58 protein-coding genes, 4 tRNA genes and 1 pseudogene (1 of these 63 running past the window's edge) are annotated in these 55,562 nt (G+C 67.8%); 31 read left to right on the forward strand and 32 right to left on the reverse strand.

Translation table 11 applies throughout. From position 1 onward, the window contains the following. Positions 1-139 precede the first annotated feature (139 nt). The 7 genes from A9X04_RS10865 to A9X04_RS10895 form a co-directional block, all read right to left on the reverse strand. Entirely contained in the window at positions 140-1,105 is a 966-nt protein-coding gene (locus A9X04_RS10865; RefSeq protein WP_067920164.1) for an LLM class flavin-dependent oxidoreductase, read from the reverse strand. Position 1,106: 1 nt separating this feature from the next. Beyond that, positions 1,107-1,595, reverse strand: coding sequence for a VOC family protein (locus A9X04_RS10870; protein ID WP_067920166.1), 489 nt, complete (start codon positions 1,593-1,595; stop codon positions 1,107-1,109). A gap of 14 nt (positions 1,596-1,609) precedes the next feature. Further along, positions 1,610-2,359, reverse strand: a complete 750-nt coding sequence (locus tag A9X04_RS10875) for an SDR family NAD(P)-dependent oxidoreductase (protein ID WP_067920168.1) — start codon at positions 2,357-2,359, stop codon at positions 1,610-1,612. Beyond that, positions 2,356-3,597, reverse strand: a complete 1,242-nt coding sequence (locus A9X04_RS10880; RefSeq protein ID WP_067920170.1) for an MBL fold metallo-hydrolase — start codon at positions 3,595-3,597, stop codon at positions 2,356-2,358. The genes A9X04_RS10875 and A9X04_RS10880 overlap by 4 nt, the downstream gene beginning before the upstream one ends. 19 nt (positions 3,598-3,616) lie before the next feature. Then, complete coding sequence (locus A9X04_RS10885) at positions 3,617-4,879, reverse strand: sulfotransferase (protein WP_067920172.1); 1,263 nt, start codon at positions 4,877-4,879, stop codon at positions 3,617-3,619. Positions 4,880-4,951: 72 nt separating this feature from the next. After that, positions 4,952-5,338, reverse strand: coding sequence for a DUF2237 family protein (locus tag A9X04_RS10890; RefSeq protein WP_067920174.1), 387 nt, complete (start codon positions 5,336-5,338; stop codon positions 4,952-4,954). Positions 5,339-5,424: 86 nt separating this feature from the next. Further along, the gene (locus A9X04_RS10895; protein ID WP_067920176.1) at positions 5,425-5,757 is read right to left on the reverse strand and encodes a PE domain-containing protein; all 333 of its coding nucleotides are present in this window, start codon (positions 5,755-5,757) and stop codon (positions 5,425-5,427) included. A gap of 194 nt (positions 5,758-5,951) precedes the next feature. Between A9X04_RS10895 and A9X04_RS10900 the strand changes: the two genes are divergently transcribed. After that, complete coding sequence (locus A9X04_RS10900) at positions 5,952-7,085, forward strand: 1,4-beta-xylanase (protein ID WP_067920178.1); 1,134 nt, start codon at positions 5,952-5,954, stop codon at positions 7,083-7,085. Positions 7,086-7,209: 124 nt separating this feature from the next. Continuing rightward, entirely contained in the window at positions 7,210-8,847 is a 1,638-nt protein-coding gene (locus tag A9X04_RS10905; RefSeq protein ID WP_067920180.1) for a DUF4185 domain-containing protein, read from the forward strand. 586 nt (positions 8,848-9,433) lie between these two features. Here A9X04_RS10905 and A9X04_RS31415 read toward each other — a convergent pair. Further along, the gene (locus A9X04_RS31415) at positions 9,434-10,828 is read right to left on the reverse strand and encodes a hypothetical protein (RefSeq protein ID WP_231985703.1); all 1,395 of its coding nucleotides are present in this window, start codon (positions 10,826-10,828) and stop codon (positions 9,434-9,436) included. A 57-nt stretch (positions 10,829-10,885) separates the two neighbouring features. Next, positions 10,886-11,365, reverse strand: a complete 480-nt coding sequence (locus A9X04_RS10915) for a CAP domain-containing protein (protein WP_197509126.1) — start codon at positions 11,363-11,365, stop codon at positions 10,886-10,888. Between the two features lie 192 nt (positions 11,366-11,557). Here A9X04_RS10915 and mtf2 point away from each other — a divergent pair, with 192 nt between their 5' ends. Beyond that, positions 11,558-12,400: a fatty-acid O-methyltransferase Mtf2 gene (gene mtf2 / locus A9X04_RS10920; protein WP_082974930.1), complete on the forward strand. Its 843-nt coding sequence runs from the start codon at positions 11,558-11,560 to the stop codon at positions 12,398-12,400. Positions 12,401-12,482: 82 nt separating this feature from the next. Here mtf2 and A9X04_RS10925 read toward each other — a convergent pair. The 3 genes from A9X04_RS10925 to A9X04_RS10935 form a co-directional block, all read right to left on the reverse strand. Continuing rightward, positions 12,483-12,572, reverse strand: a tRNA-Ser gene (locus A9X04_RS10925). Positions 12,573-12,601: 29 nt separating this feature from the next. Beyond that, the gene (locus A9X04_RS10930; RefSeq protein ID WP_067920184.1) at positions 12,602-13,060 is read right to left on the reverse strand and encodes a nucleoside deaminase; all 459 of its coding nucleotides are present in this window, start codon (positions 13,058-13,060) and stop codon (positions 12,602-12,604) included. A 78-nt stretch (positions 13,061-13,138) separates the two neighbouring features. Next, positions 13,139-13,660: a tRNA adenosine deaminase-associated protein gene (locus A9X04_RS10935; RefSeq protein WP_067920185.1), complete on the reverse strand. Its 522-nt coding sequence runs from the start codon at positions 13,658-13,660 to the stop codon at positions 13,139-13,141. 128 nt (positions 13,661-13,788) lie between these two features. Here A9X04_RS10935 and A9X04_RS10940 point away from each other — a divergent pair, with 128 nt between their 5' ends. Then, positions 13,789-14,733 (forward strand): prephenate dehydrogenase, encoded by a 945-nt coding sequence (locus tag A9X04_RS10940; protein WP_082974931.1) that lies wholly within the window; start codon positions 13,789-13,791, stop codon positions 14,731-14,733. Here A9X04_RS10940 and A9X04_RS10945 read toward each other — a convergent pair. Genes A9X04_RS10945 through A9X04_RS10965 form a run of 5 tightly spaced genes read right to left on the reverse strand, consistent with a single transcriptional unit; the run spans position 14,696 to position 18,739 of the window. Continuing rightward, positions 14,696-15,295, reverse strand: coding sequence for a putative glycolipid-binding domain-containing protein (locus tag A9X04_RS10945; protein ID WP_067920187.1), 600 nt, complete (start codon positions 15,293-15,295; stop codon positions 14,696-14,698). The two genes, A9X04_RS10940 and A9X04_RS10945, sit on opposite strands and share 38 nt — an antisense overlap. Continuing rightward, positions 15,292-16,023 carry an ABC transporter permease gene (locus A9X04_RS10950; protein ID WP_067920189.1) on the reverse strand — a complete coding sequence of 244 codons (732 nt, stop codon included), beginning with the start codon at positions 16,021-16,023 and terminating at the stop codon, positions 15,292-15,294. Before A9X04_RS10950 ends, A9X04_RS10945 begins: the two co-directional genes overlap by 4 nt. Beyond that, the gene (locus tag A9X04_RS10955) at positions 16,020-16,706 is read right to left on the reverse strand and encodes an ABC transporter permease (protein WP_067920190.1); all 687 of its coding nucleotides are present in this window, start codon (positions 16,704-16,706) and stop codon (positions 16,020-16,022) included. Before A9X04_RS10955 ends, A9X04_RS10950 begins: the two co-directional genes overlap by 4 nt. Positions 16,707-16,709: 3 nt before the next feature. Continuing rightward, the gene (locus A9X04_RS10960) at positions 16,710-17,801 is read right to left on the reverse strand and encodes an ABC transporter ATP-binding protein (protein ID WP_067920192.1); all 1,092 of its coding nucleotides are present in this window, start codon (positions 17,799-17,801) and stop codon (positions 16,710-16,712) included. After that, positions 17,798-18,739: an ABC transporter substrate-binding protein gene (locus A9X04_RS10965; protein ID WP_231985704.1), complete on the reverse strand. Its 942-nt coding sequence runs from the start codon at positions 18,737-18,739 to the stop codon at positions 17,798-17,800. The genes A9X04_RS10960 and A9X04_RS10965 overlap by 4 nt, the downstream gene beginning before the upstream one ends. Positions 18,740-18,845: 106 nt before the next feature. Here A9X04_RS10965 and A9X04_RS10970 point away from each other — a divergent pair, with 106 nt between their 5' ends. Further along, positions 18,846-19,199, forward strand: a complete 354-nt coding sequence (locus tag A9X04_RS10970) for a lipopolysaccharide assembly LapA domain-containing protein (RefSeq protein WP_067920270.1) — start codon at positions 18,846-18,848, stop codon at positions 19,197-19,199. 17 nt (positions 19,200-19,216) lie between these two features. Here A9X04_RS10970 and A9X04_RS10975 read toward each other — a convergent pair whose 3' ends face one another. Further along, positions 19,217-20,263 carry a phosphotransferase family protein gene (locus tag A9X04_RS10975; RefSeq protein WP_067920196.1) on the reverse strand — a complete coding sequence of 349 codons (1,047 nt, stop codon included), beginning with the start codon at positions 20,261-20,263 and terminating at the stop codon, positions 19,217-19,219. A 35-nt stretch (positions 20,264-20,298) separates the two neighbouring features. After that, positions 20,299-20,907 carry a histidine phosphatase family protein gene (locus tag A9X04_RS10980; RefSeq protein ID WP_067920198.1) on the reverse strand — a complete coding sequence of 203 codons (609 nt, stop codon included), beginning with the start codon at positions 20,905-20,907 and terminating at the stop codon, positions 20,299-20,301. 196 nt (positions 20,908-21,103) lie between these two features. Here A9X04_RS10980 and A9X04_RS10985 point away from each other — a divergent pair, with 196 nt between their 5' ends. The 5 genes from A9X04_RS10985 to A9X04_RS11005 are packed head-to-tail and all read left to right on the forward strand — an operon-like array spanning position 21,104 to position 25,863. Next, on the forward strand, positions 21,104-22,150 hold the full coding sequence (locus tag A9X04_RS10985; RefSeq protein ID WP_067920200.1) for a phosphotransferase family protein: 1,047 nt from the start codon (positions 21,104-21,106) through the stop codon (positions 22,148-22,150). A gap of 1 nt (position 22,151) precedes the next feature. Then, positions 22,152-22,916, forward strand: coding sequence for an SDR family NAD(P)-dependent oxidoreductase (locus A9X04_RS10990; RefSeq protein ID WP_067920202.1), 765 nt, complete (start codon positions 22,152-22,154; stop codon positions 22,914-22,916). 54 nt (positions 22,917-22,970) lie between these two features. Continuing rightward, positions 22,971-24,290, forward strand: coding sequence for an acyl-CoA dehydrogenase family protein (locus A9X04_RS10995; RefSeq protein ID WP_067920204.1), 1,320 nt, complete (start codon positions 22,971-22,973; stop codon positions 24,288-24,290). Beyond that, complete coding sequence (locus A9X04_RS11000; protein WP_067920206.1) at positions 24,287-24,898, forward strand: TetR/AcrR family transcriptional regulator; 612 nt, start codon at positions 24,287-24,289, stop codon at positions 24,896-24,898. The genes A9X04_RS10995 and A9X04_RS11000 overlap by 4 nt, the downstream gene beginning before the upstream one ends. Further along, complete coding sequence (locus A9X04_RS11005; protein ID WP_067920208.1) at positions 24,898-25,863, forward strand: NADPH:quinone oxidoreductase family protein; 966 nt, start codon at positions 24,898-24,900, stop codon at positions 25,861-25,863. The genes A9X04_RS11000 and A9X04_RS11005 overlap by 1 nt, the downstream gene beginning before the upstream one ends. Before the next feature lie 74 nt (positions 25,864-25,937). Here the strand turns inward: A9X04_RS11005 and A9X04_RS11010 are convergent, their stop codons facing one another. Beyond that, a complete protein-coding gene (locus A9X04_RS11010) occupies positions 25,938-27,818 on the reverse strand; it encodes an alkyl/aryl-sulfatase (protein WP_197509128.1) in 1,881 nt (626 codons plus the stop codon). A gap of 172 nt (positions 27,819-27,990) precedes the next feature. Between A9X04_RS11010 and A9X04_RS11015 the strand changes: the two genes are divergently transcribed. After that, a complete protein-coding gene (locus A9X04_RS11015; RefSeq protein ID WP_067920212.1) occupies positions 27,991-28,467 on the forward strand; it encodes a lipoprotein LpqH in 477 nt (158 codons plus the stop codon). Here A9X04_RS11015 and A9X04_RS11020 read toward each other — a convergent pair. From A9X04_RS11020 to A9X04_RS11030, 5 genes are all read right to left on the reverse strand, one after another. Further along, positions 28,460-29,977, reverse strand: a complete 1,518-nt coding sequence (locus tag A9X04_RS11020; RefSeq protein ID WP_067920272.1) for a cell wall metabolism sensor histidine kinase WalK — start codon at positions 29,975-29,977, stop codon at positions 28,460-28,462. The two genes, A9X04_RS11015 and A9X04_RS11020, sit on opposite strands and share 8 nt — an antisense overlap. Next, on the reverse strand, positions 29,955-30,659 hold the full coding sequence (locus A9X04_RS11025) for a response regulator transcription factor (protein WP_067920214.1): 705 nt from the start codon (positions 30,657-30,659) through the stop codon (positions 29,955-29,957). Before A9X04_RS11025 ends, A9X04_RS11020 begins: the two co-directional genes overlap by 23 nt. Before the next feature lie 151 nt (positions 30,660-30,810). Further along, positions 30,811-30,966 (reverse strand): DUF6131 family protein, encoded by a 156-nt coding sequence (locus A9X04_RS30895; protein WP_090419013.1) that lies wholly within the window; start codon positions 30,964-30,966, stop codon positions 30,811-30,813. Positions 30,967-30,977: 11 nt separating this feature from the next. Beyond that, a complete protein-coding gene (locus A9X04_RS29630) occupies positions 30,978-31,226 on the reverse strand; it encodes a hypothetical protein (protein ID WP_082972912.1) in 249 nt (82 codons plus the stop codon). 129 nt (positions 31,227-31,355) lie between these two features. Further along, positions 31,356-32,294, reverse strand: a complete 939-nt coding sequence (locus A9X04_RS11030) for a class I SAM-dependent methyltransferase (protein ID WP_067920216.1) — start codon at positions 32,292-32,294, stop codon at positions 31,356-31,358. A 199-nt stretch (positions 32,295-32,493) separates the two neighbouring features. On the opposite strand from A9X04_RS11030, the gene A9X04_RS11035 reads away from it, so the two are divergent. Next, positions 32,494-33,492, forward strand: coding sequence for a phosphotransferase family protein (locus A9X04_RS11035; RefSeq protein ID WP_231985705.1), 999 nt, complete (start codon positions 32,494-32,496; stop codon positions 33,490-33,492). 280 nt (positions 33,493-33,772) lie between these two features. Then, positions 33,773-33,985, forward strand: a complete 213-nt coding sequence (locus A9X04_RS11040; RefSeq protein ID WP_067920220.1) for a hypothetical protein — start codon at positions 33,773-33,775, stop codon at positions 33,983-33,985. 145 nt (positions 33,986-34,130) lie between these two features. Here A9X04_RS11040 and A9X04_RS11045 read toward each other — a convergent pair. Together A9X04_RS11045 and A9X04_RS11050 are read right to left on the reverse strand one after the other, a co-directional pair. Beyond that, positions 34,131-34,203, reverse strand: a tRNA-Arg gene (locus A9X04_RS11045). A 32-nt stretch (positions 34,204-34,235) separates the two neighbouring features. Continuing rightward, positions 34,236-34,327: transfer RNA gene (locus A9X04_RS11050), tRNA-Ser, on the reverse strand. Positions 34,328-34,411: 84 nt separating this feature from the next. Between A9X04_RS11050 and hisC the strand changes: the two genes are divergently transcribed. Continuing rightward, the gene (hisC, locus tag A9X04_RS11055; protein ID WP_067920222.1) at positions 34,412-35,479 is read left to right on the forward strand and encodes a histidinol-phosphate transaminase; all 1,068 of its coding nucleotides are present in this window, start codon (positions 34,412-34,414) and stop codon (positions 35,477-35,479) included. Positions 35,480-35,490: 11 nt separating this feature from the next. Then, positions 35,491-35,952 (forward strand): DUF4334 domain-containing protein, encoded by a 462-nt coding sequence (locus tag A9X04_RS11060; RefSeq protein ID WP_067920224.1) that lies wholly within the window; start codon positions 35,491-35,493, stop codon positions 35,950-35,952. 214 nt (positions 35,953-36,166) lie between these two features. Here the strand turns inward: A9X04_RS11060 and A9X04_RS11065 are convergent, their stop codons facing one another. Then, positions 36,167-37,753: a hypothetical protein gene (locus A9X04_RS11065; RefSeq protein ID WP_156764312.1), complete on the reverse strand. Its 1,587-nt coding sequence runs from the start codon at positions 37,751-37,753 to the stop codon at positions 36,167-36,169. 99 nt (positions 37,754-37,852) lie between these two features. Between A9X04_RS11065 and A9X04_RS11070 the strand changes: the two genes are divergently transcribed. Beyond that, entirely contained in the window at positions 37,853-38,770 is a 918-nt protein-coding gene (locus A9X04_RS11070) for a LysR family transcriptional regulator (protein ID WP_067920228.1), read from the forward strand. Here the strand turns inward: A9X04_RS11070 and A9X04_RS11075 are convergent. Further along, on the reverse strand, positions 38,767-39,351 hold the full coding sequence (locus tag A9X04_RS11075; protein ID WP_197509127.1) for a TIGR03086 family metal-binding protein: 585 nt from the start codon (positions 39,349-39,351) through the stop codon (positions 38,767-38,769). The genes A9X04_RS11070 and A9X04_RS11075 overlap by 4 nt on opposite strands. A gap of 23 nt (positions 39,352-39,374) precedes the next feature. Between A9X04_RS11075 and A9X04_RS11080 the strand changes: the two genes are divergently transcribed. Genes A9X04_RS11080 through A9X04_RS11095 form a run of 4 tightly spaced genes read left to right on the forward strand, consistent with a single transcriptional unit; the run spans position 39,375 to position 42,837 of the window. Then, positions 39,375-40,199: a crotonase/enoyl-CoA hydratase family protein gene (locus A9X04_RS11080; protein WP_067920232.1), complete on the forward strand. Its 825-nt coding sequence runs from the start codon at positions 39,375-39,377 to the stop codon at positions 40,197-40,199. A gap of 25 nt (positions 40,200-40,224) precedes the next feature. After that, complete coding sequence (gene lipE, locus A9X04_RS11085; protein WP_067920234.1) at positions 40,225-41,463, forward strand: lipase LipE; 1,239 nt, start codon at positions 40,225-40,227, stop codon at positions 41,461-41,463. Positions 41,464-41,492: 29 nt separating this feature from the next. Then, complete coding sequence (locus tag A9X04_RS11090) at positions 41,493-41,684, forward strand: hypothetical protein (RefSeq protein ID WP_067920236.1); 192 nt, start codon at positions 41,493-41,495, stop codon at positions 41,682-41,684. 34 nt (positions 41,685-41,718) lie between these two features. Continuing rightward, positions 41,719-42,837, forward strand: a complete 1,119-nt coding sequence (locus tag A9X04_RS11095; protein WP_067920238.1) for a hypothetical protein — start codon at positions 41,719-41,721, stop codon at positions 42,835-42,837. A gap of 6 nt (positions 42,838-42,843) precedes the next feature. Here the strand turns inward: A9X04_RS11095 and A9X04_RS11100 are convergent. Next, a tRNA-Ser gene (locus A9X04_RS11100) sits at positions 42,844-42,930 on the reverse strand. Between the two features lie 37 nt (positions 42,931-42,967). On the opposite strand from A9X04_RS11100, the gene A9X04_RS11105 reads away from it, so the two are divergent. Then, a complete protein-coding gene (locus tag A9X04_RS11105) occupies positions 42,968-43,936 on the forward strand; it encodes an NAD(P)H-quinone oxidoreductase (RefSeq protein ID WP_067920274.1) in 969 nt (322 codons plus the stop codon). 45 nt (positions 43,937-43,981) lie between these two features. On the opposite strand, the gene A9X04_RS11110 is transcribed toward A9X04_RS11105, so the two are convergent. Beyond that, the gene (locus tag A9X04_RS11110; RefSeq protein ID WP_067920240.1) at positions 43,982-45,178 is read right to left on the reverse strand and encodes a cysteine desulfurase-like protein; all 1,197 of its coding nucleotides are present in this window, start codon (positions 45,176-45,178) and stop codon (positions 43,982-43,984) included. Between the two features lie 128 nt (positions 45,179-45,306). Between A9X04_RS11110 and A9X04_RS11115 the strand changes: the two genes are divergently transcribed. The 5 genes and pseudogenes from A9X04_RS11115 to A9X04_RS11135 all read left to right on the forward strand — a co-directional run bounded on the left by A9X04_RS11115 (position 45,307) and on the right by A9X04_RS11135 (position 50,595). Next, positions 45,307-47,280, forward strand: a complete 1,974-nt coding sequence (locus A9X04_RS11115) for a DUF6541 family protein (RefSeq protein ID WP_067920242.1) — start codon at positions 45,307-45,309, stop codon at positions 47,278-47,280. A gap of 21 nt (positions 47,281-47,301) precedes the next feature. Then, positions 47,302-47,808 (forward strand): bacterial proteasome activator family protein, encoded by a 507-nt coding sequence (locus tag A9X04_RS11120; protein WP_067920243.1) that lies wholly within the window; start codon positions 47,302-47,304, stop codon positions 47,806-47,808. Positions 47,809-47,819: 11 nt separating this feature from the next. Beyond that, complete coding sequence (locus A9X04_RS11125) at positions 47,820-48,617, forward strand: ABC transporter ATP-binding protein (RefSeq protein WP_067920245.1); 798 nt, start codon at positions 47,820-47,822, stop codon at positions 48,615-48,617. Next, positions 48,614-49,513: pseudogene (locus A9X04_RS11130) on the forward strand (glycosyltransferase); the annotation flags it as partial. The gene A9X04_RS11125 and the pseudogene A9X04_RS11130, both read left to right, overlap by 4 nt. Positions 49,514-49,764: 251 nt before the next feature. Beyond that, complete coding sequence (locus A9X04_RS11135; RefSeq protein WP_067920249.1) at positions 49,765-50,595, forward strand: ABC transporter permease; 831 nt, start codon at positions 49,765-49,767, stop codon at positions 50,593-50,595. A gap of 12 nt (positions 50,596-50,607) precedes the next feature. Here A9X04_RS11135 and A9X04_RS11140 read toward each other — a convergent pair whose 3' ends face one another. Next, positions 50,608-50,970 (reverse strand): DUF732 domain-containing protein, encoded by a 363-nt coding sequence (locus tag A9X04_RS11140; protein WP_067920251.1) that lies wholly within the window; start codon positions 50,968-50,970, stop codon positions 50,608-50,610. 186 nt (positions 50,971-51,156) lie between these two features. On the opposite strand from A9X04_RS11140, the gene A9X04_RS11145 reads away from it, so the two are divergent. The 5 genes in view from A9X04_RS11145 to A9X04_RS11165 are tightly spaced (at most 52 nt apart) and all read left to right on the forward strand, a layout consistent with a single transcriptional unit that may run on beyond the window. After that, complete coding sequence (locus A9X04_RS11145) at positions 51,157-51,636, forward strand: GreA/GreB family elongation factor (RefSeq protein ID WP_067920253.1); 480 nt, start codon at positions 51,157-51,159, stop codon at positions 51,634-51,636. A 52-nt stretch (positions 51,637-51,688) separates the two neighbouring features. Continuing rightward, on the forward strand, positions 51,689-52,117 hold the full coding sequence (locus A9X04_RS11150) for a GtrA family protein (RefSeq protein ID WP_067920255.1): 429 nt from the start codon (positions 51,689-51,691) through the stop codon (positions 52,115-52,117). A 32-nt stretch (positions 52,118-52,149) separates the two neighbouring features. Beyond that, positions 52,150-53,550 carry an FAD-binding oxidoreductase gene (locus tag A9X04_RS11155; RefSeq protein WP_067920257.1) on the forward strand — a complete coding sequence of 467 codons (1,401 nt, stop codon included), beginning with the start codon at positions 52,150-52,152 and terminating at the stop codon, positions 53,548-53,550. A gap of 11 nt (positions 53,551-53,561) precedes the next feature. After that, positions 53,562-54,326, forward strand: coding sequence for a decaprenylphospho-beta-D-erythro-pentofuranosid-2-ulose 2-reductase (locus A9X04_RS11160; protein ID WP_067920259.1), 765 nt, complete (start codon positions 53,562-53,564; stop codon positions 54,324-54,326). 2 nt (positions 54,327-54,328) lie between these two features. After that, positions 54,329-55,562, forward strand: the 5' portion of a protein-coding gene (locus tag A9X04_RS11165) for a galactan 5-O-arabinofuranosyltransferase (protein ID WP_067920261.1). The gene runs 770 nt beyond the window's last position; the window shows 1,234 of its 2,004 coding nt (coding positions 1-1,234); its start codon is at positions 54,329-54,331; its stop codon lies off the right edge, out of view.

Consider the following 55,562-nt stretch of genomic DNA (forward strand, 5'->3'; position numbering starts at 1 on the left):
GCGCCGGCCGCGCCACCGATGGCGACGGACAGTCCGAATGCGGCGGCACCACCGAGGACCACCAGGGCTCTTTTCGCTTCAGGTTTCATGGTGGGCCGCGTACCCCTTGTTCGCATGCGCAATCTGAACTTCGGCGCAATTAGCTGAGCGCGGGCAGCACCTTGTCGGTGAGCAACTGGACCGACTTCCACGCCTCGTCGACGGGCATGCCGCCGACCAGCGGGTGCATCACGAGCGGCCCGTAGTTGGCTGTGTCGCGCACCTCGGCGATCAGCTCCGCGGGGGTCAGGAACCGGTACCGGCCCGACGCCTTGACCTCGTCCAGCGTCTGCACGCCGGGTAAATGCATGAGGGACCGCTGGTCGGTCGACCACCCGCCGTAAGTGACGGCCTCCCACAGGATGTGATCGCCCAGCTCCGCCCAGGCCCGGTCGGGGTCCTCGTGCAGGAAGATCATTCCGCGGTTGACCGGCCCCGGCATGAGGATGAGTGGCGTCATGCCCGCGTCGGCACACAACTCGCGGTAGTAGGCCGCGATGTCGGGCAGGTGGTCGGCCAGGCTGAGCGGCAGCCGGAATCGCGCCGCCCGCCGCGCCGTGGCCCGAGCGCCGCCCCCGACATACAGCGGTGGATGCGGCCGCGTCCAGGTGCCGGTGCACATTGCCGCGTCGGCACCGCACCACACCGACAGCGTGCGCTCGAGCAGCCTGTCCATCAGCGCGCCCCGTTGCGCGAAATCGGTTCCCAGAGCCTCATATTCGACCCTGCGGTAACCCAGGCCGACCGTGGTGTGCAGCCGGCCCCGGCTCATGTTGTCGACCAACGCGATGTCCTCGGCGAGGCGCACCGGATTCCAGAGCGGGCCCAGGGCACAGTCGACGCTGGCGATCAGCCTCGAGGTCCGCGCCAGGAACATCGCCGCCGCCATGATGGGGTTGCAGCTCCAGCCGTGTCCGGTCGCGTGGTGCTCGTCGACGCTGACCGAGGTGATGCCGTGCGACTCACCCCACTGCGCCAACTCGAGAGCGGCCGACAACAACGCGCTCTGCGTACGCGCTTCGCCCTGCGGGGACGCGAAGTTGAACCGCAACACCGTCAGCAACACGTCACGCCTCCCCCGGGCCCGTCATCGACTGCAGAAACGCCGGGAAGTCGGGAAACAGCGCGCGGTCGACGATCTCGATGCGCGTCCCGAAAGCGTCCGTGTAGTAGGCGAACAGGCCGAGGTCGGCGCCGGGCACGTCGGCGGTCATCTCGAGGGTGAAGCCGTTGTCCTGCAGCGCCCGTCCGCTCCTGGCCAGGTCGTCGCTGAAGTAGCCGATATGATGGACCGCGTTGCCCGGCGCGGCGGTCCACGCAGTTCCGGGCACCTCCCGGACGAGTTCGACGTGCGGGCTCTGCAACGAGTAGACGACCGTCGAGGTCAGTTCGCGGACGCCGGTCGCGGTGCGGAACGGCAGGGTGTAGCTCATCGGGGTGATCCACCGGTAGCCGGCCAGTGCGCTCAGCCGGGCCATGGCCGCATCGAGGTCGGGCACGACGATGCCGGTGTGGTAGAAGTCCTCGGGTCGCAGCGCCCCAACAAAAGAAGCCATGGTTTCCTCGTGTCTCAGACGCAATCCGACGCGGCGTCGACGACGAACACCGCGCCGCTGGTGTAGCTACTCTGCTCGGTGCACAAGAAGGCGATGGTGGGGGCGATCTCGCCGGTGGAACCGAAGCGGTGCAACGGGATATGCGCCAGCTCGGTCTCCACCAACTCGGCCGAGCCGTGCATGGGCGCGGTCATCGGGGTGTCGATGGCGCCCGGCGCCACTGCGTTCACCCGGATGCCCTTTCCGGCCCACTTGACCGCGAGATTCCTGGTGATGCAGATAATCCCGGCCTTCGCCGCGCCGTAGCCGGGCACCAACGGGACGGCCCGGAGTGCGGACATCGACGTCAGGTTCACCACGCTGGCACCGCCGGCCGCGGTCGACGCCTTCAATGCACGATAGAGCCCGACGGTCAGCCGATAAGGTCCGGTCAGGTTCAGCGCGACCGACGCCTCGAACCCGTCCGGCTTCGATTCATCCAGGCCGCCCGGGAAATTGGCGCCGGCGTTGTTGACGAGCACGTCAAGGCGGGTGAACTTCCGCGCCAGCGCGTCGACCGACTCCGGGTCGCTGATCTGCAGCTGGTGATAATCCATGCCGGACAGGTCGGTGTCGTAGTCGTCCGGCACCGGCTTGGTTCCGGTGACGGCGACGCGCGCGCCGGCGTCGCGGAACAACACCGCGGTCGCGTGCCCGATTCCGCTGGTGCCGCCGGTGATCAGTGCCGTGGTGCCCGTGAAGTCGAAGCTGACGCGCGCCGTCATGCGTTCCTCGCTATCTGGTTTCTGAGCCAGGCGCTTTCCCAGAAGTTGGAGCTGCCGGCCAGCAGTTTTTCATGGGCGTCCCGCAGTACGGACCGTGCCCCAACGTCGTCAGGCGGGACAAGCTCGGCCAGGTGAATGGCGTGCAGCGGGCGGCCGGCGGCAAGGTGTTCCCGGGCCCGATCCACCAGAGCGGCGGCCCCGGCCAGCTCGACCACGTCGGCGGCCACGGCATCGAACCCGACCGGATAGAGTTCGGTGGTCGACTCGTGGTGAAACCAGCCGGAGTAGTTTTCCCAGACGGCCCGCACGTCCCAGGACACCTTTCCATAGCCCTGCCCCACTTCGCATTCCGCGGGCAACGTGATCTCGCGCATCAGGGTCCGGACGTCCTTGCCGGCATTCATTCCCTCGACAGTCTGGTCATGGACGTAGCGGATGGCGTCGCGCAGCCGGGTCAGTTCGGCGTGGATGCGCTCGGCGCCCGCGATCGGTTCGAAATGACCGGTCACCAGGAGTTCGGGCCTCAGGTCGCGCACTCGCTCCACCGACGCGATCGCGGTCAGCGCGTCGCGGTACCGGTCGCCGCGCATGGTGACCAGGTTGGGAATGTGCCCGAACAGCGGACCGAAGGTGTTCCCGCACAGGCAGATCCGCTCATCCGGCAGCCACACCACCAGCGAATCGGTGGTTTCGCCGCCGGGCACCGAGATCAGCTCCATCCGCCGGCCCCCGAGGTGCAGGGTCAGCGTGTCTTCGAAGTCGACGTCCACGACGGGAACGCTCTGGCCGGCCAACCGGGTGCTACCGAGGCGCCGCTGAACGGCTTGGATGCCGGCCGCCAGGGTGTCCTTGAACGCGAAGGCGCTGCGGCTGGCGCGGTACGGGATGAGGCGCTCGTTGTCGTCGCGCCACAACGTCCAGTTCGCCTGCGCGACCACGGTCGTCTCGGGGTCGCGCACGCTGCCCAGGCCCCCGACGTGGTCGACGTGACCCTGGGTGAAGATGACGTAGCGCACCGGCGAGGGGTCGACCGCGTCGAAATTCGCGCGATGCACCGGGCCCTCGAACCCCATGCCGGTGTTGACGATCACCCGGCCCTCGTGCGTGGTGAGCAGGTAGGCGTTCGAGAGCCCCGGTGAACACCACAGGCCGGGCGCGATCTCCTCGGCCCGGTCGGCGGCCGCGGGCCGCATGGCGTCGGCCCCGGGCCTGCTGCGGTAGACCGGTTCGAAGCTCATCGTTCTCGTTCCCTTCGGGCTACGTCTCGGCCTGGACGTCGAACTTGTCGAAGTAGAAGTCGAATCGGCGGCGCAGCTCGTCGGCCGTGATGCCGAAGTGCCGATGCAGGCCGTAGCGGATGCGGCCATGTTTGCCGCGCGGATTGTCATCCAGGTACTTCTGGAACCGCGCCCGCACCTTCGGTGTCAGTTCGACGCCGCCACATTGGTAAAGCCGCTCGAGCACCGCCATTTCGCCGGCGTTCAGCTGATGGAAGTTGATGTCGACGCTGCGTTCGGCCGGCACCAGGTCGCGGTCGCGCACGCACGCGCTGAGCAGCCGGTGCACGCGGTCGGACCAGTAGTCGAGCAGCCAGTCCGGATCGATGCTCGTTCGGCGCAGCCGATCGGAGTAGGCCATCATGGTGACCGCCGACTGGATCACCGCGACGGGATCGCGGTGCGTGAAAGCCACTGTCGCGTCCGGAAACGTCGCCAGGAGCGGACCGAGTTGCTCGCAGTGCTGCGGGCTTTTCAGGACCCAGGTCCGCGGGCCGCGCAGGAAGGTCAACGCCTGGAGGACTTTCCTCAGGTATGCATAGTGCCGGTTCTGGTCCAGGTTCAGGTAGTAGTCGCGCCAATCCGGTACGCGCGCATGCCATTCCAGGACGTAGGCGGCCATATCGAGGTCGAGCAGTTCGACCTCCTCCTCGATCGCCTCGGGGAATCGGTCGTGCATGGCCGCCACTACCGGTGCGCTGGCCATGAGCGCGTCGTGCTCGGACTTGGCCCGCGCATAGCGCGGATCCACCCCGAAGATGTCGGGACCCTGGCCGCGAGCGGGAAGGGGCTCCTGGCTCTCCCAGTACGGCAACGCCCTCCGACGAGGGTCGGCGGCAATGAGATTCACCAGATGAGTGGTGCCCGATCGCGGCATGCCGACCACGATGAACGGGTTCTCGATCGGGATGGCTTCGATTTCGGGATACCGCCTGAGGAGATCGGTCAGCGACAACCGGTTGCGCAGCAATCGCACGACGCGTTGCCGCAGGGATGAGCGCGTGAGCTGACGCAGGCCTTCGTCGCCTTCGATGGCCGCGACGTGCGCCTCAAGTCGATCGCCGAAGCCGTCGACGTCTTCGAGATCGTCCGCCCCGGCCTGGTCGACCGCCTCTGCGAGCATCCGGCCCATGTCGAACTCGACGACTCTGGCCTCGGTGAACTCCAGGATCTGGCGTTGGACGTCGGTCAGCTTGGGCGCGGTCAGGTCGTCGAAGTCGATGTCGTCAACGGCAGAGCCCACCGGATCCTCTTTTCGACGCGTCGTCGACGGCAAATATGACACAGACGCTAGACGTCGATCCGGCGTGGTTCCCTACAGGTTCGCCAAGTCGTCGGGCACGTCGACCTTGTGTTCCTGCAACGCCTCCAGCGGCACCACCTCGAGGGTGCGCTCGTGCGTGGAGGCCAGCACCACCGGCGCGGCGCAGCCGTCCTGATGCGCCCGAAGCCAATTCAGCGCCGTGACACACCAACGGTCACCGGGAAGCAGTCCGGGGAACCGGTATTCGGGAACCGGTGTCAGCAAGTCGTTGCCGATGGAACGCTGATGCTCGAGGAATTCGGCCGTCATGACCGCGCAGATCGTGTGCCGGCCGAGGTCCTCGGGCCCCGTCGAGCAACAGCCGTCGCGGTAGTACCCGGTCAGTGGCTCTGTGCCGCACGGTTCCAGTGGACCGCCTAACACGTTTCGCTCGCGCACGGATTCAGTATCGCGCTCGGTAGGGCGAAGTTTGAAGTATCTTCGCCGTCCGCGTCCGGCGATTTTCTCCGGGCCGGTGCGGGTCGCTATCCCGCCACCCGGTAGCCGGCCAGCGGGCGAGCTCCGAGCACGCTGCCGGCCGCGGCCGCGTCGACCTCGGTGTAGATGCGAGCGATGTCGAGGATCGCGGTACCCGTCCGGGCCAGCTCTTGTTGCGCGGCCGTGTGCAGCGCCAGAAAGGCGGTGGCCTCCGCGGCGAACGCGACGGCCGCCTGCACCGACACCTCGTCAGCCCCGGCGGGAACCAGGGCCGTGGTCGACGGGACCGCGGTCATGCCGGCCTGAAGCCCCTGCGTGGCACCGCGGACGATGTCGGACCCGATGTTGGCTGCGGCCGGATCGAATGACAGTGCCTGCACGGGCCCACTCCTCAATGCACCGGATGATGTCGTGGGGCGATAGTAGCAGTATGAAACTGTTTGTGTATGCAAAACTGTTTTTGAGAAAGAGTTAAGAGGCCGCGGTGACGGAGTGATAACAATTCCCACGTCAAGCCGGCGCGACGCGCTGAGCAAATCCCGGGGAAATCGCCGGGAAAATTTATCGTCACATCGTGCATCGAAGAACGGCCCTCAAGCTGCCACTTCTGCTGGCAGCAGGCACCGCGCTGGCGCGAGCGCCCCGCGCCTCCGCGGAGGAACCCGGCCGGTGGCCCGCCGACCGGGCCAACCGCTGGTATCAGGCGCAGGGCTTCCTCGTCGGATCGAACTACATCACCTCCAACGCCATCAACCAGCTCGAGATGTTCCAGGCCGACAGCTACGACCCGCGGCGCATCGACACCGAGCTCGGCTGGGCCAGGTTCTACGGGCACAACACCGCGCGGGTGTTCCTGCACGATCAGCTCTGGAGCCAGGACCAGCGGGGCTTTCAGGCGCGGCTCGCGCAGTTCGTCGACATCGCCGCGCGCCACCGCATCAAGCCGCTGTTCGTGTTCTTCGACTCATGCTGGGACCCGGCGCCAAGGGCGGGTCGACAGCGCCCACCGACGCCCGGGGTGCACAACTCCGGCTGGGTGCAGAGCCCGGGCGCCGAACGCCTTGGCGACCCGCGCTACGCCGGCGTCATGCGCGACTACGTCACAGGGGTGCTGACGCAGTTCCGCAACGACGACCGCATCCTGGGCTGGGACCTGTGGAACGAGCCCGACAACCCAGCGCGCCAATACCGCAACACCGAGCGCAGCGACAAGGAACAGCTCGTCGGAAACCTGCTCCCACAAGTGTTCCGCTGGGCGCGCGCCGTGGACCCCAGCCAGCCGCTCACCAGTGGCGTGTGGCGCGGCGACTGGGGACAACCCCAGGGCCGCAGCGCAATCAGCGATATCCAGCTGGCCAACGCCGACGTGATCACGTTCCATTCCTACGCCGACCCCGCGGGCTTCGAGTCCCGGATCGGCGAGCTCGCTCCGCTCGGCAGACCGATCCTGTGCACGGAGTACATGGCCCGCCCGCGCGGCAGCACCGTCGAGGCCATTCTGCCGGTGGCCAAGCGCCACAACGTCGGTGCCATCAACTGGGGCCTGGTCGCCGGCAAGACGCAGACCTACTTTCCCTGGGAATCGTGGGACCACCCGTACACGACGATCCCGAAAGTCTGGTTCCACGATCTGCTGGGGCCCGACGGCCGCCCCTTCAGGGACAGCGAAGCACTGACGACCCGAAAGCTGGCCGGAACTCAGGCGTGAGCCTGACGCTTTGGCTCAACTGAGCGCTCGAATTGCGACGTCGACCAGCCCGTTTGCGGTAGTAGGCTGGCATCGCAGAAGGGGGCGGCCGTGTGCGTGATGTCAGGTAACCGTTGACGATGCGATGACGCTGGCAAATCTGAGCGAAGCCGAGCTGATCGGTGCGGCCGGCGGCGATCCGTGGGCGATCAACCACAGCCTGCAGACCGGCAGCCCATTTCAAATCTCTCGCCTTGCCGAGGCTTTTCACGGCGCCGGCCGGCACAGTGCTGAGGCCGACCACGCATTCGAGCAAGCCCGGAAACGCTTCGAGGTGGCGTGGAGCCACCAGAATGGCGACAACCCGATCAACGATTCCGCTGAGGTACAGCGGGTGACTAACGCCCTTGGCCAGCAGTCCGAGCAGTTGCCCAAGATCGGCGCCGACTTGGAGAACGTCGCTGCCGCGTTGGCCGACGCGCAGAAGCAGGGTGCCGCCGAGATCGCGTCCCTGGATCATCGGTTGCAGGTTCTCGACAAGCTCATCGGCGCGGCGAAGAAAGACCTACAGCTGAACCTGCCCGAGCAGGAGCGCAACAAACTGCTCAAGTTGATCGACGCTGCGCACGCCGACGCCGTTGACGACGTCCGCGATGCCGTCAAGCAAATGGATTCGATCCGCAATGCCTACTCGGACACATTGCACAAAGCGCTGGGATCGTTGCACACCGAAGGTTACGACCCGCCCCCCGTCATCGACGACACCATGGAGCGTCCGTTGCGGGGCGAGGTGCGAGACCTGGGGCCGATCGCCGGTACGGGAGGCGTTCCCGGCATTCCGGGGATCGGGGCGGCGGACTTGGGCGAGGTCGTCGAGGTGCCCGGACAGCCGGGAAAGTTTCTTGCGATCTTTGGGGATTCATTCTCCGGCAACAAGGTTGGCGAGGGTGACCACTATCGTTCCGTGGCCGTACCGGTGACCTTCGACGCCGATGGACGCCCGCACTTCGGAGCGCCGCTGACCGGAGCGAAGGACAGCGGCCACGAGCTGTTCACCATGCCCGACGAGGCGGTCAAGGCGGGGATCGACGACACGCTCCCCGCCGGGACGATCACGCTGGGGAACAAGACATACATGATGGTGACGGGCACCAAGGGAGATCTTCAGCCCGTGGGTTCGTGGCTGGTCGAAGTCAATGGCGACCCCGCCAAGGGCTGGACCATGGTGCCGGGTTCATTCCGCGCCGCGGGAGACGCACCCACTCAGGTCAGCGGCTATAAGGGCTCGGACGGCAAGGTCTACATCGCCGCCGACTCCTTCGATCGCAGCCGCGGGGTCACCATGTACCGGGCAGACCCGGACAAGGTGTTCGATCGCAACAGCTGGCAACCGTGGAACGGCAACGCCTGGGGCCAGGCGGGGCAACATGCCGCGCCGGTGACTACCGACCGCTACGGGGAGCTCAGCTTTCGGGAGATCGGCGGCAAGCCGGTCCTGTCCGGATTCAATGTGGATGCTCAAGGCGGACGTATGGAGGTGCGGGTCGGACCTGATCCGACCGGTATATTCGGCAACGTGCCGACAACAATTGTCGCGCAGAATGGCGATCCAGGTGCGGCCAAGTTTCTGCCCCAGCCGTACGGGGGATACATCATGCCTGGGTCAACATTGGATGATCTGAAAATATTTGTCAGTCAATGGAATACAGGGAGGGACGCGAGCGGTGTGCCCATCGGCACGCCCTATCAAACTCGAGAATTTCAAGTCAACCCTTTCCATTGAAACCCGCACGCGTCGAGCCACCCAGAGTCGACAGGAACGAAATGATCGCAAAAGCACTCCCCGGCTGTTGCGCACTCATGTGCGCCGGTTCAATGGTTGTAGTCATGGCGTACGCCGACGCGCTCAGCTTCCCTGACCTGAGCGGATACGCTCCCGCCAATGCGAGAGATTATGAGATCTCAGTGCCCAATCCGGGACGGCAGCCCGAACCGACGGTGTATTTCCTGACGCCTGACGGCGTCGTCTGCAAATTCACCCTCGATCAGGCATCGTGCAGTGGAAATAACTTGCCTGCTGTACCCCCGGCGGCATCAAATCCTGACGCCGGAATCAGCGGCGTCAATTGGATAGGAACCACGAGTGGTCTGAAACAGACGAGTGGGGGCGAACCGTCGCATGTAATTCTCGGACAGCCCATCAAGACGCTTCCTCCGGAGCACTCTCTCACGGTGAATGGATTTGTTTGCGGAGTCGATAGTTCAGGGATGACCGCATGTAAAGACCCGCAAGGGCGTGGCTTCGTGCTGTCGCCGCACGGCTCCGGTTGGCTGCCACACGTGTGAACGGTGCTTGGGCGGGGCAGTTCTCAGGCGGCTTTGATCCTGCGTACGGTCTCGGCGAGAAGCTCGTCGAGGTTACTCAACGGCAGGGGCGGGGTGTCCCCCTTGAACAGCCATCCCCCGACACTTGAGCTGCTGATGACGATCAGCCCGCGTACTTGGGCAACTCGCAGGGCCTCGACGCCTTCACCACACACGCCGTGGCCGCGGACATCGACCTCGCGCATCCACCGATGCGTTAACCGAACCGTGTCCTCGCCTTCGGCGACAGCCGAGTCGGTTTGGAGGGACTGGCGATTCTGGCGTTCCCCGCACACTGTCGGCTTCTCGGCCAAATGCGGGGTGCAAGTAGCGATCTCAGTCCGAAGATCGGCCAGGAAGTTATCGCCAGCATGCGCCCGGCTGATCATCACTTTGGGCCTCGGTGGTTTTCCGGGCTTGTCCCACTTCGATTCGTCGAAGTCCTGCCAGCCTGCCAAGGGGTCGTAACGCGGGGCGGAAACCTGGCCACCGGAGGGGCAGAGCGACCAAGATCGGCTGCCCGGCTCGCCGGCGGAGGTGCTGCTGTCAGCAGGTGCGGTCTCAATGCCGGAATCCACCCGCAGCGCCGGAAGCAGCGTCGAGATCTGGGCCTGGCTCCAGTCGGCGAGCAGCGGCGGCAGCGCCGAGCGTGGTCGCGGTCGTCCTGCCGCGCCGATCAATTGCCACAGAAGTTGATTACGCGAGGCCGCCGACGGATCGGGCGTGCGATACCACGCCTGCACGGTCACCCTGCTGGGAAGCTCGGTCGCCGCCATGTTGACGACGGAGGGCCATTGCATGCCGGTGTCACCCGACTGATACTGCGTCAGCTTTTCGCTGGATTCACCGATCAGCCAGCCTTTGATGCCGTCGTTGTCCATGGAATGGGCAGTCGTCCACATGGGACACCGACGAGCCCACGTTTCCATCGCACTCGTGACGTCGTTACCTTCGTCGGCAACGGTGAACCGGACCCGGACGGAATCGCCGCCGTTTGCAGGGAATCGATTGCTCAAGGAACGACCAGTGGCGTCTGTGGCTGGGCTGTACTCCACGTCCAATTCCGGCTTATCCGTCGCTCCGAACCTCGGCAGATGCTGGCAGTCTTCGGGAGTGGACTCCCGCCCTTGGAAGGGCGGCTCAGCCCCGAAACTCGAACGGGGCTCGTAGACGCTCACGCGGTTGAAGAGATTGTCTTGTACGTCGGCCAACCCCGGTATGCAGCGTGCCAACCGGTCCGGCGCACAATCCCCGCCTTCGGTCGGCGCGGCCGTCAGCGTCGCCGGACTCGAAGCCGATTCGTGCTTGTGAGATGTGCAGGCAACCGCGGTCATCACGAGCACCGCCACCACGCCAAGCCTCGCGACCGCGCGAACGAGACCCCGATCAACCGACGCCACGGGCCGACTCTATGCCACTGGCCTGGTCGAGCAACGAAACGTTTTGCGCAGCGAGCTTTACGGAGCCGCGAAGTCACCCACCACGGTCATCTTGTTGCCGTCCCAGGCGGTGGCGAAGCCGGCCGCGGTGAAAGCGCAGTTCACGATGATCCCTCGGTGTGGAGGGCTTTGCATCCACGAGTCGAGGGCCTGGGTCGGATTCGCCGCTGATCCGGTACCCCAAAAGACGATCTCCCCCGTTGCGGGGGTCCTGCTGTAGCCGGCATCTGCGATGCGCGTCCGCGGCGAAGATCCATCGGACCCGATATGGCCGCTTAAACCGGTGCGCAGCATATCGTCGGCGTGCCGCTGCGCCGCCGCCCGCAACCGCGGGTCGTCACTGAGCGGAGCGCATGGCTGACGGAGTCCGTTGACGCCGCTGTACAGCACGGTGCCCGGATCGTCTGCGTGCGCGACGAATTCAGTGGCAACGCCCGGAATCGCGACGAGCGCACTGCAACACGAGAAGAGGGCGACGATCGCGATGTTCTTCGTCATGTGGCCTCTTGCCGCGCGCTTGGCAGTTCTCCGTAAGGCAATGCTATCCACCTTCGACCGAGCATGCCGAGGATCGGAAGGAAATCGGTGCACTCACAGGGAAGAACGGGCGCCAACCACGTGGACAATCCGGATTGACTCGGTTGCGTCGAATGTGATCAAAGCCGCGCCGGGATTTGCTATGCTCCGCCGATGGCGCTGCAGGGTCAACAGCGCGGCTTTCGTCGCGTGCTCCTGGACACGGTCAATCTGAAGTATGCGCAGTATATCCATGAGTATTTCTATCAGAAGTTCTTCTACCGCTACTTGACCCGCAAGCTGTCCGTCAAAGACGTGTTGTTCCTCAACTACGGCTATGAGGAAGATCCGCCGATGGGCATTCCGCTTGAGCCCTCCGACGAGCCGAACCGGTATTTCATTCAGCTTTATCACCGTACGGCGACGCAGGTGGATCTCAGTGGCAAGCAGGTCCTCGAGGTCGGTTGCGGCCACGGCGGTGGGAGCTCATACCTCATGCGGACCCTGCACCCGGCCTCATACACCGGGCTGGACTTGAACTCGGCCGGTATCGCCTTTTGCCGGGAAAGACACCATATCGCCGGCCTGAAGTTCGTCGAAGGCGACGCCGAGGACCTGCCTTTCCCGGACGAATCGTTCGACGCGGTGATCAATATCGAATCCTCGCACCTTTACGCGCAATTTCCGCGCTTCCTCTGCGAGGTTGTGCGTGTGCTGCGCCCGGGCGGGCATTTTCTCTACGCCGATTTCCGCCTCACCGAGGGGCTTGCCGTCTGGGAGGCACAATTAGCCGACGCGCCGATGCGGATCGTCTCGCAGCGGGTGATCAATTCAGAAGTCATGCGCGGGATGGAGAACAATTCACAGTGGTGGATGGCGGCGGTGAATGCGCTTGTGCCCGCCTTCGCGCGCAGCTTTGCCGTAACCCGCGGTTACCGATTCGTGTGGAACACGTACCAGGGCTTCCGAACTGGGGGACCCACCGAATACCGGATGTACTGCTTCGTCAAGGCGTGAGGCGGTCTCCCGCGCGGAGAACGCCTGGCCGCGGTGGGAACCGCGGACCGCGACCTGAGTTGCTGGACGCGGTTAGGGGCGTTGGCGGTGGCGGAGGGATTTGAACCCTCGGACGGTGTTAGCCGTCACACGCTTTCGAGGCGTGCTCCTTAGGCCGCTCGGACACGCCACCGCCGAGCAGCTTATCTGACGGCCGGCCCCTCACCCCAATCGCTGGCGAGCGAAGAAGGCCTCCAGCGGTGCGGCGCACTCTTCGGCGAGCACGCCGCCACGCACTTCCGGCCGATGGTTGAGCCGCCGATCGCGGACCACGTCCCATAGGGATCCCACCGCTCCGGTCTTCGGTTCCCACGCGCCGAACACGAGCCGGCCGATACGGGCCAGGACCAGCGCGCCGGCGCACATGGTGCATGGTTCGACGGTGACGGCCAGTGTGGCGCCCTCCAGCCGCCAGCCGTCACCGAGGACGCCGGCTGCCGCGCGCAGCGCCAGGATCTCGGCGTGCGCCGTGGGATCGCCCAGGGCCTCTCGGGCATTGACCGCGCGGGCCAGTTCGGTTCCGTCGGCGCCGACGACCACCGCACCGATGGGCACGTCGCGGGGACCCGCCGTCGCCGCGACCGACAACGCGGCACGGATCAGGTCTTCGTCGCCGATCACCGACGGGGCTCGGTCATCCGTGGCGACCCGCTACGCCCGGCTCCGCCGCGCTTGCGATCGCCACGACCGCGCTCGCGATCACCGACCGATGCGGTCGATCACGGCCGACAACTGGTCGGCGAAGCCCATCTCCCGGGCGATGCGGCCGAGCTGCTCGTCCGCGTACAGGTCGGCCTCGTCGAGGATGACGCCCAGCACCGCCTCGGGCAGGCCGATATCGGACAGCAGCCCCAGGTCGCCCTCCTCGAAGGGGTCCGATTCCTCGAGGTCCTCAGGGTCGATGTCGGCGTCAAGTTTGTCCAGCACTTCGGCGGCGATGTCGTAGTCCAACGCCGCGGTGGCGTCCGACAGCAGCAACCGCGTCCCGGACGGCGCCGGGCGCACGATCACGAAGAACTCGTCATCCACGTCGAGCAGCCCGAACACGGCGCCGGAGCTGCGCAGCTCCCGCAGCTCGGTCTCGGCGGCCTTCAGGCTCGTCAGCGATTTGCGCGCCATCGGGGAACACCGCCACTGACCCTCTTCGCGCACGACCGCTACGCCGAAACCGTCCGGCGTATCGGCAGACAGGCCCTGGGCTGAGGCCCGTTGTGCTCCCATGGCCGCTTACGGTAGTCGCAGACGAGGCCCCCTGACCAGATGGAGCGAAACGCGGCAACGTCTGACCACACCGCGCCGCCGGATTGTGCCAACCTTGGTCTGTGGCTAGCCCTGTTTCTCGACCACCGGTGTGCGTGCTCGGGCTGGGGCTGATCGGCGGCTCGATCATGCGGGCCGCCACGGCCGCGGGCCGGCAGGTGTTCGGCTACAACCGGTCGGTGGAGGGTGCGCACGGGGCCACCGCCGACGGTTTCGACGCCAGCACCGACCTGACCGCCATGCTGACCCGCGCCGCTGACGCCGGCGCGCTGATCGTGCTGGCGGTGCCCATGCCGGCGATGGCCGGCATGCTCGCCCACATCGGCGAACTGGCCCCGAATTGCCCGTTGACCGACGTCACCAGCGTCAAACGGGCGGTGCTCGACGAGGTCGTCGCGGCCGGCCTGCGGCAGCGGTTCGTCGGCGGTCACCCGATGACCGGCACCGCTCACTCGGGTTGGGCTGCGGGCAACCCCGGCCTGTTCACCAGGGCGCCGTGGGTGGTCAGCGTGGACGACCACGTCGACCCGGTGGTGTGGTCGATGGTGATGACGCTGGCGCTGGATTGCGGCGCGGTTGTGGTGCCGGCCAAGTCCGACGATCACGACGCCGCGGCGGCCGCCATCTCCCACCTCCCGCACCTGCTGGCCGAGGCGCTGGCGGTCATCGGGGGGGAAGTCCCGCTGGCCTTCGCGCTGGCCGCCGGATCGTTCCGCGACGGGACAAGGGTGGCCGCCACCGCCCCGGACCTGGTGCGGGCGATGTGCGAGGGCAACGCCGACCAGCTGGTGCCCGCCGCCGACCGGGTCATCGAGCTGCTGAGCCGGGCCCGCGACTCACTGGTCGGGCACAAATCGGTGGCCGAACTCGTCGAGGCCGGGCACGCCGCCCGGACGCGCTACGACAGCTTCCCGCGTTCCGAGATCTTCCACGTCGTCATCGGCACCGAGAACTGGCGCGAGGAGTTGGCAGCCGCCGGCCGGGCGGGCGGGGTGATCAGATCCGCTCTGCCAAGCCTGGATAGTCGACGATGAAGCCCTCTTCGTCGACGCTCACGACGGTGTCGGCGACCGGGGAGCGCAGCTTGATGCCGTCGAGACCGCCCGAGCTGGTGTAGCTCACCAGGTCCGCGGTGATGGACATGTCAGGCAGGTTGACATAGACCACCGGCAACGTGACCGAGTCCGCCCGTTCGTGGAGGCCGAGCCTGCGGATGGGCAACGCGTTGAAGAACGGGCTGAACACCACGTCGCAGTCCAGGGCGCCGTTGTAGCCCGCGCGGCGCTCGCCCTGATGGTCGGTCACCAGCCACATGTTCTCTTCGTCACGGGCGATGGAGATCACACGTTCCCGCTCGGCCAGCGTGACGGTCATGCCGAGCCGCTTGGTGGCGCCGGTCTCATCGGTCTGCAGGTCGTAGTACGCCCCGAACGCCGGATTGGTTGCCGTTGCGGCCGCCACGATGCGGCCGTTGGCCTTGATTCTCTTGCCGGACACCTGAATTCGTACCGATTCCATCCGCGATACGTCCTGTGCACGCCAGGTGAGCATCGCCTGCCATACCCGCCGAGTCGAATCCGAGGAATCTGTGTTCACTCACCTACCGTAAATCGTCCCCCCAGCCGTGGCGTACCTGCCCGGCGCTCGCGGTTGCCGACGGTCTTGCGCAGGCGGTCGCCGCCCGGCACCGACGCCCACACCGCCAACGCCAGCAGCCCGTCGAGCGCCAACGCCAACACGGCCACCATCAAGGCGCCGACCAGGGCGAGGTGAAACTCGCGCTCCTTGATTCCGTCGATCAGGTATCTGCCCAGCCCGCCCAGACTGGCGTAGGCCGCGACCGTCGCGGTGGCAACCACCTGCAGCGTCGCGCTGCGCAACCCGCCCAGGATCAACGGCATCGCGTTGCGCGCCTCCACCCAGAGCACCTGGGCCTCCGTCATTCCCATCGCGCGGGCGGCGTCGACCACGGTCGGGTCCACGTTGGCGATTCCCGCATACGTGCCGGCCAGCAGCGCCGGGACACCCAACAGCATCAGGGCGACCAGTGGTGGCCCCAGGCCCAGCCCGAACAGCAGCGTTCCGAGCAACAGCACGCCCAGGGTCGGCAGTGCGCGAAGCCCGTTGACCGCGCCGACCACCAGCAGGGTGCCGCGACCGGTGTGTCCGATGATCAGCCCAGCGGGAACGGCGATCAGGGCCGAGGCGCCCACCGCGATCGCCGTGTACTCGAGATGCTCCAGGACACGCGCCGCCAGTCCGACCGGGCCCGTCCAGTTGTCGGCGGTCAACAGGTAGGTGACGGCGCGCTGCACGAAGTTCATCGCGCGCCACCCACGATCGGGGCCACCACCGACCGTCGGCGCGGGGTGCGCCCCGCGCGCTCCCACGGTGTGACCAACCGGCCGGCCACCACGATCAACGCGTCGATGACGATCGCCAGCGCGAAGAGCGCGATGATGCCCGCGAGGATCTGGTCGCTCTTGTTGGTCTGATAGCCCTCGGTGAACCAGGCGCCCAGGCCGCCGATGCCGATCACCGAACCCACCGAGACCATCGCGATGTTGGTGACCACCACCACCCGCAACCCGGCCACCAGGACCGGAACAGACAGCGGTAGTTCGACTTTCAGTATCCGGGCGAGCGGCGAGTAGCCGACCGCGGTCGCGGCGTCGCGCACCGGGGCCGGCACCGCGTCCAGCGCCTCGAGCACCGCCCGCACCAGCAACGCCGCGGTGTAGGCGGTCAGCGCGACCATCACATTGGCCTCGTCGAGGATCCGGGTCCCGATGATCATCGGCAACACCACGAACAGCGCCAGCGACGGGATGGTGAACACGACGCTCGCGGTTGCCGTCGTCAGCCGGCGCGCAAGCGGCGCGCGCTGCACCGCCGCGCCCAGTGGGACCGCGATCGCCAACCCGATCAGCACCGGCACCAACGACAGCCGCAGATGGACGAGAGTCAGCGCCCAGGCGCCGTCGAGGTGGGTGAGCAGGTAGTGCATCGCTCAGTCCCGCCGTCGGGCTGCCACCGCGTCCAGCACGTCGCCGGCCAGCACACCGCCGATGACCCGGCCGCCGTCGTCGACGGCGACGCCCATCCCCGACGGCGACGACAGCGCCGCGTCCAGCGCCTGGCTGAGATTTCCGCGGGGACGAAACAGCGAGCCGACGCCGCTCATGCTGTCGGACAACGAGGCACCCCCGCGATGACGGCGCAGCCCTTCGGTGTCGATCCAGCCCAGCGGCGCGCCGGCGCCGTCCACCACCACCGCCCAACCGTCTGCCGGGCAGGTATTGAGCAGGTCGCCCGCGGGGATGCGCTGCACGTCGTGGAGCGGCAGGCCGGCGGCATCGATGAGTTGCAGCCATCGGTAGCCGCGGCCCAGGCCGATGAACCTCGCCACGAAATCGTTGGCCGGGCGCGACAGCAGCCGCGCGGGGTCGTCGTACTGCTGCAACGACCCGGCCCGGAACACCGCGACCTTGTCGGCGAGCTTGAGCGCCTCGTCGATGTCGTGGGTGACGAAGACGATCGTCTTGCGCAATTCGCTTTGCAGGCGCAGGATTTCGTTCTGCAGATCGAGCCGGACGACGGGGTCGACGGCCGAGAACGGCTCGTCCATCAACAGGATGGGCGGGTCGGCCGCCAGTGCACGCGCCACGCCGACGCGTTGTTGCTCCCCGCCGGACAGCTGCGCGGGGTAGCGGCCGGCGAGCTTGGCGTCCAGCCCCACGCGTTCGAGCACCCCATAGGCGGCGGCGCGCGCCGACCGCCGGGATTGGCCCTTGAGCACCGGAACCGTTGCGACGTTGTCGATCACCCGAAGGTGCGGCATCAGTCCGGCGTGCTGGATGACGTAGCCGATGCCGAGGCGCAGCCGCACCGGGTCGAGGGTGGACACGTCCACCCCGTCGACGGTGATTGCGCCGGCCGTCGGCTCGATCATCCGGTTGATCATGCGCAGCGCCGTGGTCTTGCCGCTGCCCGACGAACCGACGAAGACGGTCAACTTCCCAGTCGGAACGGTCAGGCTCAACCGGTCCACCGCGGTGGTCCCGTCGGCGAAGGCCTTGCTGACGTCGTCGAAAACGATCATTGCCCGACCGGGTGATTGAAGCCGTTGTCCCGCAGCCATTTCCGGGCGGCCTGATCCGGATCAACGCCGGAGTTTCCCGCCACGGCGGCGTTGAGTCCGGCCACCCCCGCGGTGGTCAGCCTCGCCGACACGGCATCCAGCACCTCCTTGAGCCGGTCCGACTTCTTCTGCGAGTTGACCAGCGGCACGATGTTACCGGCCAAGAAGTTGTGCGCGGGGTCTTCGAGCACCACCAAATGGTTCTGCGGGATGGCCGGTGACGTGGTGAAAACGTTTGCGGCGTTGACCCTTCCCTCGACCAAGGCGCGCACCGTTACCGCGCCGCCGCCGTCGTCGATCGCGACGAAGTCGCCGGGGCTGATGTCGAGTCCGTACTTCTGCCGCAACCCCGGCAGGCCGGCCGGCCGCGTCGCGAACGCCGAGGGTGCGCCGAACCTCACGTCCGCCGAATAGGCCGCCAGGTCGGCGATTGTCTTCAGCTTCCAGGCATTAGCCGTCCCACCGGTCACGGTCACGGTGTCGGTGTCGGAGGCCGGCGAGGGCGTCAGGATCGCCAGATCCCCCGGAAGTTTGTGGTCGAGCTCCAACTCGACGGCGTCCAGTACGGTCGCCGTCGACTCGGGCGCGAAATAGAGCAGCAGGTTGCCGATGTACTCGGGCACCAGGTCGATGGAATGGTCTTTCAGCGCGGGGATATAGGTCTCCCGGCTGCCGATCCCCATCCGCCGGCCCACCTCGAATCCGTTGGCCTGCAACGCTTGTGCGTAGATCTCGGCGATGATGTGTGATTCCGGGAAGTCGCCGGACCCCACGACGATTGACTTCGGGCTGCGGACGGCGCCGCCCAGCGGGTCGGAGCTACTGCACGCCGATAGGACGCAGATCGCCGTGAACCAGACCGTCGCTTGGATCATCGCGCGGTGCGCGCGCGACGGCATCCCCATACCGCTGACATTAACGGCAGAACCGCGCGGGCGCCGGGACCCGGCGGGCCGGTTGCGCGGTTTGGTTTCATTCTTTGCCCGATGGGACAAAGATGACACCATGAGCAGCCACACCCCTGCCTCGCCCAGCCAGCCGCCCGCCAAGCCCGCCGCGGCGCCCGAACCGGGCAAGGCGCCCAGGGAACCGGCGATCGGGTTCACCCGCGCCGGTGCGCTGTGGTCGTCCCTGATCGGCGGCTTCCTGATCCTGATTCTGTTGCTGATCTTCATCACTCAGAACACGGTGGAGACGCCCTTTACGTTCTTGGGCTGGCACTGGAGGCTGCCGCTGGGGGTGGCCATCCTGCTGGCGGCCGTGGTGGGCGGGCTGATCACTGTGGCCGTCGGCACCGCGCGGATCCTTCAGCTACGGCGGGCGGCGAAGAAGCACCACGCGGCCTCGCGCAAGGGTTAGCGCGCCGCGGGCGCGCCTCAGCGGGGCAGCTTGGCCAGCTCCGCCAGCCCGCGGGAGATCAGCGGCGCCACGACCTCCGGTGTGTGGTCGGTGTCCAGCCCGCGCGCCTGGTCCGACATCCGTCTGCGGAAGTCGATGCCCGCGGCGATGATCGCGAGCTTGAAGTAGGCCAGCGCCATGTAGAACTCCCAATGCGCCAGCGGCAGCCCGGCCACGAGTGAATACCGGTCGGCCAACTCGTCGGCCGTCGGCAGCAGCGGCGACGTCCACGCGGCCTGGGCGTTGACGATCAGGTCCAGCGCGGGGTCGCGGTACACGCACATCAGCGCCGCGTCGGACAGCGGGTCGCCGAGGGTGGACAGCTCCCAGTCGACCACGGCGCGCACCTTCGTCGGGTCGTCGGCGTCCAGGATGGTGTTGTCGATCCGGTAGTCGCCGTGCACGATCGACGTGCGGCTCTGCTGGGGAATGGCTTCCTGCAGACCGGCATGCAGGCGCTCGACGTCGGCGTCACGGCGGTCGTCGGGCAGCCGCACCAACGCCCACTGCGAGCCCCACCGCCGCACCTGGCGCTCCAGGTACCCGCTGGGCTTGCCGAAGTCCGCCAGGCCCACGGCCGCGGGGTCGACGTTGTGCAGATCGACGAGGACCCGGATCAGCGAGTCGACGCAACCCTCGATGACGGTGTGGCTGAAAGCTTCCAGCTGGGCGCGGCGGCGCACCACCTGACCGGCGACGAATTCGACGATCTGAAACGGCGCACCCAGCACGGATTGGTCCTCGCACAGCGCGATCGCGCGCGCCACGGGGACGGGTGTGTCCCACAGCGCGGCGACCACCCGGTACTCGCGCGCCATGTCGTGCGCCGACGGGGTCAGCCCGTGCAGAGGCGGGCGCCGCACCAGCCAGCTGGTCGCGTCGTCGTAGACCCGGAACGTCAGATTGGACCGCCCACCGGAGATGAACTCCGCGCGCAACTCGCCCTCGCGTCCGATACCCAGCGAGCGCAGGTAGGCGTCCAGCGAGGCCAGGTCGAGCCCTTCGAGTTGGTCAGCTGAAGTCACCGGACTTGTTTACCACCGCCACAGGGCGGTCCGGCTCACCACCGCTGATTTCGCGGCAGCAGGTCCCACACGTGCTCGACCCCGTTGACCCCCGCGACCGTCGCCTGGCCTGATCGCGAGAACAGCAGCCGGGTGATCGAGGCGTAGTCGACCGGAAAGGACAACAGGCGGGACGTCCCCAGGATCTGGTGCAGCAGGACGTTGATCACGCCGCCGTGGCTGAACACCGCGACGGTGGCCTCGGGGTCGGCGGCGGCGACGAGGTCGTCGACGGCCGCGCGCACCCGCGCCAGGAAGGCGTCCTCGTCGACCGCGCTCGGCAGGTGGCCTTGGGCCAGGCGCGCCCACTCCTCGGGCATCTCCTCGCGGATCTGCTCGACGGGGATGTAGAGCGGAAGGTCGCGGTCGTATTCAGCGAATCGGTCGTCGATCTCTACCGCTAGCTCCCGCGCCGCCGCGACCGGTTCGGCGGTCTGGACCGCGCGCCGCTGGGGGCTGCTCACCACCCGGGAGATGGGAAACCGGTCCAGCGCCTTGGGTAGCCGCTCGATCTGCGCCAATCCCTCGTCCGACAGGTGCGGGTCGGAGCCCTGCCCGTGTTCGCTGCGCAATGGCAGCGCGTGCCGGACCAGAAGCAATTGCATGTGTTCGTTCCTGTCTGTGGTTGGCGCGACGTGTTCATTCAATGCACGCGGACCGGCCGCCGCAAAACGGGGGCGCGGCGACGGCCGCCGCAGGGCCCGGGGGTTTCTGCTCGCCGCGACAAGCCGGACTGATCCGAAAGCCCCGCGCCTACGCCCCGGAGAATGCTATTCTCCGCACAGAGAGCGAGGTGTGCGGATGGCGACGGTAGGCCAGGCCCAGTTGGAAGCGGGCGTTGTTGCGCGTTGGCTGGACGCGAACGATGCGCCGGGAAACGGCGAGGAGCCGCGGCTGGAGCAGCTGAAGGGCGGTTCGCAGAACACGCTGTACCTGCTCGAGCGCGGCGGCGAGCGGATGGTGTTGCGCATGCCCGGCGCCCGCGCCGACGCCGCGCGCATCGACGGCTTGCTGCGCGAGATCCGGCTGGTGCGCGCGCTGTCCGGCACCGACGTCCCGCATGCGGCGCTGATCGCCGCCGACGACACCGGTGCCGTGCTCGGCATGCCGTTCTACGTCATGCAGGCCATCGACGGGTGGAGCCCGATGGACGGCGGATGGCAGCCGCCGTTCGACACCGACCTGAATGCCCGACGCGGGCTGGCCGTCGAACTCGTCGAAGGCGCGGCCAAGCTGGGCCGGGTGGATTGGCGCGCACAAGGTCTCGAGGGTTTCGGCCGCCCGGACGGATTCCACGACCGGCAGGTGGATCGCTGGCTGGCGTTCCTCGACGCCTACAAGGTGCGCGAGCTGCCCGGCCTGGACGTGGCCGCGGACTGGCTGCGAAACAACCGGCCCGCGCGCTACCGGCCCGGCATCATGCACGGCGACTACCAGTTCGCCAACGTGATGTTCGCCCACGACGCGCCGGCGCGGCTGGCCGCGATCGTGGACTGGGAGATGACGACGGTCGGCGATCCGCTGCTGGATTTGGCGTGGTGCCTGCTGGGCTACGACGGCGAAGAGCCGCGCGCCGACGGCTTCTATCTGGACATGCGCGGCATGCCCAGCCGGAGCGAATTGCTCCGGCATTACGAGACGGTCAGCGGGCTTTCCACCGAGAACATCGACTACTACCTGGTGCTGGCGAATTGGAAGCTCGGCATCGTGCTGGAAAAGACCTACGCTGCCGGGGTGCGCACCGGAAAGGTCGACCCCAAGGTCCAAGACGCCTTCGGGACGATGATCCCGCAGCTGATCGCGACGGCGGCCGAGCTGGCCCGCTCGTTGCCCTCCGGGGCCCACTGAAATGGGTTATGCCGACCAGCTTTTCGATCTCACGGACCGGGTCGTGCTGGTCACCGGGGGCAGCCGCGGGCTGGGCCGCGAGATGGCGTTCGCGGCAGCACGCTGCGGCGCCGACGTCGTGATCGCCAGCCGCAACATCGACAACTGCGTGGCCACCGCCAAGGAGATCCAGGCCGAAACCGGCCGCTCCGCTTTGCCGTATCAGGTGCACGTCGGCCGCTGGGACCAGCTCGACGGGCTGGTCGAGGCGACCTATGACCGATTCGGCAAGGTGGACACGCTGATCAACAACGCCGGCATGTCACCGCTGTACGACAAGCTGACCGACGTCACCGAGAAGTTGTTCGATGCGGTCGTCAACCTCAACCTCAAGGGCCCATTCCGGTTGTCGGCCTTGGTGGGCGAGCGAATGGTCGCGGCCGGGCGAGGATCCATCATCAACGTGAGCACGGCCGGGTCGCTGCGCCCGACGCCGGACATCGTCCCCTACGCCGCCGCCAAGGCCGGGCTCAACGCGATGACCGAGGCACTGGCGAAGGCGTTCGGGCCATCCGTGCGGGTCAACACGCTGATGGCCGGGCCCTTTCTCACCGACGTGAGCAAGGCCTGGGACCTCGAGGCGGCCCAGAGCAAGCCGTTTGGACACCTGGCGCTGCAGCGCGCCGGGGAACCGGCCGAAATCGTCGGGGCAGCATTGTTTTTGGCATCCGACGCGTCCAGTTTCACCACCGGCTCGATCCTGCGCGCCGACGGCGGTATCCCCTGACGTGGCGCGTCGCCACCTATGACCGCTGCCCAATGAACGAATAGGAGCATTCGAATGTCCTGGGACTTCTCCACCGAACCGGAATTCCAGCACAAGCTCGACTGGGTCCGCGACTTCGTCCACCACGAGGTGGAACCCCTCGAGGTGCTGTTCCCGGGTTGCGAGTTCCTGCCGCTGAACGACGAGCGCCGGCGGATCGTCGATCCGCTCAAGCAGCAGGTGCGCGACCAGGGGTTGTGGGCACCACACCTTGGCCCCGAACTCGGCGGACAGGGCTTCGGCGCGGTCAAGCTGACGTTGATCAACGAAATCCTGGGCCGCAGCCCGTGGGCGCCGATCGTGTTCGGCACGCAGGCGCCCGACACCGGCAACGCGGAGATCATCGCCCGCTTCGGAACGCAGCAGCAGAAGGACCGCTATCTCGCCGGGCTGCTGTCCGGGGAGATCTTCTCCTGCTTTTCCATGACCGAACCGCAGGGCGGCGCCGACCCGCGGGTCTTCCGGACGCGCGCCTTCCGCGACGGCTCGGAAAAAGACGGGGACTGGGTGATCACCGGGCGAAAGTACTTCTCCTCCAACGCCTCCGTGGCCTCGTTCTTCATCGTCGTCGCGATCACCGACCCCGACGTGCCGGTCCACCGCGGCGCGTCGACGTTCCTGGTGCCGGCTGGTACCGAAGGCCTGACCATCGAGGCCACCCATCATCTGGTGGGGGCGCTGCCGCACGAACCCGGGCATTCGCTGGTGCACTACGACGGGGTGCGCGTGCCGTCGGACGCGCTGCTGGGTGAACCGGGCCAGGGGTTCATGATTCTGCAGACCCGGCTGGCCGGCGGGCGGCTGCATCACGCGATGCGGTCGATCGGGGTGGCCCAACGCGCGGTGGAGATGATGGCCCGTCGCGCGAAAAGCCGTTTCACTCAAGGAAGTTCGCTGGCCGACAAACAGCTGGTGCAGGCGTTCGTCGCCGACTCGTACACCGAGCTGATGCCGTTCCGGCTGGCGGTCCTGCACGCGGCGTGGCTGATCGACACTGCCGGCGAACACGCGGCCCGCGCCGAGATCGGCGCCTGCAAGATCCTGGCGTCACAAGTGCTCAAATCGATTGGGCTGCGGGCGATCCAGGTGCACGGCGCACTCGGCACCACCGACCAGCTTCCGCTGGTCAACGTGCTGCTCGGCGGCGTGGCGCTGGGCCTGGCCGACGGGCCGACCGAGGCCCACAAGGTCAACCTGGCCCGGCTGCTGCTCAAACACTACGAGGCCGAGGACCCCGAGTGGCCCAGTGAGCTGCTGGACATCCGCCGGGAGGCCGCGCGCACCAAGTACGGCGACCTCATCGACCGCGTTCCGGCGCTGCCCGATTCGCCGTGAGCAGCCGGGTGACCGCGGCGGTCGAGCGGGCGCTCGACGACCGCCAGCGGGAGGCCACCGAGGAGGTGGAGCGCATCCTGGCCGCCGCGGTGCGCGTCATGGAACGGGTGGCGCCGGAACCACCGCGGGTCAGCGACATCGTCGCCGAGGCCGGCACGTCGAACAAGGCGTTCTACCGCTATTTCGCCGGCAAGGACGATCTCATCCTGGCCGTCATGGAGCGCGGCGTCGGCATCGTGGTGTCCTACCTCGAGCACCAGATGGCCAAGGAGAGCGAGCCGCGCGAGCGGGTCGCTCGCTGGATCGAGGGCACGATGGCGCAGGTCGCCGACCCGCACCTGATCAGCATGAGCCGCGCGGCGGCGGGCCAGATGTCACCCCGCACCAATTGGTCGGCGGTCGATCAGGAGATGCTGCGGCCGCTGCGCGACCTGCTCGTCGAACCCGTTGCGGCGCTGGGCAGCAGCGACGTCGAGCGCGACGTCGAGGCGGTGTTCAGTTGCACGGCCGCGACCATGCGGCGATACGTGGGGTCTGCCGACCGGCCCGGGTCCGACGACATCACCCACCTGGTCGGATTCTGCCTGCGCGGTCTGGGGGTCGGCTGATGCGCGCGGTGGTCTGCCGTTCCTATGGCACACCGGAAGACCTGGTTCTCGAGGACGTCGACGAGCCGGTCCCGGCCCCCGGGCAGCTGCTGGTGCGCGTGCACGCCGCCGCCGTGAATTTCCCCGACGTGCTCTTCATCGCCGGCAAATACCAGGTCAAGATCCCGCCGCCGTTCATACCGGGCAACGAGATCGCCGGCGAGGTGATCGCCACCGGCGAGGGCGCGCCGTTCGAGCCGGGGCAGCGAGTGGCCGGAACCACCTTCGGGGCATTCGCCGAACGCGCACTGCTGGACGCGAGCCAGGCGGCGCTCATCCCCGACGACGCGGACTTCGCGTCGGCCGCGGCCTTCGGCGTGACGTACCGCACCGCGTATCACGCGCTGCGCTCGACCGCCGCGGTGGCAGAAGGGGATTGGGTCGTCGTGCTGGGCGCCGCGGGCGGTGTGGGGCTGGCCGCGGTCGACCTGGCCGTCGCCATGAGGGCCCGGGTGCTGGCCGCGGCGTCGAGCCCCGAGAAGCTCGACCTGTGCCGGCGACGCGGCGCCGAGGCGACCGTCGACTACGACCGGGAGGACTTGAAGGCGCGCATCCGCGAGCTCACCGGCGACGCCGCCCGGGTGGTCATCGATCCGGTCGGCGGGCCGTACGCCGAGCCGGCGCTGCGCGCGCTGGCGCGCGGCGGCACCTTCGTCACTCTGGGCTACGCCGCGGGTTCCATACCGGCGATCCCGCTCAATCTCGTTCTGCTCAAGGACATCTGCGTGCGTGGCATGGAGATCCGCACCTTCATGACCGACCATCCCGACCAGGCCGTCCGCGACATGCGGGAATTGTCGGAGATGTTCGCCGCCGGCACGATCCGCCCGTACATCGGTGCGCGATTCCCGCTGTCCGAGACCGCGGCCGCGCTGCGGCACGTGGCCGACCGCAAGGTGTTGGGCAAGGTCGTCATCGACGTATGACGCGGTGTGGCGCCGAGATTGCCGCCATGGTCGTGAAATCCAGGTCCGGAGCAGCCGTCAGGGCAATCTCGACGTCAGGGCGTGACGATGTTGAAGCTCGGGTCGGGTTGGTCCAGCGCACCCAGGAGGGCCTGTAGCGCCGCCTGGTCGCCGGATATCTGCAGGCCCGGGGAGGTGAAGTCGCCCAGCGCCGCGGCCAGCAACCGGGACTTGCCGTCCAGCTGCACCGTGACGGTCGCCGTCGCGGGTTGGGCCGGAGCCTTGCGGTAGACGAGCACCCCGTTGCGCAGGGTGAGCCGGTAGTTGGCGGCCAGATCGGTGAAGGCGATGTCGACGGCGAGGTCGAGATCCCAGCTGCGTGGCCCGTCGACCCGGATGGCGAGGCTGTCGAAGATCTGTTCGGGGGTCAGCTGGGACAACATGGTGGGCGACGCGACCTGAGCCGCCGTGCCGAAGTTTCCGTTCCGCAATTCGGTTGCGCCGCTGAGGAAGAAGTTGCGCCACGTTGCGTTCTCGGCGCCGTAGGCCAGCTGCTCGAGCGTGTCGGCGTACAACGCACGAGCGTCGGCATGGTCGCTGTCGGCGAAGACGGCATGGTCGAGAAGGGTTGCCGCCCACCGGAAGTCGCCGGAGTCGAACGCCGTCCGGGCCAGCTGAACAACTCGGTCGATGCCGCCCATCGCCTCGACATAGCGGGGAGCGAGGGCCTCCGGCGGATGCGGCCACAGCCTGGCCGGGTTGCCGTCGAACCAGCCCATGTAGCGCTGGTAGACGGCCTTCACGTTATGGCTGACCGAGCCGTAATACCCGTGGGTGTGCCAGGCGCGCTCGAGCGCCGGCGGCATCCGGAACATCTCCGCGATCTCGACGCCGGTGTAACCCCGGTTGAGCAGCCGCAGCGTCTGGTCGTGCAGGTAGGCATAGAGGTCGCGCTGCAGCGAGAGAAATTCGACGATGTTCTCCCTGCCCCAGGTGGGCCAGTGATGCGACGCGAACACCACGTCGGCGCGGTCGGCGAAGGTGTCGATCGCCTCGGTGAGGTAACCGGACCAGGCGTGCGGGTCGCGCACCAGGGCGCCGCGCAGGGTCAGCAGGTTGTGCAGGTTGTGGGTGGCGTTCTCGGCCATGCACAACGCGCGGAAACGCGGGAAGTAGAAATGCATTTCGGCGGGTGCCTCGGTGCCGGGAGCCATCTGGAACTCGATCTCCACGCCGTCGATGGTGTGCCTCTCGCCGGTCTCGCGGACGTCGATGGTGGGGACGATGATCGCCACCTCGCCGGTGGACGTGGCCTGGCCCAGCCCGCAACCGACCTGGTCCTGCGGCCCGCGGGGCAGCAACGTGCCGTACATGTAGGTCGCCCGCCGCGTCATGGCCGGGCCGGCGTAGACGTTCTCCCGGACAGCGTGCTCGGCAAAGCCTTCCGGCGCCAGCACGTCCACCGCGCCGGCGTCCAGGTCCGCCTGTGTGGTGACGCCCAGCACGCCGCCGAAGTGGTCGACGTGGCTGTGGGTGTAGATCACCGCGACGACGGGGCGCTCGCCGCCGCGGTGGGCGCGATACAACGCCAGCGCCGCCGCCGCGACCTCGGTGGACACCAACGGGTCGATGACGATGACGCCGGTATCGGTCTCGACGAACGTGACGTTCGAGATGTCGAAGCCACGGACCTGGTAGATGCCGGGAACCACTTCGTAGAGGCCCTGTTTGGCGGCCAGCGTCGACTGCCGCCACAGGCTCGGGTGCACCGACGCCGGCGCCTGACCACCGAGGAAGGAGTAGGCGTCGTTGTCCCACACCACCCGGCCGTCGGCCGCCTCGATGACGCACGGGGACAGGGCGGCGATGAACCCGCGATCGGCGTTGCGGAAGTCCGCATCGTCATCGAATGGCAGCGCGTGTGCGCGGTGCGCCGCCTCGATGACCGCGGTGGGGGGTTTGTGCTGCACGCCAATACATTGCCACCAACGCGCCATTCCGCGAAGCCGTTCCACCGCATCCTGTCCAGTGATCAACGGACACAGAAACAATTCGCCCGAATGCTAGATGTTCGGCCCAGTTAACCCGCATACTGCCCCAGACGGCCCTCAATGCCGAGGGTCGCAACTTTCGGGCAAAGGAGAACACGTGAAGCGTGGACTGACGGTCGCGGTGGCTGGAGCGGCAATTCTGGCCGCCGGAGTCTCCGGCTGTTCAAGCAGCAAGCAGCCTTCGGGCGGTTCGGGCACCAGCTCGGCCGTGAACACCTCGGCGGGCGCCGCCAGCGGAACCAAGGTCCTGATCGACGGCAAGGACCAGAACGTGAGCGGCTCGGTCGTGTGCACGTCCGCGGGCGGCACCGTCAACATCGCGATCGGTGGCGCAGCCACCGGCATCGCCGCCGTGCTCACCGACGCCAACCCGCCGCAGGTGAAATCCGTTGGCCTGGGCAACGTCAACGGCGTGACGCTCGGATACACGTCCGGAACCGGCCAGGGCAACGCCTCCGCCGAGAAGAACGGCAACAGCTACAAGATCACCGGAACGGCCACCGGGGTCGACATGGCCAACCCCATGCAGCCCGTGAACAAGCCGTTCGAGATCGACGTCACCTGCTCTAGCTAGCCGAGCTCGCGGGCGGTTGCCACCCGTTGAGTGGCAACCGCACCGTGAACTCGGTATGACCGGGTGAGCTGTTCACCCTGATCGTCCCGTTGTGGGCCTTGACCACCGCGGACACGATCGCCAGACCCAGCCCCGTGCTGCCGCCCTTGCGGGAGCGCGAGGTATCACCGCGGGCGAACCGCTCGAACACCTCCGATTGCAGCGCCGCCGGGATGCCGGGCCCGTTGTCGATCACCTGCAGCACGGTGTGTTCCGGCTCGGTACTCAACCGCGTCGTCACGACCGTGCCCGCGCCGGTGTGCAATCGGGCGTTGGCGAGCAGGTTGGTCAGCACCTGGTGGAGCCGGGCCGCGTCACCGGTGACGATCACGGGCTCCTCCGGCAGGTCGAGTTCCCACTGATGGTCGGGCCCGGCGACATGCGCGTCGTTGACCGCGTCAACGGCCACCCGTGACAAATCGACCGGCTCGCGTTCCAACGGCCGGCCGGAGTCCAGGCGGGCCAGCAGCAGCAGATCCTCGACCAGCCGCGTCATCCGTTCCGTCTCAGAGGCCACCCGGCTCATCGCGTGCGCCACCGCCTCGCGGTCGTCACCCATGCGTTGGGTGAGTTCGGTGTAGCCGCGGATCGCGGCCAGGGGCGTGCGCAGCTCGTGGCTGGCGTCGGCGACGAATTGGCGGACCCGCGTCTCGCTGGCCTGCCGCGCCGACAGGGCGGACGCGATGTGGTCCAGCATCCGGTTGAGGGCCGAGCCGAGCTGGCCCACCTCGGTGGAGGGGTTGGCATCGGACTCGCGCACCCGGACCGGCAGCTGGACCTCACCGCGGTCCAGCGGCAGGTCGGCCACCTTGCTCGCGGTCTGCGCGACCCGGCGCAGCGGTGCCAGCGCCCGGCGGATGATCACGACCCCGGCGATCGTCGCGGCGGCCAAGGCGATCACGGTGACGATCCCGAAGATGATCAGCATCCGGATCAGGGTGGCGTCGACGTTGGACATCGACAGGCCGGTGACGATCGTGTCGCCCCCGTTCCGGCTCGGGGCCGCGACCACCCGATATCGGCCGAGGCCATCCAGGTCGACGGTGACCGGTGCGCGACTGGAGGCGACCTGTTCCAGTTGGTTCTGGGCCGTCGGGGTCAGCGCGGCGCGGGTGCCGCTGCTGGTCAGGTAGCCCGCGTCGACGGTCTTCCCGTGATTGACGACCGCGGCCACCATGCCCGCCGGCTGACCGGGGGCGTCGAGAAATCGCGGGCCGGGGCCCGGCCGCGGATAGAAGGAGTGCTCGTGGCGCCAACCCGGGCGGTTCGGTTCGGGATACATCAGCGCCGAGCGGAACGATGTGCCGGCGAGCTGCCCGTCGAGCTGCTTGACCAGGTGGTGGTTGAGCGCCAGTTCGGTCGCCGCGGTGATGCCGACGCACACGATGGCCAGCACCACGATCTGTCCGACCAGCAGCCGCAGCCGCAGCGACCAGGCCCGCCGCGGGTTAGCGGGCCGGCTTGAGGACATAACCCGCGCCACGCAGCGTGTGGATCATGGGGTCGCGACCGTTGTCGATCTTCTTGCGCAGATAGGAGATGTAGAGCTCGACGATGTTGGACCGGCCGCCGAAGTCATAGCTCCACACCCGGTCGAGGATCTGGGCCTTGCTCAGCACCCGCTTGGAGTTGCGCATCATGAACCGCAGCAGCTCGAACTCGGTGGAGGTCAACGCGATCGGTTCGCCGGCCCGGGTGACCTCGTGGCTGTCCTCGTCGAGCACCAGGTCGCCGACGACCAGCTGGGCGCCGCTGTCCAGCGTGGTCACGCCGGTGCGCCGCAGCAGCGCGCGCAGCCGCAGCACCACCTCTTCGATGCTGAACGGCTTGGTGACGTAGTCGTCGCCGCCCGCGGTCAGCCCGGCGATGCGGTCTTCCACCGCATCCTTGGCCGTCAGCAGCAGCACCGGAAGCTGCGGGTTCTCTTCACGCAGCTTGTGCAGGACGTCGAGCCCGCTCATGTCGGGCAGCATCACATCGAGGACGACCACATCTGGGCGCTGGGCCCGGGCGGCGGCGATAGCCGATGCCCCGTCGCCGGCGGTGGCGATGTTCCACCCCTCGTACCGCAGCGCCATGGACACCATCTCAGCCAGGACGGACTCGTCGTCCACGACCAACACGTTGATCGGATTGCCGTCCGCGCGGCACATGACAACCCGCTCGACGGAGGCTCGGGGCTGTGTCACAGGTTCCAGTATGCGCAGCGCGCTGAGCCGCCGCTATGGCCTGGCTTTGCGTGACCTGTGAACGGGATCGCGCGGCCGCCCGGCAGTCGCGCGATCCCGTTTTCCGGCGTGGTGGCTAATACCAATAGCGCCGGCCGGCGACTGGACGACCGATCGAACCCATGATCCACAACACGGCGCCGATGACCAAGACCACGACACCGATTTCCCACAGCAATGGGACACTGAATACAAACCCGAGAATAAGCAGGACTACGCCCAAGACAATCATCACAACTCCTTTTAGGTGAGGGGTAGTAGAACACCAGGCATTGAACTGGGCTGCGGAACATGGCAGTCCTTGACTTTCGGGTTGACGCCCCCGTAATTCAAAGGCCCCGCAATGACGGTCAACGCAATGTTTCCCGCCGTGACACAGCTGGTCGAGTCACCTTTGAAGTAGTCGCGTTGCCATGCCGCGAACACCCCGATGAGCAGCCATACCAGGGCAATGGTGCCGATGATTCCGCTGCCACGCATAGTGACCTCCAATGTGGTCGAGAAAAATTTCTCGTGGACGATAGTTACCCATTGGACTTATGTCTAAACATTCGCCGCGGCTGAATTCGGCAGTGCGCCAGCGGAGCCCGGGGAGCGAATCGAAGTGGTTTGACGCGCTAGCTAACGCCGCTGCGCGGAGACATACAGGGTGGGCGGCATCGCGGACTCTGCGTCCTGCGGAACGCTGCGACCGTAGCGAGCCATCAACTCGGCGAACGTCGCCGTGGCGACGTCCCAGCCACGCTCCCGCAACCAGGCGTCGACGGGGGTGCGCTCCTCGGGATACCAGAGGTCGTCGAAGTCGGTGATCTCGGAATCGACCAGCTTGGCCGCCGCGGCCCGCATGCGCCGCATGTCCTCACGCTGGCGCTGGACCAGGTCGGGGTCGGTGAACCCGGCGCCCGGCACGTTGGAGGCCAGCCGGCTGCCGTCGGCGCTGAGCGAATGGATGCGCTGGAACAACAGGTCCTGGCCCTGCGCCGGCAGGTAACGCACCAGGCCCTCGGCCGACCAGGCGGCAGGCCGCGACGCGTCAAACCCCGCCTCCTGCAACGCCTTCGGCCAGTCCTGGCGCAGGTCGATGGGCACGTTGACCAGCCGCGCCCTGGGCTGCGCGTCGTGCTCGCTCAGCGTGGTGGATTTGAAGTCGAGGACCTTGGGCTGATCGAGCTCGTAGACGACCGTGCCGTCGGGCCACGGCAGCCGCCAGGTGCGCGCGTCCAGGCCGGCGGCCAGGATCACCACCTGACGTACGCCGGAGTCGGCCGCGCCCAGGAAGAACTCATCGAAAAAGGCTGTCCGCGTGGCCATGAAGTCGATCATCAGCTGGATGCGCGTGCCGACCTCGGGCTCGAGCTCCACCGCCTTGGCCAGCAGCGCGGGATCGGCATAGATGCTCCACATGCCTTCGCCGGCCGCGTCCACGAACACGCGCGCGAACGGGTCGTTGATGAGCGGATTCTCGCTCTCCGTCTCGGCGGCCCGCGCCGCCGCGACGCCAAGTGCGGTGGCTCCCACGCTTTGGGTGATGTCCCAGGAATCGTTGTCGGTACGCGGCATCGCCAGTTCCCTTCCAGGCGCGAGATTCAGTTAGTTGCCCACACTATTGTTCCAGGCTCCGCCGCCCGGAGCCCGTTCGCGGCGGTGGCCTACGCTTTTTCCCAGACGGCCCACAGGGTTGCAGCAAAGGAGCTGGCATGGACGAGATCGGTATCGGCTGAACGTGGATGCCGTGAACCTGGACGCCGTCGCGGCCTGGATGTCCGAGCGGGGACTCGGCGAAGGGCCGCTGGAGGACGTCACCACCGTCACCGGCGGAACCCAGAACGTCATGATCCGGTTCACCAGGGCCGGCCGGCCGTACGTGTTGCGCCGGGGACCGCGGCACCTGCGCCCCCGGAGCAACAGCGTCATCCTGCGGGAAACGAAAGTCCTTGCCGCCCTGGCCGGTTCCGACGTGCCGCACCCCCACCTGATCGCCGCTTGCGAGGACCCCGGCGTGCTGGGCGACGCGGTCTTTTACCTGATGGACCCGGTCGAGGGATTCAACGCCGGGGAGGGACTGCCGCCGTTGCATACGGGTGATCCCAGCGTGCGGCACGGCATGGGCCTTTCGATGGCCGACGCGCTGGCAAAGCTGGGCGCCGTTGACCATGTCGCCGTCGGTCTGGGCGATTTCGGCAAGCCGGAGGGCTTCCTGGAACGCCAGGTCCCGCGCTGGCTGTCCGAACTGGACTCCTACAGCGAGTACGAGGGCTACCCCGGGCCGCAGATCCCGGGAATCGGGGAAGTGTCGGCCTGGCTGGAACGCCACCGACCGGCAACGTGGACACCCGGGATCATGCACGGCGACTACCACGCCGCCAACGTGATGTTCTCCAACACCGGCCCGGATGTGGTCGCGATCGTCGACTGGGAGATGTGCACGATCGGGGACCCGCTGCTGGATCTGGGCTGGCTGCTGGCGACCTGGCGCCAGCCCGACGGGTCCAGCGTGTTCAGCCACGCCCTGGGCGGGCAGGACGGGCTGGCCAGCACCGACGAGCTTTTCCAGCGCTACGCGGCCAACACCACCCGCGACCTCTCGCACATCACCTGGTACACGGTGCTGGCGTGCTTCAAGCTGGGCATCGTCATCGAAGGCACGCTCGCCCGGGCCTGTGCAGGCAAGGCCGAGAAAGAGGTCGGCGATCAATTGCACGCGGCCACTGTTCACCTCTTCGAGCGCGCGTTGGGCCTGATCGAGAGCGTGCCCTGATCCACTAGCGTCTCCCTTCGCGCCGCCCTACCCCGAAGACGCGGCCCGTTCGGGGTCCGTTCGGGGGCCACTAGATCCTCGGCCTCCTCCCGAGCGGATTTGAACCCCCGAACCTACTGATCCATAAGGGCTGGTGCGTTCGCAGCCGTCTGCCGTCAACGGCTCGAGCGTTATCCGTTGCGACGCATCGGCTACCGCGCGCTTTACGTTCCGTTAAATACCGCGTTCCAAATCGGCCATTGCCCTGTCAACAACAGGCCATTGGTGCAACCATCTTCTGATGGGTGAAAGCGATGCCGCCCAAGCCGTCGAGCTGATCCGGGCTCTGTGCGAGGTGCTGGACAAAATGACCCGCCAGCTGACCTGGCTGGAAGTCCGCGGCGCCGGGGCCGAAGCGACCGCCCTGCACCGGGACATCGCCGAAGCGCGGGCGCACATCAACCGGCTACAAAGCCGATACCTCAAGAGCTCCCCCACGCGCCAGTTCGCTTAGCAGGCCTGGCGGGCGATGCCGCGCAGGCTCCGGAGCCGCACAGATTTTCGTCTCACTAGACCGCTTCGGCGCTCGGGAACTCCGGTCTCAAGGACCAGGCGAAGATGAAATGTCGAGCGTCAACGAACGTCATACCGGTGATGAGCGCGCCCGAAGGGATTCGAACCCCTAACCTTCTGATCCGTAGTCAGATGCTCTATCCGTTGAGCTACGGGCGCCCGTGTGTTCAGTTGTCTTGCGTGGTGTTCCTTGGCGGAGGCGAGAGGATTTGAACCTCCGGTCCCCTTTGAGGGGGACAACTCATTAGCAGTGAGCCCCATTCGGCCGCTCTGGCACGCCTCCCTTGGACTGTTCGAGGGTACCCGACCCCTTTCCGGTCTCGCGGAACCGGCCATAGCGTACACATCCGCGACATAAACTGTCGAAGTGACCGCCCGCCTGCGTCCCGAACTGGTCGGACTGCCAGTCTATGTCCCCGGCAAGAACGTGCCGGGCTCCATCAAGCTGGCCAGCAACGAGACCGTCCACGGTCCGCTGCCCAGCGTGCACGCGGCGATCGAGCGGGCCGTCGCCGTCGTCAACCGCTACCCGGACAACGCCAGCGTCGACCTCAAGGCGGCCCTGGCCATGCACCTGGGCTCCTCCGTCGCAACGGAGCACATCGCGGTCGGTAGCGGTTCGGTCAGCCTGTGCCAGCAGCTGGTGCAGATCACCTCCGCGGCCGGCGACGAAGTCATGATGGGCTGGCGCAGCTTCGAGTGTTACCTGCCGATCGTCCAGGTGTCGGGCGCGACCGCGGTGAAAGTGCCGCTGAGCGACCACACCCACGACCTCGACGCCATGCTCGCCGCGGTCACCGATCGCACCCGGCTGATCTTCGTCTGCAACCCGAACAATCCGACGTCGACGGTGGTCGATCCGGACGCCCTCGTTCGTTTCGTCGAAGCCGTGCCGCCGCACATCCTGATCGCCATCGACGAGGCCTATGTCGAATACATCCGCGACGGAATGCTGCCCAGCAGCCTGGAGCTGGCCCTATCGCGCAGCAACGTCGTTGTGCTGCGGACGTTTTCGAAGGCCTACGGGCTCGCGGGTCTGCGCGTCGGTTATGCAATCGGTCACCCGGACCTGATCACCGCGCTGGACAAGGTCGTCATGCCGTTCGCCGTGACCAACGTCGCCCAGGCGGCCGCCATCGCGTCGCTGGAGGCGTCGGACGAGCTGATGGCGCGGACCGACGCGCTGGTCGCCGAGCGCACCCGCGTCAGCGCGGGGTTGCGCGACGCCGGGTTCACCCTGCCGCCGTCGCAGGCCAACTTCATCTGGCTGCCGCTGGGTTCTCGTACCACGGATTTCACGGAGCAGGCCGCCGACGCGCGGCTGGTGGTGCGCCCGTTCGCCGGCGAGGGGGTGCGCATCACCATCGGTGCGGTGGAGGAGAATGACGCCCTGTTGCACTTCGCCCAGGATTGGATTTCCCGCACCGAACCGTAAGGAGCACTCCATTGGACTTGGCGCGCAAACAGTTCACCGAGTTCAAGGAGCGCGACGGTGACATCCCCGATGCCGAGCTCGACGACTTCTGGGCCGGCCTGCAGCCCGCGACGATCGAGGGCATGCTGGGCGAATGGCAGGGCGGCGAATTCCGCACCGGCCACCGGATGAACGGCCAGCTGGAGAAGGCCGGCTGGTTCGGCAAGACCTTCAAGTCGGCTCGGGACGTGCAGCCGCTGGTCTGCCTGGACGCCGACGGCAACAAGTTCTCGAACGTCGAGATGGGCAAGGGCGAGGCCAGCCTGTGGCTCGAAGAGTTCCGCGGCGAGGTCACCGCGACGATGGTCTACGACGGCCAGCCCGTGCACGACCACTTCAAGAAGATCGACGACAACGCCGTCATGGGCATCATGAACGGCAAGGGCGTCCGGGATAACGGCCGGTACTACTACTTCTACCTCGAGCGGGTGTAGCGCCTCGCCGAGCGTGGACTGACTGCGAAAACGCTGCCCGGATTTCGCGTTGTCTGCACGTTCGGCAGAGGCCGACGCTAACTGGCCGGTTTGCGGGCGGTGAAGGCGACCAACCGCTCGAGCGCGCCGGCGTCTCCGGGTGCTTGCGCGCGCCTCGCCCGACGAGCAGGCGGGCCTCCTTCGTGGGTTGAGGGAGGCCCGCCCGTCAGTTTGGTCAGTTCTCAGCGCCTTTCTGCCGGCGCCGTCCGATGACGCCCTCGGTCCAGGGCCGCTCCTCGGTGTAGAGCGCCTCCTCGTCCGGCTTGGCGTGCCTGCCCCTTCCGGCGTTGTTCCCCTGCACACCGGGCGACCCCACCGGGGGGACGCCCATGCCGGCACCGCCCGTCGCGGCGCCGAGGCCCGGAACGCCGCGGCCGGCCCCCGCGGTTGCCGCCGCGGGCCCGGTCGCGCCGGGTCGTCCCGGCGCCGCTTCGGCCTCCACGGCCGGCTGCAGCGGCCCCGCCGTGATCACCGCACCGCCACGGCCGATGCCGCCGCCGGACAACTTCGGTTTTTGGCCGTTCGAGGCTGCCGGCGCACCGGTCCAGGCGTGCGGATATCCCTTGGCGCCGGCCGGAACGCCTGTGGTGGCATTCCTCGACCAGTTCGGCATGGCAGGCATCGGCGAAAAGCCGGGGTAGCGGTCACTGGGCGACTCTGTCGGGAGGTCACCCAAGCCGTCCTCCCAATCCCCGTCCCAGGGCGGCTTCCCGTCCGGGGTGCCGGGGTCGGGAAGGTTGTTGCCCGGGTCGGGGAGACCCTCGCCGGGGTCCGGAAGACCATTGCCAGGGTCGGGAAGACCGTCGCCAGGGTCGGGGAAACCGTCGCCGGGGTCGGGAAGACCGTTGCCGGGGTCGGGAATCAGGTCGCCGAGGTCGGGCGGCGGCGCGGGCGGCGCCCAGGCGGTCGGGGGGCTTGACGGCTTGATCGGCGGCAGCGGCAGAGCCGCCTTCTTCTCGTATTCGGGCAACACCTCCTCCGACTTCTCCTGCAACCTCGCGTACTCCTGCTGAACTTGGTGTTGGATGATCGTGGCCCCGACGCCGGAGCCGGACGCTTTCGACCACATTTCATCGAGCTGGGCGATCTCCTCCGCCGTGGGGTGTTCGGCAAGTGCCCAGCGCTGTGTCGAGGCGACGTTGCGCGCCTGAGTCGCCATCGTGGCGCACTCGTCCGCCATTTCGTACAGCCAGGCCCGCTGCTGGTCGAAGTTGGCCTCGACCGCCTGACTCGCGTCGCCCGCCCAGTGGTCGAACGGCCGGAAGCGGCGGGCGGCCTCGAGCAAGGTCCGCTGATATGCGGTCCACGCGTCGGCGAATCGGTCGAATGATGCGCCCCGGTCGGTTGCCGCGATCTTCTGCGCCGCCTCTTTGACCGGGTAGTAGGGGGTGAAGAAATTCGCCGACATCAGCTCCTCGGCGACCGGCGGTGCCTCAACCGGCTCGACCGCGAACCCGGTGACCGCCGACAGGGAACGGCCGGTCAGGATGGACTGCCCAGCACTCTCGTCGACGTCCTCATATGCTTTGGCGACATTTCGCAGCGCCTCTGCCAGCCGCTGCCGCACCCGGTCGCCCACGCCCAAGTACAGCCGCATGTTGTCGGCGGACAGCGCGAGTTGGGCGGCGGCCGCGGTGACCATGTCCAACGCACAGGGTGCTTGGGGGTTGTCGCTCGGCGGTGCCGGGATCGGGGCCTCCAGCTCGGCGGCCCGGGCGATCAGCTCGTCGTGGTCGACCGTGAGGGTCAGCATTTGTGTCATGTCGGGTCTCTCCTTCGGGCTCGAGGGGGATAAAGTTCTTACACCTAAAGCCTCTTGCACCTGCTGACATTTGTGAAATGAATGGTTAGCATGCGACACATGCGCGAGACGCATATCGATAAGGTGGACCTGAATCTGCTTCCGCCCCTGATGGCCCTGCTCGAGGAGCGGCACGTCTCGCGCGCGGCGGAGCGAGCCCGGCTCAGCCAACCGGCGATGAGCCGCGCGATGCAGCGGTTGCGGCGACACTTCGGCGACGAGTTGCTGGTGCGCGGCCCGGACGGCTACTCGTTGACCCCGCGAGCCGAGCGGATCCGCGACCAACTGGCGACGACCGTCACCCAGCTCGAGCAACTGTTTGCCAACGAATCCTTCGACCCAGCCACCGCAGCCCAATCGTTTCGCATGGCCATCACCGACTACGCGCTCTCCGCGTTCGGTCCCGCAGTCGTGCACTCCATCCTGGCGCAGTCACCGGCCTCCACGGTGCACTGCGAAGCCCTCGACTCGCGCGCGTTCGACAAGCTGGACGCTGGGACGCTTGACCTGGTGATCTACGGCCGCGCCGTGCCCGACCGGTACTGCAGCACACAGTTTTTCACCGATCAGTTCGTCTGCGTGGTGGCCGCCGACCACCCGCTCGCCGCGGAGACGGCTGTTTCGCTGTCGGCCTATCTGCGCTGGCCGCATGTGGACATCGCGCTCGACCAGCCGTGGATCGAGCGGGCGCTCGAGGCGCACGACGCCAAGCGCCGGATAGCGGTCCGGATGCCCTACTTCGCTCCGGGGCCAAACATGCTGCCCGGCACCGAGCTGATCCTGACGGTTCCGGCGCAGCTGGCCCGCGCCATCGCCGACCCGGCCCAGACCCGCGTGCTCACGGCCCCACCGGAGCTGGGCGAGCTACGGTCCGCCGCCGTCTGGCACCCGCGCCTCGACCAGGATCCGTCCCACCGCTGGCTGCGGCAGGTTGTCAGCGCCATCGCCACGGCGTCGGCGTCGCGTCCCGGCGGTTAGCCGGCCGGGTTGCGCCCGGTGAAGGCGACCAATTGCTCGAGCGCGCCGGCGTCGGCCGGGACGTCGATCGGGTCGTCGAACCCGGCACCGGCACGAATCTCCGGCCGGATGATGGTGCGCGCCAACCCCAGCACGTATTCGGACAGTGGTTCCGGGGCGTTGAGTTCGTGGCCCACCGCCGCGGCGTAATCCCAGGCGTGCACCAGGAATTCGACCGAGAAGATGCCGCACGCCGTCTTGGCGGGCATCTCGCTCTTGCCGAACGGCACCGTGCCGTCCAGGCCGCGGCGATGCCAGGCATCCAGCGCCGGCCGGGCCGCGGCGACCACCTGCCGTTCCACCGAATCGCCTTGCTCGCGCTCCGGCATAGCGGCGCCCACCATGCCCCCGAGCCCGGCGATCGACTTCAGCAGATGCTCGGTCAGCTGCGCCACGTCGAACTCGCTGCACGGCGTCCGCCGGGACAGATCGTCGGCCGGAATCGTGTGCAGCACGCGCTGCAGCACCCCGAGCGTGTCCTCGGCGCTGTGCAGTTCGTCGGTGGGCGGGGAATGTGGGCCGGGCCGCAAATCAGGAGCCATGTTTGCCACGCTACGGTCTCGATATGGCGCAAGCATACGAATCCGTCACGGTGGAAACCAAAGATCATGTCGCGCAGGTGACGCTGATCGGGCCGGGCAAGGGCAACGCGATGGGCCCGGCGTTCTGGTCGGAGATGCCGGAGCTGTTCGCGGCCCTGGACGCCGACCCCAAGGTGCGGGCCATCGTGCTGACCGGTTCGGGCAAGAACTTCAGCTACGGCCTGGACGTGCCCGCGATGGGCGGCTCGTTCACCCCGCTGCTGTCCGGCGACGCGCTGGCCGGCCCGCGCGCGGTCTTCCACCGCGAGGTCAAGCGCATGCAGGGCGCGATCACCGCCGTCGCGGACTGCCGCACCCCGACGATCGCGTCGGTACACGGCTGGTGCATCGGCGGCGGCGTCGACCTGATCTCCGCGGTCGACATCCGCTACGCCAGCGCCGACGCCAAATTCTCGGTGCGCGAGGTCAAGCTGGCGATCGTCGCCGACGTCGGCAGCCTGGCCCGGCTTCCGTACATCCTGAGCGACGGGCACCTGCGTGAGCTGGCGCTGACCGGCAAGGACATCGACGCGGCCCGGGCCGCGAAGATCGGCCTGGTCAACGACGTGTACGACGACGCCGACGCCACGCTGGCCGCCGCGCACGCCACCGCGGCCGAGATCGCCGCCAACCCGCCGCTGGCGGTGCACGGCATCAAGGACGTGCTCGACCAGCAGCGCACCGCCGCCGTGTCGGAGAGCCTGCGCTACGTCGCCGCCTGGAACGCCGCCTTCCTGCCGTCGAAGGACCTGACCGAGGGCATCGCGGCGACCTTCGAGAAGCGCCCGCCGCGATTCACCGGGGAGTGATCCGGCGCCACGTACTCTCGCTGAGGTGACGACACCAGACGGCAAGATCCGCGTCCCGGCCGACCTGGACGCCGTGACGGCGATCGGCGACGAGGACTACTCCGAGATCGACGGCGCCGCCGTCGACCGGATTTGGGCGGCCGCGCGGCACTGGTATGAGGCAGGCTTCCAGCCGGCCATCCAGCTGTGCCTCCGTCGGCACGGGCGCGTCGTGCTCAACCGGGCGATCGGCCACGGCTGGGGCAACGCCCCGAGCGACCCGGCCGACGCCGAGAAGATCCCCGTCACGACGGACACGCCGTTCTGCGTCTACTCGGCAGCCAAGGGCATCGCGGCGACCGTGGTGCACATGCTCGTCGAGCGCGGCGTCTTCTCACTCGACGACCGGGTGTGCGACTACATCCCCACCTTCACCAGCCACGGCAAGCACCGGATCACCATCCGGCACGTGATGACGCACAGCGCCGGGCTGCCCTTCCCCACCGGACCCAAGCCGGACGTCAAACGCGCGGACGACCACGAATACGCGCAACAGAAGCTCGGTGAACTGCGGCCGATCTACCGCCCCGGGCTGTTCCACATGTACCACGCCCTGACCTGGGGTCCGCTGATCCGCGAGATCGTGTACGCGGCCACCGGCAAGGAAATTCGCGAAATTCTGGCCACCGAGATCCTCGACCCGCTCGGCTTCCGGTGGACGAACTTCGGTGTCGCCAAAGAAGACCTGCCACTGGTCGCGCCCAGCCACGCGACGGGGCGCCCGCTCCCGCCGATCGTGGCGCAGATCTTCCGCAAGGCGATCGGCGGAACCGTGCACGAGATGATCCCGATCACCAATACCCCGCTGTTCCTCACCACGATCATCCCGTCGTCCAACACGGTGTCGACCGCCAACGAGATGTCCCGGTTCGCCGAAATCTGGCGCCGCGGTGGCACTCTCGACGGCGTGCGGGTGCTGAGCCCGGAGACGATGTACGGCGCGGTCAAGGAATGCCGGCGACTGCGACCCGATTTCGCGGTCGGGCTGCAACCCGCCCGCTGGGGCACCGGTTTCATTCTCGGAACGGACCGGTGGGGACCGTTCGGGCTGCACGCGCCCAACGCGTTCGGCAACCTCGGCCTGGTCAACATCGCGATCTGGGCCGACCCCGCGCGCGGTCTGGCGGCCGGCGTGATCAGCAGCGGCAAGCCCGGCCGCGACCCGGAAGCCAAGCGCTACACCGCCCTGATGGACACCATCGCCGCCGAGATTCCCACCGATTGAGGGCACCCGGCGGTGGGAACACTGCCGGGATGGCTACCTACCGAGTGCTCAACCCCAAGGGCGACGTCGTCGCGACCAAGGACATCGAAAGCGCCGACAAGGCGCACGCCTGGTTCGCCGACGAGGCGGTCGAGGGCAACGAACTGGGCTGGCGTATGGAAGTCGAAGCCGACGGCCAATGGCGCTTCTTCGACAACAGCGAAGGCGACCGCAGCTACTAGGGTTTGCGGCCCGGCCCGCAGGGCACCCAAAGACATGGACTCTGAACGCTTCCGCAAGCTGCTGGATTCCCCCGGGCCGTTCGCGTCGGTCTACTTCGACGATTCGCACGACACCCACGACGCCGAAGCCCAGCTCGAGCTCAAATGGCGTGCGCTGAAAGAAGAACTCGACAGACAGGTCGCCGGCGCGGCGGTGATCGACGACATCGGGCGCGCCGTGCTGGGCCTGCGCCCGCCGATCGGCCGCAGCGGCCGCGGCGTGGTGGCGGGCTCCCAGGGCGTGCTCCTCAACGAGCACCTCACCCGGCCCACCGCCGAGACGGTCGTGCGCGTCTCCGAATTGCCTTTCGTGCTACCGATCGTCGAACTGGGCTTCGATCACCCGGACTATCTGCTGGTGGTGGCGGACCACACCGGCGCCGACATCACCGCCCACGTCAACGGCACCCTGCGCACCGAAACCGTTGACGGTGGCGGCTATCCCGTCCACAAGGCCGCCGGCGCCGAAACCGCCGGATACGGCGACCCGCAATTGCGCACCGACGAAGCCGCCCGCAAGAACGTGCGAGCCGTCGCCGACCGGGTCGGCGAGCTGGTCGACGACAAGTCGATCGAGATGATCTTCGTCGTCGGCGAGGTGCGGTCACGTTCGGACCTGCTGTCCGCCCTGCCAGATCGACTGCGCGAGCGGGCGATTCAGCTGCAGGTGGGTGCGCGACACAGCGGTCACGACGACGAAGAAGTTCGGCGGGCCATTGAAGCCGCGTTCGTCAGCCGACGGTTGCGGGTCATCGACGACGCGGCCGATCGGTTCACCGCCGAGGTAGGCCGGCAATCGGGGCTGGCCGCCGAGGGGCTGGGCGCGGTGTGCTCGGCCCTGCGCCAGGGCGCGGTGGACACGTTGATCATCGGTGACGTCGGCGACGCCACCGTGGTCGCCGACGCCGATCTGACGACCGTCGCCCCCAACGCGAACGTGTTGTCCGAGCAGGGCGCGGCCGCGGACAAGACGCTGCGCGCCGACGAGGCCCTGCCGCTGTTCGCGATTGCGGTCGGGGCGTCGCTGGTGCGCACCGACGAGCGGATCGCCCCGGCCGACGGCATCGGGGCACTGCTTCGCTACGCGCCGACGCTGCACCAGCCCGTCGGGTGACACGCGCGGTGGCGGAGGGATTTGAACCCCCGGACGGTGTTAGCCGTCTCTCGCTTTCAAGGCGAGTGCATTAGGCCGCTCTGCCACGCCACCGCCGATAAGCGTAACGGGGGTCGGTAGCGTGGCCACCATGCGCGCCATCGTCGCCGAATCCCCCGATCACCTTTCCTGGCAAGACGCGCCCGACGTGTCCGCTGGACCCGGCGAGGTGTTGATCAAGGTCGCCGCCGCCGGCGTGAACCGCGCCGACCTGCTGCAGGCCGCCGGTAAGTATCCGCCGCCGCCGGGCGCCAGCGACATCATCGGCATGGAGGTGTCCGGCGTGGTCGCCGACGCCGGCGAGGGTGTCACGGATTGGACTGTCGGACAAGACGTTTGCGCGCTGCTGGCGGGCGGCGGGTACGCCGAGTACGTCGCCGTTCCCGCCGGCCAGGTGATGCCGATCCCCTCTCGTGTCGACCTGATCGACGCGGCCGGGCTGCCGGAGGTGGCTTGTACGGTGTGGTCCAACCTGGTGCTCACCGCCCACCTGGGTGCGGGCCAGCTGCTGCTGCTGCACGGCGGCGCCAGCGGCATCGGAAGCCACGCGATCCAGGTCGCGCGGGCGTTGGGGGCCCGGGTGGCCGTCACGGCCGGTTCGGCGGAGAAGCTGGAATTCTGCCGTGAGCTGGGCGCCGAGATCACCATCAACTACCGCGACGAAGATTTCGTCGCGCGGCTGCAAGAAAGCGGCGGAGCCGACGTGATCCTCGACATCATGGGCGCCGCCTACCTGGACCGCAATATCGACGCCCTGGCCACCGACGGACAGCTGGTCATCATCGGCATGCAGGGCGGCATCAAGGGCGAGCTCAACATCGGCAAGCTCTTGGCGAAGCGCGCCCGGGTGATCGGCACCACGCTGCGTGCCCGCCCGGTGACCGGGCCCAACAGCAAGACCGAGATCGTGCAGGCGGTGATCGGCTCGGTCTGGCCGATGATCGCCGAGGGCCGCGTCCGGCCGATCATCGGCGCCCGCATGCCGATTCAGCAGGCCGGTGAGGCGCATCAACTGCTGACGTCGAGCAAGGTGACCGGAAAGATCGTGCTTACGGTCTAGCGGCCCGCGGGCTGGGGGTACCGCCCGCTCGCGGAACCGAAAGGCTCAGCCCAGGGACGCCAGCGCGCGCACCAACTGATCGACCTCGGCCGTCGTCGAGTAATGCGCCAGCCCGACGGTTACCGCTCCGCCGACGTCGTTGACGCCCAGCACGTCGAGCGCGCGGGAGTTCTCGTTGGTGACGGCCAGAATCCCGTTGTCCGCCAACCGCTGCACCACCCGCTCGGCGGGCACGCCGTTCAGGGCGAAGCTCACCACGGGTATCCGCACCTCCGGACGGCCGATCACCATGACCAACGGCAACGACCGCAACGACACCATGAGGTAATCGAAGATCCGGTTCAGATACGAACTGGCCGATTGCATCGACACCGACAGGCGTTCGCGCCGGCTGCCGCGGGCCGACTCGTCGAGCGCCGCCAGATACTCGATGCTGGCGACCACCCCGGCCAGCAGACCGAACTGGTGCGCGCCGATCTCGAGACGCGCCGCGCCGGTGGCCTTCGGGTCGGTCGAGATCGAGCTGAACGAATTGAGCAGTGCCGGATCGCGGAACACCACCGCGCCGATCGGCGGACCGCCCCACGCCAGGGCGTTCACCGCCACCACGTCGGCGTCGGTTTCCCGCACGTCGAGCAACCGGTACGGCGCCGCGGCGGAATGGTCGACCACCACCAGCCCGCCGACGTCGTGCACCAGCTTGGTCATCGCCCGAAGGTCAGTGACCGTGCCCAGCGTCGCGGACGCCGACGCGACGGCCACCAGCCTGGTCGATTTCCCGATCAAGCCCTCCCACTGCCAGGTCGGCAGCTCGCCGGTCTCGATGTCGATCTCGGCCCACTTCACCTTGGCGCCGTAGCGGTGCGCCGCCCGCAGCCAGGGCGCGATGTTCGCCTCGTCGTCCAGGCGGCTGACGATCACCTCGTAGCCCAGCCCCGCCCGCGAGGACGACGCCTCGGCCAGCGCCGACAGCAGGATCGCGCGGTCGGCCCCGAGCACCACGCCCGCCGGGTCCACATTGAACAGGTCGGCCACCGCCGCCCGCGCCGCCTCGAGGATGGCGGCGCTGCGCTGCGCGGACGGATGCGCGCCGACCGTGGTGGCGCTGGACCTGCGGAAGGCGGTCGAAACGGTGGTCGCGACGGAATCGGGGATGAGCATCCCGGTAGGCGCATCGAAGTGCACCCACCCGTCACCCAGCGACGGATGCAGTCCGCGCACCCGGGCGACGTCGTAAGCCATGCCAGCCACCTTAGAGCTTGCGCATTTCCGCGAAACTGTGACGGTAGCGGGTGCCCGGAACGCTCGAGCCGTTGAGGCCAGCCAGTGGCTTCGCAGGGGCAGGACACCCGGCCAGCCATACTAGTCGAGTGGGGCTCTGGTTCGGAACGCTGATCGCATTGTTTTTGCTGATAGCGCCCGGAGCGATCATCGCGCGTATCAGTCAGCTGAGTTGGCCCGTCGCGGTCGCGGTGGGCCCGGCGCTGACCTACGGCGCTGTCGCGCTGGCGATCATCCCGTTCGGCGCGGTCGGAATCCCGTGGAACGGTTGGACGGCGCTGGCCACTCTGGTCGCGGTGTGCCTGGTGATGACGGCCCTGCAGCTGCTGCTCGGCCGCTACCGCGACACCGAGGCCGAGGCGCGGGGGATCGGCCGCTGGCCCGCAATCCTCGTCGCGGCCGGGGTGCTGCTGGGGTCCCTGCTCATCATGTGGGCGGCCTACCGCGGCCTGGCCACCCGGTGGCAGACCATCCCCAGCACCTGGGACGCCGTCTGGCACGCCAACGAGGTGCGGTTCATCCTCGACACCGGGCAGGCGTCGTCCACCCACATGGGCGAGCTGCGCAACGTCGAAACGCACCAGACGCTGTACTACCCGTCGGTGTTCCACGCGTGGGTGGCGGTGTTCTGTCAGCTCACCGGGGCCGCGCCCACCACCGGCTACACGCTGAGCTCGGTGGCGGCCTCGATCTGGCTGTTCCCCAGCAGCGCGGCGATGCTGACCTGGCGGCTGCTGCGCCCGCACTGGGGGCAATGGCGCACCGCCGGCGCGGCCGCCACCACCGCCGCACTGTCGGTGTCGTTCACGGCCCTCCCCTACGTCGAGTTCGGTGTCGCCGCGATGCCCAACCTGGCGGCCTACGGGGTCGTCGTCCCCACGTTCGTGCTGATCGCCTCGACGCTGCGCCACCGCGACCGCATCCCGGCCGCCGTGCTGGCCTTCGTGGGGGTGATGTCGGTCCACCTGACCGGCGGGTTCATCGTCGTGCTGTTCGTCGTCGCCTGGTGGATGTTCGACGTGCTGTGGCACCCCGTCCGCGCCCGCGTCGCCGACGCCGTGACGCTCGCCGGCGTGGCCGTGGCGACCGCGCTGATCCTGTTGCCGCAATTCATCAGCGTCCGCCAACAGGAAGACATCATCGCCGGGCACTCGTTTTTGACCAAGCTCAGCAAGAAGCGGGGGGTGTGGGACGCCGTCTTCCAGCACTCGCGTCACCTCAACGACTTCCCGTACCAGTACGGCCTGATGTCGCTGGCGATCCTCGGCGGGATCATCTTCGCCTACAAGAGGATCTGGTGGCCGCTGGCGCTGTGGCTGTTGCTCGTGGTGGTCGACGTCGACGCCGGAACGCCGCTCGGCGGCCCGGTCGGTGCGATTGCCGGTGCGTTCGGGGAGTTCTTCTACAAGGACCCGCGCCGGATCTCGGCCGCGATCACCCTGTTGCTGGAACCGATGGCCGGGGTCGCATTGTTTCTGATCGTCATGGTGGTGGTGGCCGGCGCCCAACGAGTCGCCGGCCGATTCAAACCCTTACCCGCGCCGGCGTGGACCGCGGCGACGGCGGTCCTGCTGGTGGCGACGACCGTCTTCACCGCCCGCCACTACTTCTATCGACACCTGGTGCTGTTCGGCGACAAGTACGACTCGGTGATGATCGACCAGCGCGACCTGATGGCCATGGCCTACCTGGCCACGCTGCCCGAGGCGCACAGCACCGTGATCGGCAACGCCAACACCGACGGCACTGCATGGATGTACGCCGTCGCCGACCTGCACCCGCTGTGGACCCATTACGACTACCCGCAGCAGATGGGACCCGGCCCCAACCGCTACATCTTCTGGGCCTACGCCCGCAGGGGGGATTCCGACCCACGGGTGGTCGAGGCGATCAAAGCGCTCAACATCCGGTACATCTACACCAGCCAGCCGACGGTCCGCGGGTTCGCCGTACCCGACGGACTAGTGTCACTGGATAAATCGCAGTCGTGGACGCTGATCTACGACAATGGTGGAGCCCGAATCTACGAATGGCGCGGAAGCGGCGCGGCGCCGCACTCTTAGTCCGCAAAGGATGGTGATGGATTGACTACCCGCAACGACGACGATGGCATCGAGATCATCGGCGACGTGGATCCGCGGCTGACGTCGGCGCCGGAGGAAGACGCCGACGAGCACTCCCTGACCGATCTGGTTGAGCAGCCCGCGAAGGTGATGCGCATCGGGACGATGATCAAGCAACTGCTCGAGGAGGTGCGCGCCGCACCGCTCGACGAGGCCAGCCGCAACCGCCTACGCGAGATCCACGAGACCAGCATCCGCGAACTCGAGGAGGGGCTGGCTCCGGAACTGCGCGAAGAGCTCGACCGCCTCACCCTGCCGTTCAACGAGGACTCGGCGCCGTCGGACGCCGAATTGCGCATCGCCCAGGCCCAATTGGTCGGGTGGCTGGAAGGGCTGTTCCACGGCATCCAGACGGCGCTGTTCGCCCAGCAGATGGCCGCCCGCGCGCAGCTGGAGAACATGCGCCAGGGCGCGCTTCCCCCGGGTGTCAGCAAGCCGGGCGGGTCCGGGCACGGCCAGTACCTGTAAAGCGCAGCACGGTGGCGGGTCCTCACATCGAGACGCACAACGCGTGGGTGGAATTTCCCATTTTCGACGCGAAGTCGCGCTCCCTGAAGAAAGCCTTCCTGGGCAAGGCGGGCGGCACGATCGGGCGCAACAGCTCCAACGTGGTCGTCGTCGAGGCGCTACGGGACATCACCCTGTCCCTCGAGCTGGGCGACCGGGTCGGTCTGGTCGGCCACAACGGCGCCGGGAAATCGACTCTGCTGCGGCTGCTTTCGGGCATCTACGAACCCACCCGCGGATGGGCGGAGGTCACCGGCCGGGTCGCACCCATCTTCGACCTGGGGGTCGGGATGGACCCCGAGATCTCCGGTTACGAGAACATCATCATCCGCGGGCTGTTTTTGGGGCAGACCCGAAAGCAGATGACGGCCAAGGTGGACGAGATCGCCGAGTTCACCGAGCTGGGCGACTACCTGTCGATGCCGCTGCGCACGTACTCCACCGGGATGCGGGTGCGGCTGGCGATGGGCGTGGTCACCAGCATCGACCCCGAGATCCTGCTGCTCGACGAAGGTCTGGGTGCGGTGGACGCCGACTTCATGAAGAAGGCACAGTCCCGGCTGCAGAGCCTGGTGGAGCGATCCGGAATCCTGGTGTTCGCCAGCCATTCCAACGAATTCCTCGCGCGGCTGTGCAAGACCGCGATGTGGATCGACCACGGGGTGATCCGGATGGCCGGCGGGATCGAAGAGGTGGTGCGCGCCTACGAGGGGGAGGACGCCGCCCGGCACGTGCGCGAGGTGCTGGCCGAAACGCGCAACGAGATATGAGCGGAACCGTCATCGCCGTCGTCGTCACCCACCGGCGACCCGACGAGCTGGCCAAGTCGCTTGGCACGCTGAGCAGCCAGACGCGGCTACCCGACCACCTGATCGTCATCGACAACGACGGCCCCGGTTCCGGCCGGGTCAGCGATCTGGTTGCCGGCCAGCCGATCCCGACCACCTACCTGGCCTCCCGCCGAAACCTCGGCGGCGCAGGCGGTTTCGCCCTGGGAATGTTGCACGCACTGGCCCTGGGGGCCGACTGGGTGTGGCTGGCCGACGACGACGGGCGCCCACAGGACTCTCACGTGCTGGCCACCCTGCTCGCGTGCGCCGAAAGGCACGCCTTGGCCGAAGTGTCGCCGATGGTGTGCAACGCCGACGACCCGGAGCGGCTCGCGTTCCCGTTGCGCCGCGGCCTGGTATGGCGCAGGCGTGCAAGCGAATTGCGGACCGAAGCGGGACAGGACCTGCTGCCCGGGATAGCGTCGCTGTTCAACGGCGCGCTGTTCCGGGCGGAAACCCTGGAAGCGATCGGCGTCCCCGACTTGCGGCTGTTCATCCGGGGCGACGAGGTCGAGATGCACCGGCGCCTGGTGCGATCGGGCCTGCCGTTCGGCACCTGCCTGGACGCGATCTACCTGCACCCCTGCGGTTCCGCGGAATTCCGCCCGATCCTGGGCGGTCGCATGCACACCCAATACCCCGACGACCCCAACAAGCGGTTCTACACCTACCGCAACCGCGGCTACCTGTTGGCCCAACCGGGCCTGCGCAAGCTGCTGATCCAGGAATGGGTTCGGTTCGGCTGGTACTTCCTGGTGACCCGGCGCGACCCCAGGGGCCTGGCCGAGTGGATCCGGTTGCGCCGCTTGGGACGCCGCGAGCAATTCGGGTCGCCACCATCGGACCCCCGTGGCGATCGCGAGCGCGGCGAAGCCGGGCGAAGCGGGTCGCCACCATCGGACCCCCGTGGCGATCGCGAGCGCGGCGAAGCCGGGCGAAGCGGGTCGCCACCATCGGACCCCCGTGGCGATCGCGAGCGCGGCGAAGCCGGGCGAAGCGGGTCGCCACCATCGGACCCCCGTGGCGATCGCGAGCGCGGCGAAGCCGGGCGAAGCGGGTCGCCACCATCGGACCCGGGAGGACCCAGGTGACGTTTCTCGACGCGGCGGCCCAGTCGCGGACCTTCACCCGCGCCAGGGGCGATCTGGTGGCCGGTTTCCGCCGGCACGAGCTGTGGCTGCACCTGGGCTGGCAGGACATCAAGCAGCGCTACCGCCGCTCGGTGCTGGGACCGTTCTGGATCACCATCGCAACCGGCACCACGGCCGTCGCGATGGGCGGCCTGTATTCCAAGCTGTTTCACCTCCAGCTCTCCGTGCACCTGCCGTACGTCACGCTGGGTTTGATCATCTGGAACCTGATCAACGCGGCCATCCTCGAGGGGGCCGACGTCTTCGTCGCCAACGAGGGACTGATCAAGCAGCTGCCGACACCCCTGAGCGTGCACGTCTACCGGCTGGTGTGGCGGCAGATGATCCTGTTCGCGCACAACATCGTCATCTACGTCGTCATCGCGATCATCTTCCCCAAGCCGTGGTCGTGGGCGGATCTGTCGGTGATCCCGGCGCTGGGGCTGATCGTGCTCAATTGCATCTGGGTGTCACTGTGTTTCGGCATCCTGGCGACCCGCTACCGCGACATCGGTCCGCTGCTGTTCTCGGTTGTGCAGCTGCTGTTCTTCATGACGCCGATCATCTGGAACGACGACACCTTGCGGCAGCAGGGGGCGGGGCGCTGGTCGAGCATCGTCGAGCTCAACCCACTGCTGCACTACCTCGACATCGTTCGGGCCCCGCTGCTGGGCGCCCACCAGGAGCTGCGGCACTGGGCCGTGGTGGCGGTGCTGACCGTCGTCGGCTGGGTGCTGGCGGCGTTCGCGATGCGGCAGTACCGCGCCCGGGTGCCCTACTGGGTGTAGCCGGGCACCGGCTCACATCAGTGGCGGCAGTGGATTGAGCCAGTCCAACGAGCCGTCGGTCTGCCCTTTGTATTGCGGGCAGTAGGCGGAGACGGAGAGCCCGACGAAGAACCCCGCTTGCCGGGCCGAGAGGTTGGCGTCCTTCATCACCTTCATCGCCAGGACACTCGACTTCTGGTTCCTGTCCAGCCCGGCGCAGACGGTGTGGGCCATTGAGATCGCGGTGCCGGGGTCTTGCATGGTGATCCCGTTGTCCGCCAAGGCCCCCAGGAAGGCGTCGTCCGGCGGATCCGCCGCCGCCGGGGCGGAGCACAACACCGCGGCGAACAGCAGGCCCGCACCGAGTGCCGACCACGTCCGCAGACCGACGTTCATACTTACCAAGATAGGCACCCGCAGCGTCGGGAGGACGGCTTCGAGAAGCCGTTCTGGATCCCGCAAACCGATCGGATATCGGTTCCGCAACGCGGTCAGGCGCTTCCCCGATAATGGTGGCGGCCGCCTCGCCGTGGTGTAACACTGGAACGCCACCCGAGCAAACTGGGCGAAAGGTCCATCGACGTGAGCAAGAAGGTCCAATCAGCGGCGGACGCGGCACGGGAGAACCTGGCCGCGGAGCTGGAGCGGCTGCGGCAGCGGCGCGACCGCCTCGAGGTCGAGGTCAGGAACGACCGCGGCATGGTGGGTGATCACGGCGACGCGGCCGAGGCGATTCAGCGCGCCGAGGAGCTGGTAGGGCTCAGCGACCGGATCAACGAGCTGGACCGCCGGCTGCGGACCGGGCCGTCGCAACCCGACGAGTCGGAGACCCTGCCCGGTGGCACCGAGGTGACCCTGCGGTTCTCCGACGGTGAGGTGGTCACGATGAACGTGATCTCGATCGTCGAGGAGACGCCCGTCGGCCGGGAAGGCGAGACGTTGACCGCGCGCAGCCCGCTGGCGCAGGCCCTGGCCGGGCACAAGGCGGGCGACACGGTGACCTACTCGACGCCCCAGGGCGAGGATCAGGTCGAGCTGATAGCGGTCAAACTCCCCCGCTAACGCCTTCCGCCGCGTCCCCGGCCGTTCCGGCGGCCCCGATAGACTCCCCCCAATGGTTGCCCCGCTGCCCGATGCCGCCCCGCCGAGCCCGCAGCTCAGTCTGACGACACAGGTGACGCGGTTCGTCGTCACCGGCGGCCTGGCGGGGATCGTGGACTTCGGCCTGTATCTGACCCTGTACAAGGCGGCGGGCGTCCAGGTCGACCTGGCCAAGGCCACCAGCTTCGTCGTCGGCACCATCACCGCCTACCTGATCAACCGCCGGTGGACGTTCCAGGCGGCCCCGAGCACCGCGCGCTTCGTCGCGGTCATGGTCCTCTACGGCATCACCTTCGCCGTCCAGGTCGGGCTCAACCATCTGTGCCTGGCGCTTCTGCACTATCGCGGGTGGGCGATCCCGGTCGCGTTCGTGATCGCGCAGGGCACCGCGACGGTGATCAACTTCATCGTCCAGCGGGCGGTAATCTTCCGCATCCGCTGAGCCGACGCCCGCAGGCGGTACCCTCTTTGACGATGTTGAGCCCCGACGTTGTAACCACCACCACCCGGCTGACCGGCTTTGGCCGCACCGCGCCGTCGGTGGCCGAGGTGCTCTCCACCCGCGATCCCGAGCTGATCGCCAAGGCCGTCGCCCGGGTCGCCGAATCCGGCGGGCCGCACGGACGGGGCGTGATCGCCCGCGGGCTGGGCCGGTCCTACGGCGACAACGCCCAAAACGGCGGCGGCCTGGTGATCGACATGACCGGGCTGGACCGCATCCACTCGATCAGCGCCGACACCAGGCTGGTCGACGTCGACGCCGGCGTCAGCCTGGACCAGCTGATGAAGGCGGCGCTGCCGTTCGGCCTGTGGGTTCCGGTGCTGCCGGGCACCCGGCAGGTCACGGTCGGCGGCGCGATCGCCTGCGACATCCACGGCAAGAACCACCACAGCGCGGGCAGCTTCGGCAACCACGTGCGCTCGATGGACCTGCTGATGGCCGACGGCACCGTCCGCACCATCACCCCCGACGGCCCGGACGCTTCCGACGCCGAGCTGTTCTGGGTCACCGTCGGCGGCAACGGCCTGACCGGGATCGTCCTGCGCGCGACCATCGAGATGACGCCGACGGAGACGGCGTACTTCATCGCCGACGGGGTGGCTACCAAGGACCTCGACGAGACGGTCGCGGCCCACCTCGACGGCAGCGAGGCCAACTACACCTACTCCAGCGCGTGGTTCGACCTGATCAGCCCGCCGCCCAAGCTCGGCCGCGCCGCCATCAGCCGCGGCAGCCTGGCCACGCTGGACCAACTGCCCAAGAAACTTGCCAAGAATCCGCTGAAATTCGATGCGCCGCAACTGTTGACGGTGCCGGACATCTTTCCGGTCAGCGCGATGAACAAGCTGTCCTTCATGGCCATCGGCGAGGTTTACTACCGGCTGGGCGGAAACTACACCGGCAAGATCATGAACCTGTCGCAGTTCTACCACATGCTCGACCTGGTCAGCGGCTGGAACAACGCTTACGGCCCAATGGGTTTCGCGCAGCACCAGTTCCTGGTGCCGCCGGACGCGATGGACGAGTTCAAGGCCATCATCCGCTGGATCCAGACCCGCGGCCACTACTCGGCGCTGAACGTGTTCAAGCTGTTCGGCCCGGGCAACCGCGCGCCGCTGAGTTTCCCGATGGCCGGCTGGAACGTCGCGATGGACTTCCCGAACAAGCCGGGCATCAACGAGTTCCTCAACGAACTCGACCGGCGCGTCCTGGAATTCGGGGGCCGGGTCTACACCGCCAAGGATTCCCGGGTGAGCGCCGAGACCTTCCATGCCATGTACCCGCGGATCGACGAATGGATCGCCGTGCGCCGCAAGGTGGATCCCGCCGGGGTGTTCGCCTCCGACATGGCCCGACGTTTGGAGCTGCTGTAAATGGTGCGTCAATGGTTTTAGATGCCGTGGGGAACCCCCAGGCCATCCTGCTGCTCGGCGGTACGTCCGAGATCGGGCTGGCCATCTGTGAGCGCTACCTGCAGAACGCGCACGCCCGAATTGTGCTGGCCGCCATGCCCAATGACCCGGGACGCGACGCCGCCGTCGCCCAGATGAAGGCGGCGGGCGCGCGGTCGGTGGAGCTGATCGACTTCGAGGCCACCGACCCCGACAGCCACCCCAAGATGATGGATGAGGCGTTCGCCCACGGAGACATTGACGTGGCGATCGTCGCGTTCGGCATCCTCGGCGACGCCGAAGAGCTCTGGCAGGACCAGCACAAGGCCGTGCTGGCCGCCGAGATCAACTACACGGCAGCGGTTTCGGTGGGGGTGCTGCTCGGCGAGAAGATGCGCGCCCAGGGATTCGGCCAGATCATCGCGATGAGCTCGGCAGCCGGCGAGCGGGTCCGGCGGTCCAACTTCGTTTACGGCTCGACCAAGGCGGGGTTGGACGGCTTCTATCTGGGACTCGGGGAAGCGCTGCGCGAGTACGGGGTTCGCGTTCTGGTGATCCGCCCCGGTCAGGTGCGTACCCGGATGAGCGCCCACGTCAAGGAGGCCCCGCTCACCGTGGACAAGGAGTATGTCGCCAACCTGGCGGTGACCGCGGCCGCAAAGGGTAAGGAATTGGTTTGGGCGCCGGCAGCATTCCGTTACGTGATGATGGTGTTGCGACACATTCCGCGGAGCGTCTTCCGCAGGCTGCCAATCTGATCATGCGTAACGCGCTGGCCGCCCTGGGCCAGATGGCGCTGGCGGCCGCGGTGGCCGTCGTCGTCGCGGTCGTGTCGCTGGCCGCCATCTCCCGCGTGCAGTGGCCGGCCTTCCCGTCGTCCAACCAGCTGCACGCGCTGACCACGGTGGGCCAGGTCGGCTGCCTGGCCGGCCTGGTGGCCGTCGGGTGGGCGTGGGGACGGTCCGGCCGGTATCGGTGGGCGGCCCAACTGGGCGGGCTGGCGTTCGTGTCCGCGTTCACCGTCGTGACCCTGGGCATGCCGCTCGGCGCGACCAAGCTCTATCTGTTCGGCATCTCCGTCGACCAGCAATTCCGAACCGAATACCTGACCCGACTCACCGACAGCCCCGCCCTGCGCGACATGACCTACCTCGGGCTGCCGCCGTTCTACCCGCCCGGCTGGTTCTGGATCGGCGGGCGCGCCGCGGCGCTGAGCGGAACGCCGGCCTGGGAGATCTACAAGCCGTGGGCCGTCACCTCGATCACCATCGCGGTCGCCGTCGCCCTGGTGCTGTGGTGGCGGATGGTCCGCTTCGAGTACGCGCTGATCGTCACCACCGCGACCGCGGCGGCAACCCTGGCCTATGGCTCGCCCGAGCCGTACGCGGCCATGATCACCCTGCTGCTGCCGCCGGTGCTGGTGTTGACCTGGTCGGGCCTGCGCGGCGGCGAGCGCGGGGGCGGCTGGGCGGCGGTGGTCGCCGAGCGTGAAGTTAACAGCACACTCGAGGCCCAGCGTGAAACTAACTTCACGGTCGCGGCGGCGGAGCCGAGCGCGAGAAGCGGATGGGCCGCCGTCATCGCCGCCGGGCTCTTCCTGGGGTTCACCGCCACCTGGTACACGCTGCTGTTCGGCTTCAGCGCGTTCACGGTCCTGTTGATGGCCCTGTGGCTGGCCGGGGTGCGGTGGCGGCAGGGTGGCGCCGGGGCCGCCCTCGACCCGCTGCGCAGGCTGGCCGTCATTGCCGTCATCGCCGCGGCCATCGCGAGCACCACCTGGCTGCCGTTCGTGGTCCGGGCGGCCCGCAGTCCGGTCAGTAACTCCGGCAGCGCCCAGCACTACCTGCCGGCCGACGGCGCCGTCCTGACCTTCCCGATGCTGCAGTTCTCGCTGCTCGGGGCGGTCTGCCTGCTGGGCGCCCTGTGGCTGGTGGTGCGGGCCCGGTCATCCGCGCGGGCGGGGGCCCTGGCCGTCGGGGTGCTGGCCGTCTACC

The organism is Mycobacterium sp. E3247, from assembly GCF_001667785.1.
Lineage (GTDB): Bacteria > Actinomycetota > Actinomycetes > Mycobacteriales > Mycobacteriaceae > Mycobacterium.

What these genes read in the sequence shown, in the direction of transcription:
- A9X04_RS10870 (WP_067920166.1), bottom strand. Translation starts at nt 1,595, where the DNA reads ATGGCTTCTTTTGTTGGGGCGCTGCGACCCGAGGACTTCTACCACACC.
- A9X04_RS10875 (WP_067920168.1), bottom strand. Translation starts at nt 2,359, where the DNA reads ATGACGGCGCGCGTCAGCTTCGACTTCACGGGCACCACGGCACTGATC.
- A9X04_RS10880 (WP_067920170.1), bottom strand. Translation starts at nt 3,597, where the DNA reads ATGAGCTTCGAACCGGTCTACCGCAGCAGGCCCGGGGCCGACGCCATG.
- A9X04_RS10905 (WP_067920180.1), top strand. Translation starts at nt 7,210, where the DNA reads ATGACGCTGGCAAATCTGAGCGAAGCCGAGCTGATCGGTGCGGCCGGC.
- A9X04_RS10915 (WP_197509126.1), bottom strand. Translation starts at nt 11,365, where the DNA reads ATGACGAAGAACATCGCGATCGTCGCCCTCTTCTCGTGTTGCAGTGCG.
- mtf2 (WP_082974930.1), top strand. Translation starts at nt 11,558, where the DNA reads ATGGCGCTGCAGGGTCAACAGCGCGGCTTTCGTCGCGTGCTCCTGGAC.
- A9X04_RS10935 (WP_067920185.1), bottom strand. Translation starts at nt 13,660, where the DNA reads ATGGGAGCACAACGGGCCTCAGCCCAGGGCCTGTCTGCCGATACGCCG.
- A9X04_RS10950 (WP_067920189.1), bottom strand. Translation starts at nt 16,023, where the DNA reads ATGAACTTCGTGCAGCGCGCCGTCACCTACCTGTTGACCGCCGACAAC.
- A9X04_RS10955 (WP_067920190.1), bottom strand. Translation starts at nt 16,706, where the DNA reads ATGCACTACCTGCTCACCCACCTCGACGGCGCCTGGGCGCTGACTCTC.
- A9X04_RS10960 (WP_067920192.1), bottom strand. Translation starts at nt 17,801, where the DNA reads ATGATCGTTTTCGACGACGTCAGCAAGGCCTTCGCCGACGGGACCACC.
- A9X04_RS10965 (WP_231985704.1), bottom strand. Translation starts at nt 18,739, where the DNA reads ATGCCGTCGCGCGCGCACCGCGCGATGATCCAAGCGACGGTCTGGTTC.
- A9X04_RS10970 (WP_067920270.1), top strand. Translation starts at nt 18,846, where the DNA reads ATGAGCAGCCACACCCCTGCCTCGCCCAGCCAGCCGCCCGCCAAGCCC.
- A9X04_RS10980 (WP_067920198.1), bottom strand. Translation starts at nt 20,907, where the DNA reads ATGCAATTGCTTCTGGTCCGGCACGCGCTGCCATTGCGCAGCGAACAC.
- A9X04_RS10985 (WP_067920200.1), top strand. Translation starts at nt 21,104, where the DNA reads ATGGCGACGGTAGGCCAGGCCCAGTTGGAAGCGGGCGTTGTTGCGCGT.
- A9X04_RS10990 (WP_067920202.1), top strand. Translation starts at nt 22,152, where the DNA reads ATGGGTTATGCCGACCAGCTTTTCGATCTCACGGACCGGGTCGTGCTG.
- A9X04_RS10995 (WP_067920204.1), top strand. Translation starts at nt 22,971, where the DNA reads ATGTCCTGGGACTTCTCCACCGAACCGGAATTCCAGCACAAGCTCGAC.
- A9X04_RS11005 (WP_067920208.1), top strand. Translation starts at nt 24,898, where the DNA reads ATGCGCGCGGTGGTCTGCCGTTCCTATGGCACACCGGAAGACCTGGTT.
- A9X04_RS11020 (WP_067920272.1), bottom strand. Translation starts at nt 29,977, where the DNA reads ATGTCCTCAAGCCGGCCCGCTAACCCGCGGCGGGCCTGGTCGCTGCGG.
- A9X04_RS11025 (WP_067920214.1), bottom strand. Translation starts at nt 30,659, where the DNA reads ATGTGCCGCGCGGACGGCAATCCGATCAACGTGTTGGTCGTGGACGAC.
- A9X04_RS30895 (WP_090419013.1), bottom strand. Translation starts at nt 30,966, where the DNA reads ATGATTGTCTTGGGCGTAGTCCTGCTTATTCTCGGGTTTGTATTCAGT.
- A9X04_RS11030 (WP_067920216.1), bottom strand. Translation starts at nt 32,294, where the DNA reads ATGCCGCGTACCGACAACGATTCCTGGGACATCACCCAAAGCGTGGGA.
- A9X04_RS11035 (WP_231985705.1), top strand. Translation starts at nt 32,494, where the DNA reads ATGTCCGAGCGGGGACTCGGCGAAGGGCCGCTGGAGGACGTCACCACC.
- A9X04_RS11040 (WP_067920220.1), top strand. Translation starts at nt 33,773, where the DNA reads ATGGGTGAAAGCGATGCCGCCCAAGCCGTCGAGCTGATCCGGGCTCTG.
- A9X04_RS11065 (WP_156764312.1), bottom strand. Translation starts at nt 37,753, where the DNA reads ATGACACAAATGCTGACCCTCACGGTCGACCACGACGAGCTGATCGCC.
- A9X04_RS11070 (WP_067920228.1), top strand. Translation starts at nt 37,853, where the DNA reads ATGCGCGAGACGCATATCGATAAGGTGGACCTGAATCTGCTTCCGCCC.
- A9X04_RS11075 (WP_197509127.1), bottom strand. Translation starts at nt 39,351, where the DNA reads ATGGCTCCTGATTTGCGGCCCGGCCCACATTCCCCGCCCACCGACGAA.
- A9X04_RS11080 (WP_067920232.1), top strand. Translation starts at nt 39,375, where the DNA reads ATGGCGCAAGCATACGAATCCGTCACGGTGGAAACCAAAGATCATGTC.
- A9X04_RS11090 (WP_067920236.1), top strand. Translation starts at nt 41,493, where the DNA reads ATGGCTACCTACCGAGTGCTCAACCCCAAGGGCGACGTCGTCGCGACC.
- A9X04_RS11095 (WP_067920238.1), top strand. Translation starts at nt 41,719, where the DNA reads ATGGACTCTGAACGCTTCCGCAAGCTGCTGGATTCCCCCGGGCCGTTC.
- A9X04_RS11105 (WP_067920274.1), top strand. Translation starts at nt 42,968, where the DNA reads ATGCGCGCCATCGTCGCCGAATCCCCCGATCACCTTTCCTGGCAAGAC.
- A9X04_RS11110 (WP_067920240.1), bottom strand. Translation starts at nt 45,178, where the DNA reads ATGGCTTACGACGTCGCCCGGGTGCGCGGACTGCATCCGTCGCTGGGT.
- A9X04_RS11140 (WP_067920251.1), bottom strand. Translation starts at nt 50,970, where the DNA reads ATGAACGTCGGTCTGCGGACGTGGTCGGCACTCGGTGCGGGCCTGCTG.
- A9X04_RS11150 (WP_067920255.1), top strand. Translation starts at nt 51,689, where the DNA reads ATGGTTGCCCCGCTGCCCGATGCCGCCCCGCCGAGCCCGCAGCTCAGT.
- A9X04_RS11155 (WP_067920257.1), top strand. Translation starts at nt 52,150, where the DNA reads ATGTTGAGCCCCGACGTTGTAACCACCACCACCCGGCTGACCGGCTTT.
- A9X04_RS11160 (WP_067920259.1), top strand. Translation starts at nt 53,562, where the DNA reads ATGGTTTTAGATGCCGTGGGGAACCCCCAGGCCATCCTGCTGCTCGGC.